At 72.6% G+C, this 55920-nt stretch carries 61 protein-coding genes (2 of these 61 only partly in view); 44 read left to right on the top strand and 17 right to left on the bottom strand.

The annotated features are described in order from the left end of the window. The 6 genes from ACFW6A_RS01300 to ACFW6A_RS01275 form a co-directional block, all read left to right on the top strand. Positions 1 to 555: the 3' portion of a TraR/DksA family transcriptional regulator gene (locus tag ACFW6A_RS01300; RefSeq protein ID WP_386483534.1), read on the top strand. It extends 348 nt beyond the left edge of the window; 555 of the gene's 903 nt are visible here — the last part of the coding sequence; its start codon lies off the left edge, out of view; the stop codon is at positions 553 to 555. A gap of 126 nt (positions 556 to 681) precedes the next feature. Further along, positions 682 to 1260 (top strand): signal peptidase II, encoded by a 579-nt coding sequence (gene lspA / locus ACFW6A_RS01295; protein ID WP_351841047.1) that lies wholly within the window; start codon positions 682 to 684, stop codon positions 1258 to 1260. 52 nt (positions 1261 to 1312) lie between these two features. Continuing rightward, a complete protein-coding gene (locus ACFW6A_RS01290; RefSeq protein ID WP_351841049.1) occupies positions 1313 to 2254 on the top strand; it encodes an RluA family pseudouridine synthase in 942 nt (313 codons plus the stop codon). After that, the gene (locus ACFW6A_RS01285) at positions 2251 to 2718 is read left to right on the top strand and encodes a GNAT family N-acetyltransferase (protein WP_351841051.1); all 468 of its coding nucleotides are present in this window, start codon (positions 2251 to 2253) and stop codon (positions 2716 to 2718) included. Before ACFW6A_RS01290 ends, ACFW6A_RS01285 begins: the two co-directional genes overlap by 4 nt. An 87-nt stretch (positions 2719 to 2805) precedes the next feature. Beyond that, complete coding sequence (locus ACFW6A_RS01280) at positions 2806 to 4392, top strand: Na+/H+ antiporter (RefSeq protein WP_351841053.1); 1587 nt, start codon at positions 2806 to 2808, stop codon at positions 4390 to 4392. A gap of 48 nt (positions 4393 to 4440) precedes the next feature. Next, positions 4441 to 5022, top strand: a complete 582-nt coding sequence (locus ACFW6A_RS01275) for a dienelactone hydrolase family protein (protein WP_386638128.1) — start codon at positions 4441 to 4443, stop codon at positions 5020 to 5022. Positions 5023 to 5086: 64 nt separating this feature from the next. On the opposite strand, the gene ACFW6A_RS01270 is transcribed toward ACFW6A_RS01275, so the two are convergent. From ACFW6A_RS01270 to ACFW6A_RS01250, 5 genes are all read right to left on the bottom strand, one after another. After that, positions 5087 to 6046 carry a zinc metalloprotease gene (locus ACFW6A_RS01270; protein ID WP_351841057.1) on the bottom strand — a complete coding sequence of 320 codons (960 nt, stop codon included), beginning with the start codon at positions 6044 to 6046 and terminating at the stop codon, positions 5087 to 5089. A gap of 339 nt (positions 6047 to 6385) precedes the next feature. After that, positions 6386 to 8035, bottom strand: coding sequence for an alkaline phosphatase D family protein (locus ACFW6A_RS01265; RefSeq protein ID WP_386638125.1), 1650 nt, complete (start codon positions 8033 to 8035; stop codon positions 6386 to 6388). Positions 8036 to 8181: 146 nt separating this feature from the next. Beyond that, complete coding sequence (locus tag ACFW6A_RS01260) at positions 8182 to 8997, bottom strand: DsbA family protein (protein WP_351841061.1); 816 nt, start codon at positions 8995 to 8997, stop codon at positions 8182 to 8184. 51 nt (positions 8998 to 9048) lie between these two features. Further along, a complete protein-coding gene (locus ACFW6A_RS01255; protein ID WP_386638122.1) occupies positions 9049 to 9732 on the bottom strand; it encodes a hypothetical protein in 684 nt (227 codons plus the stop codon). A 61-nt stretch (positions 9733 to 9793) separates the two neighbouring features. Then, positions 9794 to 11119, bottom strand: coding sequence for a DUF2252 domain-containing protein (locus ACFW6A_RS01250; RefSeq protein ID WP_351841065.1), 1326 nt, complete (start codon positions 11117 to 11119; stop codon positions 9794 to 9796). A gap of 160 nt (positions 11120 to 11279) precedes the next feature. Here ACFW6A_RS01250 and dnaE point away from each other — a divergent pair, with 160 nt between their 5' ends. Beyond that, a complete protein-coding gene (dnaE, locus tag ACFW6A_RS01245; RefSeq protein WP_351841067.1) occupies positions 11280 to 14819 on the top strand; it encodes a DNA polymerase III subunit alpha in 3540 nt (1179 codons plus the stop codon). 69 nt (positions 14820 to 14888) lie between these two features. Here dnaE and ACFW6A_RS01240 read toward each other — a convergent pair whose 3' ends face one another. Continuing rightward, on the bottom strand, positions 14889 to 15059 hold the full coding sequence (locus ACFW6A_RS01240) for a hypothetical protein (protein WP_351841069.1): 171 nt from the start codon (positions 15057 to 15059) through the stop codon (positions 14889 to 14891). Positions 15060 to 15294: 235 nt separating this feature from the next. Between ACFW6A_RS01240 and ACFW6A_RS01235 the strand changes: the two genes are divergently transcribed. Further along, positions 15295 to 16584, top strand: a complete 1290-nt coding sequence (locus ACFW6A_RS01235) for an NYN domain-containing protein (RefSeq protein ID WP_351841071.1) — start codon at positions 15295 to 15297, stop codon at positions 16582 to 16584. Positions 16585 to 16660: 76 nt separating this feature from the next. On the opposite strand, the gene xerC is transcribed toward ACFW6A_RS01235, so the two are convergent. Continuing rightward, entirely contained in the window at positions 16661 to 17863 is a 1203-nt protein-coding gene (xerC, locus tag ACFW6A_RS01230; protein WP_386638118.1) for a tyrosine recombinase XerC, read from the bottom strand. Then, positions 17856 to 18524: a helix-turn-helix domain-containing protein gene (locus ACFW6A_RS01225; RefSeq protein ID WP_386638115.1), complete on the bottom strand. Its 669-nt coding sequence runs from the start codon at positions 18522 to 18524 to the stop codon at positions 17856 to 17858. The genes xerC and ACFW6A_RS01225 overlap by 8 nt, the downstream gene beginning before the upstream one ends. Before the next feature lie 39 nt (positions 18525 to 18563). On the opposite strand from ACFW6A_RS01225, the gene ACFW6A_RS01220 reads away from it, so the two are divergent. From ACFW6A_RS01220 to ACFW6A_RS01165, 12 genes are all read left to right on the top strand, one after another. Then, positions 18564 to 18791: a helix-turn-helix transcriptional regulator gene (locus ACFW6A_RS01220; RefSeq protein ID WP_386638112.1), complete on the top strand. Its 228-nt coding sequence runs from the start codon at positions 18564 to 18566 to the stop codon at positions 18789 to 18791. Beyond that, positions 18788 to 18985, top strand: a complete 198-nt coding sequence (locus ACFW6A_RS01215; protein WP_386638109.1) for a helix-turn-helix transcriptional regulator — start codon at positions 18788 to 18790, stop codon at positions 18983 to 18985. Before ACFW6A_RS01220 ends, ACFW6A_RS01215 begins: the two co-directional genes overlap by 4 nt. Before the next feature lie 124 nt (positions 18986 to 19109). Then, entirely contained in the window at positions 19110 to 19586 is a 477-nt protein-coding gene (locus tag ACFW6A_RS01210; RefSeq protein ID WP_386638106.1) for a hypothetical protein, read from the top strand. After that, positions 19583 to 20092, top strand: a complete 510-nt coding sequence (locus tag ACFW6A_RS01205) for a hypothetical protein (RefSeq protein WP_386638104.1) — start codon at positions 19583 to 19585, stop codon at positions 20090 to 20092. The genes ACFW6A_RS01210 and ACFW6A_RS01205 overlap by 4 nt, the downstream gene beginning before the upstream one ends. Continuing rightward, a complete protein-coding gene (locus tag ACFW6A_RS01200) occupies positions 20089 to 21474 on the top strand; it encodes an AAA family ATPase (protein ID WP_386638101.1) in 1386 nt (461 codons plus the stop codon). Before ACFW6A_RS01205 ends, ACFW6A_RS01200 begins: the two co-directional genes overlap by 4 nt. Positions 21475 to 21491: 17 nt before the next feature. Beyond that, a complete protein-coding gene (locus ACFW6A_RS01195; protein ID WP_386638098.1) occupies positions 21492 to 21677 on the top strand; it encodes a hypothetical protein in 186 nt (61 codons plus the stop codon). Between the two features lie 17 nt (positions 21678 to 21694). Beyond that, the gene (locus ACFW6A_RS01190) at positions 21695 to 21985 is read left to right on the top strand and encodes a hypothetical protein (protein WP_386638094.1); all 291 of its coding nucleotides are present in this window, start codon (positions 21695 to 21697) and stop codon (positions 21983 to 21985) included. Next, positions 21978 to 25733 (top strand): hypothetical protein, encoded by a 3756-nt coding sequence (locus ACFW6A_RS01185; RefSeq protein WP_386638091.1) that lies wholly within the window; start codon positions 21978 to 21980, stop codon positions 25731 to 25733. The genes ACFW6A_RS01190 and ACFW6A_RS01185 overlap by 8 nt, the downstream gene beginning before the upstream one ends. Positions 25734 to 25763: 30 nt before the next feature. Further along, the gene (locus ACFW6A_RS01180) at positions 25764 to 26573 is read left to right on the top strand and encodes a hypothetical protein (RefSeq protein WP_386638088.1); all 810 of its coding nucleotides are present in this window, start codon (positions 25764 to 25766) and stop codon (positions 26571 to 26573) included. A 372-nt stretch (positions 26574 to 26945) separates the two neighbouring features. Next, a complete protein-coding gene (locus ACFW6A_RS01175; RefSeq protein ID WP_386638085.1) occupies positions 26946 to 27668 on the top strand; it encodes a DUF6879 family protein in 723 nt (240 codons plus the stop codon). Continuing rightward, positions 27665 to 28498 (top strand): helix-turn-helix domain-containing protein, encoded by an 834-nt coding sequence (locus ACFW6A_RS01170; RefSeq protein WP_386638082.1) that lies wholly within the window; start codon positions 27665 to 27667, stop codon positions 28496 to 28498. The genes ACFW6A_RS01175 and ACFW6A_RS01170 overlap by 4 nt, the downstream gene beginning before the upstream one ends. Positions 28499 to 28906: 408 nt before the next feature. Then, entirely contained in the window at positions 28907 to 29080 is a 174-nt protein-coding gene (locus ACFW6A_RS01165) for a hypothetical protein (RefSeq protein ID WP_386638079.1), read from the top strand. A 438-nt stretch (positions 29081 to 29518) separates the two neighbouring features. Here the strand turns inward: ACFW6A_RS01165 and ACFW6A_RS01160 are convergent, their stop codons facing one another. From ACFW6A_RS01160 to ACFW6A_RS01145, 4 genes are read right to left on the bottom strand one after another with little or no spacing between them, the layout of a single operon-like run. Beyond that, positions 29519 to 30031, bottom strand: a complete 513-nt coding sequence (locus ACFW6A_RS01160; protein ID WP_386638075.1) for a hypothetical protein — start codon at positions 30029 to 30031, stop codon at positions 29519 to 29521. 20 nt (positions 30032 to 30051) lie between these two features. Next, a complete protein-coding gene (locus tag ACFW6A_RS01155; RefSeq protein ID WP_386638072.1) occupies positions 30052 to 30909 on the bottom strand; it encodes a DUF2637 domain-containing protein in 858 nt (285 codons plus the stop codon). Further along, positions 30906 to 31271 carry a DUF6907 domain-containing protein gene (locus ACFW6A_RS01150; protein ID WP_386638069.1) on the bottom strand — a complete coding sequence of 122 codons (366 nt, stop codon included), beginning with the start codon at positions 31269 to 31271 and terminating at the stop codon, positions 30906 to 30908. Before ACFW6A_RS01150 ends, ACFW6A_RS01155 begins: the two co-directional genes overlap by 4 nt. Further along, the gene (locus tag ACFW6A_RS01145; RefSeq protein ID WP_386638066.1) at positions 31268 to 31531 is read right to left on the bottom strand and encodes a hypothetical protein; all 264 of its coding nucleotides are present in this window, start codon (positions 31529 to 31531) and stop codon (positions 31268 to 31270) included. Before ACFW6A_RS01145 ends, ACFW6A_RS01150 begins: the two co-directional genes overlap by 4 nt. A 198-nt stretch (positions 31532 to 31729) precedes the next feature. Here ACFW6A_RS01145 and ACFW6A_RS01140 point away from each other — a divergent pair, with 198 nt between their 5' ends. The 3 genes from ACFW6A_RS01140 to ACFW6A_RS01130 all read left to right on the top strand — a co-directional run bounded on the left by ACFW6A_RS01140 (position 31730) and on the right by ACFW6A_RS01130 (position 34251). Continuing rightward, complete coding sequence (locus ACFW6A_RS01140) at positions 31730 to 32713, top strand: ABC transporter ATP-binding protein (protein ID WP_351841073.1); 984 nt, start codon at positions 31730 to 31732, stop codon at positions 32711 to 32713. 67 nt (positions 32714 to 32780) lie between these two features. Continuing rightward, positions 32781 to 33605 carry an ABC transporter permease gene (locus tag ACFW6A_RS01135; protein WP_386483666.1) on the top strand — a complete coding sequence of 275 codons (825 nt, stop codon included), beginning with the start codon at positions 32781 to 32783 and terminating at the stop codon, positions 33603 to 33605. 34 nt (positions 33606 to 33639) lie between these two features. Then, complete coding sequence (locus tag ACFW6A_RS01130) at positions 33640 to 34251, top strand: DUF2567 domain-containing protein (protein ID WP_351841075.1); 612 nt, start codon at positions 33640 to 33642, stop codon at positions 34249 to 34251. Positions 34252 to 34261: 10 nt separating this feature from the next. Here ACFW6A_RS01130 and ybaK read toward each other — a convergent pair whose 3' ends face one another. From ybaK to ACFW6A_RS01110, 4 genes are all read right to left on the bottom strand, one after another. Then, positions 34262 to 34759: a Cys-tRNA(Pro) deacylase gene (gene ybaK, locus ACFW6A_RS01125; RefSeq protein WP_351841077.1), complete on the bottom strand. Its 498-nt coding sequence runs from the start codon at positions 34757 to 34759 to the stop codon at positions 34262 to 34264. A gap of 28 nt (positions 34760 to 34787) precedes the next feature. Next, positions 34788 to 35525 carry an LON peptidase substrate-binding domain-containing protein gene (locus tag ACFW6A_RS01120; RefSeq protein WP_351841079.1) on the bottom strand — a complete coding sequence of 246 codons (738 nt, stop codon included), beginning with the start codon at positions 35523 to 35525 and terminating at the stop codon, positions 34788 to 34790. A gap of 10 nt (positions 35526 to 35535) precedes the next feature. Beyond that, complete coding sequence (locus ACFW6A_RS01115; protein ID WP_386638063.1) at positions 35536 to 36582, bottom strand: hypothetical protein; 1047 nt, start codon at positions 36580 to 36582, stop codon at positions 35536 to 35538. A 126-nt stretch (positions 36583 to 36708) separates the two neighbouring features. Continuing rightward, complete coding sequence (locus ACFW6A_RS01110) at positions 36709 to 38304, bottom strand: oxidoreductase (RefSeq protein WP_386638060.1); 1596 nt, start codon at positions 38302 to 38304, stop codon at positions 36709 to 36711. A 217-nt stretch (positions 38305 to 38521) separates the two neighbouring features. On the opposite strand from ACFW6A_RS01110, the gene hisD reads away from it, so the two are divergent. From hisD to ACFW6A_RS01060, 10 genes are all read left to right on the top strand, one after another. After that, positions 38522 to 39865 (top strand): histidinol dehydrogenase, encoded by a 1344-nt coding sequence (gene hisD / locus ACFW6A_RS01105; RefSeq protein ID WP_351841085.1) that lies wholly within the window; start codon positions 38522 to 38524, stop codon positions 39863 to 39865. Continuing rightward, a complete protein-coding gene (locus ACFW6A_RS01100; protein WP_386638057.1) occupies positions 39862 to 41004 on the top strand; it encodes a histidinol-phosphate transaminase in 1143 nt (380 codons plus the stop codon). Before hisD ends, ACFW6A_RS01100 begins: the two co-directional genes overlap by 4 nt. Next, complete coding sequence (gene hisB, locus ACFW6A_RS01095) at positions 41001 to 41594, top strand: imidazoleglycerol-phosphate dehydratase HisB (protein WP_030492957.1); 594 nt, start codon at positions 41001 to 41003, stop codon at positions 41592 to 41594. Before ACFW6A_RS01100 ends, hisB begins: the two co-directional genes overlap by 4 nt. Before the next feature lie 2 nt (positions 41595 to 41596). Further along, positions 41597 to 41761, top strand: a complete 165-nt coding sequence (locus tag ACFW6A_RS01090) for a hypothetical protein (protein WP_351841088.1) — start codon at positions 41597 to 41599, stop codon at positions 41759 to 41761. Continuing rightward, positions 41758 to 42411: an imidazole glycerol phosphate synthase subunit HisH gene (gene hisH, locus ACFW6A_RS01085; RefSeq protein ID WP_386638054.1), complete on the top strand. Its 654-nt coding sequence runs from the start codon at positions 41758 to 41760 to the stop codon at positions 42409 to 42411. Before ACFW6A_RS01090 ends, hisH begins: the two co-directional genes overlap by 4 nt. After that, positions 42408 to 43136 (top strand): bifunctional 1-(5-phosphoribosyl)-5-((5-phosphoribosylamino)methylideneamino)imidazole-4-carboxamide isomerase/phosphoribosylanthranilate isomerase PriA, encoded by a 729-nt coding sequence (gene priA / locus ACFW6A_RS01080; RefSeq protein ID WP_351841092.1) that lies wholly within the window; start codon positions 42408 to 42410, stop codon positions 43134 to 43136. The genes hisH and priA overlap by 4 nt, the downstream gene beginning before the upstream one ends. Next, the gene (locus tag ACFW6A_RS01075) at positions 43133 to 43516 is read left to right on the top strand and encodes a RidA family protein (protein WP_351841094.1); all 384 of its coding nucleotides are present in this window, start codon (positions 43133 to 43135) and stop codon (positions 43514 to 43516) included. The genes priA and ACFW6A_RS01075 overlap by 4 nt, the downstream gene beginning before the upstream one ends. Continuing rightward, positions 43513 to 44268: an imidazole glycerol phosphate synthase subunit HisF gene (hisF, locus tag ACFW6A_RS01070; protein WP_351841096.1), complete on the top strand. Its 756-nt coding sequence runs from the start codon at positions 43513 to 43515 to the stop codon at positions 44266 to 44268. Before ACFW6A_RS01075 ends, hisF begins: the two co-directional genes overlap by 4 nt. Positions 44269 to 44385: 117 nt before the next feature. Beyond that, positions 44386 to 44973 (top strand): helix-turn-helix domain-containing protein, encoded by a 588-nt coding sequence (locus ACFW6A_RS01065; RefSeq protein ID WP_351841098.1) that lies wholly within the window; start codon positions 44386 to 44388, stop codon positions 44971 to 44973. Beyond that, positions 44970 to 46196 carry an MFS transporter gene (locus ACFW6A_RS01060; RefSeq protein WP_386638051.1) on the top strand — a complete coding sequence of 409 codons (1227 nt, stop codon included), beginning with the start codon at positions 44970 to 44972 and terminating at the stop codon, positions 46194 to 46196. The genes ACFW6A_RS01065 and ACFW6A_RS01060 overlap by 4 nt, the downstream gene beginning before the upstream one ends. Position 46197: 1 nt before the next feature. Here the strand turns inward: ACFW6A_RS01060 and ACFW6A_RS01055 are convergent, their stop codons facing one another. Continuing rightward, a complete protein-coding gene (locus tag ACFW6A_RS01055) occupies positions 46198 to 46833 on the bottom strand; it encodes a TIGR03085 family metal-binding protein (RefSeq protein WP_351841102.1) in 636 nt (211 codons plus the stop codon). A gap of 84 nt (positions 46834 to 46917) precedes the next feature. On the opposite strand from ACFW6A_RS01055, the gene hisI reads away from it, so the two are divergent. From hisI to lgt, 11 genes are all read left to right on the top strand, one after another. Then, positions 46918 to 47289, top strand: a complete 372-nt coding sequence (gene hisI, locus ACFW6A_RS01050) for a phosphoribosyl-AMP cyclohydrolase (RefSeq protein WP_351841104.1) — start codon at positions 46918 to 46920, stop codon at positions 47287 to 47289. 11 nt (positions 47290 to 47300) lie between these two features. Beyond that, positions 47301 to 48800 carry an anthranilate synthase component I gene (locus ACFW6A_RS01045; protein WP_351841106.1) on the top strand — a complete coding sequence of 500 codons (1500 nt, stop codon included), beginning with the start codon at positions 47301 to 47303 and terminating at the stop codon, positions 48798 to 48800. A gap of 14 nt (positions 48801 to 48814) precedes the next feature. Then, complete coding sequence (locus tag ACFW6A_RS01040; RefSeq protein ID WP_351841108.1) at positions 48815 to 49456, top strand: TIGR02234 family membrane protein; 642 nt, start codon at positions 48815 to 48817, stop codon at positions 49454 to 49456. Positions 49457 to 49574: 118 nt separating this feature from the next. Next, entirely contained in the window at positions 49575 to 49829 is a 255-nt protein-coding gene (locus ACFW6A_RS01035; RefSeq protein WP_351841110.1) for an HGxxPAAW family protein, read from the top strand. A gap of 127 nt (positions 49830 to 49956) precedes the next feature. Beyond that, positions 49957 to 50439, top strand: coding sequence for a DUF2752 domain-containing protein (locus tag ACFW6A_RS01030; protein ID WP_386478922.1), 483 nt, complete (start codon positions 49957 to 49959; stop codon positions 50437 to 50439). Positions 50440 to 50570: 131 nt separating this feature from the next. After that, positions 50571 to 51380 (top strand): indole-3-glycerol phosphate synthase TrpC, encoded by an 810-nt coding sequence (trpC, locus tag ACFW6A_RS01025; RefSeq protein ID WP_351841112.1) that lies wholly within the window; start codon positions 50571 to 50573, stop codon positions 51378 to 51380. Positions 51381 to 51387: 7 nt separating this feature from the next. Further along, positions 51388 to 51627, top strand: coding sequence for a tryptophan biosynthesis modulator TrpM (gene trpM, locus ACFW6A_RS01020; protein WP_386638047.1), 240 nt, complete (start codon positions 51388 to 51390; stop codon positions 51625 to 51627). 359 nt (positions 51628 to 51986) lie between these two features. Then, positions 51987 to 53270, top strand: coding sequence for a tryptophan synthase subunit beta (gene trpB, locus ACFW6A_RS01015; RefSeq protein ID WP_351841114.1), 1284 nt, complete (start codon positions 51987 to 51989; stop codon positions 53268 to 53270). Beyond that, positions 53267 to 54085: a tryptophan synthase subunit alpha gene (gene trpA, locus ACFW6A_RS01010; RefSeq protein WP_386638044.1), complete on the top strand. Its 819-nt coding sequence runs from the start codon at positions 53267 to 53269 to the stop codon at positions 54083 to 54085. The genes trpB and trpA overlap by 4 nt, the downstream gene beginning before the upstream one ends. A gap of 73 nt (positions 54086 to 54158) precedes the next feature. Further along, a complete protein-coding gene (locus ACFW6A_RS01005; protein WP_351841118.1) occupies positions 54159 to 54980 on the top strand; it encodes a thioredoxin domain-containing protein in 822 nt (273 codons plus the stop codon). A 76-nt stretch (positions 54981 to 55056) separates the two neighbouring features. Continuing rightward, positions 55057 to 55920, top strand: partial view of a prolipoprotein diacylglyceryl transferase gene (lgt, locus tag ACFW6A_RS01000; protein ID WP_386638041.1) — the 5' portion only. It continues 138 nt past the right edge of the window; only the first 864 of its 1002 coding nucleotides appear in the window; it begins with the start codon at positions 55057 to 55059; the stop codon falls past the right edge of the window.

The following is a 55920-nucleotide window of genomic DNA, read 5'->3' as shown; positions in this document are numbered from 1 at the left end:
TCCGTGAAGTCCGTGAAGTCCGTGAAGTCCGTGAAGAGGGCCGTCGGCCGGAAGGCCGCCGCGAAGAAGCAGACAGGAGCCAGGACGGTGGCAGCGAAGAAGACCGCGGGTGGCGTCACGACCGCCGGTGACGAGGTGGCCGTGCCCCCGGCGCGTACCGGGGAGCTCGCGGTGCGGCCCGGCGAGGACCCGTGGACGCCGGACGAGGTCGCCGAGGCCCGCAGCGACCTCCAGGCCGAGGTGCTGCGGCTGCGCAGCGAGCTGGCCCACTCCCAGGAGGAGCTGACCGGCCTGATGCGGGACTCCGGCGACGGCGCGGGCCACGACGAGGCCGACACCGGCACCAAGAACATCACCCGCGAGCACGAGCTGGCCCTGGCGGCGAACGCGCGGGAGATGCTGGAGCAGACCGAGCACGCCCTGGAGCGGCTCGACGCGGGCACGTACGGCCTCTGCGAGGTCTGCGGCAAGCCCATCGGGAAGGCCCGCATGCAGGCCTTCCCGCGCGCGACCCTCTGCGTGGAGGACAAGCAGAAGCAGGAGCGGCGGGGCTAGCCGCGGCCGGGGCGGCCCGTGCCGCCCCCGACGTGCGCGGACCGGCGGTACGGGCTGCCGGTCTCGTACGCCTGTGCCGTACCCTCGGTGCACGGTCAGGCATCGAGGTACGAGGGACTCACTCACGTGGCAGAGGCGGAGAGCGTCATCGGTACGCCGGATTCAGCAGGGGCCGAGGACTCGGCCGTCCCGGAGGAGCGCCCCGAGGAGCGGCCCCGGGGCAAGCGGCGGATCGTCGCGCTCTTCGTGGTGGCCGTGCTCGCCTATCTGATCGACCTCGGCAGCAAGATCGTCGTGGTGGAGAAGCTGGAGGGCCGCGAGCCGATCAAGGTGATCGGCGAGCTGCTCCGCTTCGAGGCGATCCGCAACCCGGGCGCGGCCTTCGGCATGGGTGAGGCGTTCACCATCGTCTTCACCTGCATCGCGGCGGCCGTCATCGTGGTGATCATCCGGCTGGCCCGCAAGCTCTACAGCCTGCCCTGGGCGATCGCGCTGGGCCTGCTGCTCGGCGGTGCGCTCGGCAATCTCACCGACCGGCTGTTCCGCTCGCCGGGCGCCTTCCAGGGCGCGGTGGTGGACTTCATCGCCCCGGCCCACTTCGCCGTCTTCAACCTCGCCGACTCGGCGATCGTCTGCGGCGGCATCCTGATCGTCATCCTGTCCTTCCGGGGCCTGGACCCCGACGGCACGATCCACAAGGACTGAGTCCGGACCGCGCGGAGGACGGGCCGGCTTCCGCACAAGGCATACTCGACGGGTGAGCACGAGTCCCGAGATCCGCACCCTGCCCGTTCCCGATGGCCTGGAGGGCGAGCGCGTCGACGCCGCCATCGCCCGTATGTTCGGGTTTTCCCGCACCAAGGCGGCCGAGCTCGCCGCCGCGGGGAAGGTCCAGGTCGACGGCTCCGTCGTCGGCAAGTCCGAGCGGGTCAGCGGCGGGGCGTGGCTGGAGGTCGAGATGCCCGGCGCCCCCGCGCCGGTCCAGATCGTCGCCGAGCCCGTCGAGGGCATGGAGATCGTCCACGACGACGACGACATCGTGGTGATCACCAAGCCGATCGGGGTCGCGGCCCACCCCAGCCCCGGCTGGACCGGCACCACCGTGATCGGCGGCCTCGCCGCCGCCGGCTACCGGATCTCCACCTCGGGCGCCGCCGAGCGCCAGGGCATCGTGCACCGCCTCGACGTCGGCACCTCCGGCCTGATGGTGGTCGCCAAGTCGGAGTACGCGTACACCTCGCTCAAGCGCCAGTTCAAGGAGCGCACGGTCGAGAAGCGCTACCACGCGCTGGTCCAGGGCCACCCCGACCCGCTGAGCGGCACCATCGACGCGCCCATCGGCCGGCACCCGAACCACGACTACAAGTGGGCCGTGACCGCCGAGGGCAAGCCGTCGGTCACCCACTACGACCTGATCGAGGCCTACCGCGCGGCCTCGCTGCTCGACATCAAGCTGGAGACCGGCCGCACCCACCAGATCCGGGTGCACATGTCGGCCCACCGCCACCCCTGCGTCGGCGACCTCACCTACGGCGCCGACCCGACCATGGCCAAGCGGCTCGGGCTGACCCGCCAGTGGCTGCACGCGGTCCGGCTGGGCTTCGAGCACCCCGGCGACGGGCAGTGGGTCGAGTTCGAGTCCACCTACCCGGCCGACCTGCGCACCGCCCTGGACCGCATCGAGGCGGAGAGCCGGTGAGCGAGGCGTACGCGGTCCGCGAGGCCGCGGGCGAGGGCGACCTGGAGAAGTGCTTCGCGGTCCGCCGCGAGGTCTTCGTCGAGGAGCAGGGCGTCCCGCGCGAGCTGGAGTACGACACGTACGACGCCACCGCCGTGCACGTCCTCGCGGTCCGCGCGGACGGGGTGCCGCTGGGCACCGGGCGGCTGCTCCACGGGGCCGACGCGACCGGGAAGACCGGCGCGGACGCCTCCGTCGGCTCGCTCGGCAGGCTCGCCGTCAGCGGCGCGGCGCGCGGCCTCGGGATCGGCGCGGCGCTGGTCCGGGCCATCGAGGACGCGGCCCGCGAGCGCGGCCTGGCCGCCGTCGACCTGCACGCGCAGACCCGGGCCCTCGGCTTCTACGAGCGGCTGGGCTACGTGGCGTACGGCGGGGAGTTCCCCGACGCGGGCATCCCCCACCGGGCGATGCGGCGCGTGCTCTGAGGAGCCCCTCCCCGTAGCACGCCGGACATGTGCCCCCATCACGGGGGCAATCGCCGCCAAAGCGGACGTACGTGACAGGGTGGGGCCGTGGATCAATTGGCCCTCCTGTTCCTGCTGCTCCTCGGCGCCCTGCTGACCGTCCCCCTGGGGGACCGGCTCGGGCTGCCCGCGCCGGTCCTGATGACGCTCCTCGGGATCGTGCTGGCCTTCCTGCCGTTCGTGCCGAACGTCGACATCCCGCCCGAGCTCATCCTGCCGCTGGTGCTGCCGCCGCTGCTCTACGCCTCGGTGCAGCGGACCTCCTGGCGGCAGTTCGCGGCGAACCGGCGGCCGATCTTCCTGCTCGCGGTCGCCCTGGTCTTCGTCACCACGGCCGCGGTCGGCGCGGTGGCCGACGCGCTGGTGCCCGGGATCCCGCTGGCCGCCGCGCTGGCCCTCGGGGCCCTGGTCGCCCCGCCCGACCCGGTCGCGGCGACCGCCGTGGCCGGCTCGCTGGGGCTGCCCCGGCGGCTCGTGTCGATCCTGGAGGGCGAGGGGCTCTTCAACGACGTCACCGCGATCGTGCTGTACCACGTGGCCATCGCGGCGGTGGTGAGCGGCGAGTTCTCCTGGCCGGAGGCGCTGGGCCAGTTCGTCCTGTCCGCGGTGGTGGCCGTCGCGGTCGGCCTCGCCCTCGGCTGGGCCACCAACAAGCTCATGGGCTTCCTCGGCGACGCCACCCTCCAGACCGGGCTCACCCTCCTCGTGCCCTTCGTCTCCTACGTCCTCGCCGAGGAGCTGCACGGCTCCGGCGTCCTCGCGGTCCTCGTCACCGCCCTCTTCCTCGCCGAGTACGCGGCCGACGCCGACGACGTGATGGGACGGCTCGCCGGCCAGACCTTCTGGGAGATCGTCGACACCCTCGTCACCGGCATCGCCTTCGGCCTGATCGGCCTGGAGCTGATCCACGTCCTCGGCGTCGCCGAGGGGCACCTGGGCGAGATGCTCGGCTGGGGCGCGGCGGTCGTCGCCGTGGTCGTCGGGGTCCGGCTGCTGTGGCTGCTGCCGGCCGGCTGGCTGGCGCAGAAGCTGCACGACCGGCGGGACGTCGACGAGGAGATCCCGACGAGCTGGCGGGAGACCGTCGTCATGTGGTGGTCGGGGATGCGCGGGGTGGCCTCGGTCGCGCTGGCCCTCGCCATCCCCCGCACCACCGACGACGGCGCGCCCTTCCCCGGCCGGGACGAGCTGGTCTTCCTCGCCTTCTGCGTGATCCTGGCCACCCTGGTGGTGCAGGGGCTCACCCTGCCCTGGCTGGTGCGCAGGCTCGGGGTGCGGGCCGACGCCGACGCCGAGCGCGCCTTCGAGCGGGAGCTGGCCCTGCGGGCGGCCAAGGCCGCCAAGCGGCGGCTGAAGGAGATCGAGGAGGTCGAGGAGCTGCCCGAGGAGGTCGCCGAGCGGCTCCAGCGCGGGGCCTTCGACATCGGGGCGCGGATCAGCCCGGACATGGTGGACGAGGAGCGGCGGGCCGCCTTCACCGAGCGGGTCGAGCGGGTGAAGCGGCTCCAGGCGATCCAGCGGGAGATGATGTCCGCCGCGCGGCACGCGGTGCTCTCGGCGCGCAGCGAGCCGGGCGCCGACCCCGAGGTGGTGGACCGGGTGCTGCGCCACCTCGACGTGCGCTCGATGCGCTGACCTGGGGGTTCCTGCGTGTCGCCGGGGGCGGGTGGCAGGATGGCCCGTATGGACATCATGCTTTTCCACTCGGTGTACGGGAAGCGCCCGGCCGTGGAGGCCGCCGCCGACCGGCTGCGGGCCGCCGGCCACCAGGTGTGGGTGCCGGACCTCTTCGACGGCTGGACCACCGACTCGGTGGAGGAGGGCATGGCGAAGAGGGACGAGATCGGCTCGGACGAGCTGCTGAAGCGCGCGGTCCTGGTGGCCGCCCCCTACTCGGAGCGCGGCCTCGTCTACGCGGGCTTCTCCCTCGGCGCCTCGGTCGCCCAGACCCTGGCGCTCGGCGACGAGAAGGCGCGCGGGCTGCTGCTGCTCCACGGCACCTCGGACCTGGCGCCGAACGCCTCGGTGGACGCCCTGCCCGTGCAGCTGCACGTGGCCGAGCCCGACCCGTTCGAGACGGACGACTGGCTGTCCGCCTGGTACCTCCAGATGCGCAGGGCCGGGGCGGAGGTGGAGGTCCACCGCTACCGGGGGGCCGGGCACCTGTACACGGACCCGGAGCTGCCGGACTGGGACACCGAGGCGGCGGAGCTGACCTGGGCGATCGCCCTCGACTTCCTCGACGGGCTCGACGAGGAGGAGTGAGGACGGGGACGGCCCCCGGGGAGCGGTGCTCCCCGGGGGCCGTCCGGCGTCTGCGGACGGGCCGTCAGGCGCGGTACGCGGTCCAGTGGTCGTTCATCCGGGTCACCTGGCCCGTGGTGAACTGGTACATGCACGCGTCGTACGTGTAGTCCATGAAGTTGTGGATCGGGTCCACGCCCGCCTTGGAGGCGCAGGAGTCGCGGCCGGTCGGGCACTCGTACGCCGGGGACTTCTCGGCCGGGGTGTCGGAGACGTAGTCGCCGTTGCCGTTGCAGCCGCCCTGGAAGGTGTGGTAGAGGCCCATCCAGTGGCCGACCTCGTGGGTGGCGGTGTCGCCCTCGTCGTAGTTGGCCGCCGAGCCGCCCGGCAGGGAGGCGTCGAGCACGACCACGCCGTCCATGGACGGGTTGGACTGGTACGAGGTCGGGAAGGTCGCCCAGCCGAGCAGGCCGCCGCCGAGGTTGGCGGTGTAGAAGTTCAGCGCGCCGGCGCCGCCCTTGCGGAGGGTCTGCTTCATCTGCTTCTCGGCGGTGGAGCCCGAGGTCAGGTTGTACCAGGAGGCGTTGTCCGTGTAGTCGGTCCCGGCCAGCGTGAACTGGAAGCCGGTGTTGACGTTTCCGGTGCCCTGGCCGCCGTAGGCGGCGTTGAGGACGGCCATCTGGTTGTTGATCTGGGTGGACGTCAGCTTGCCCGTCGTGCCGCTGTGCACGACGTGGAAGTACACCGGGATGGTGACCACGGCGGCGGCGTCGGCCTGGGCGGCGACCCGGCCGCTCGACCTGGCGGCGGACAGCTTCTTGCGCAGGTCGTCGTCCATGGCCTTGGCCTGGGCGGCGGTGACCTCGTTGGGCTCGGCGGCGTGGCTGTCGGCGCCCTTCTCCTTGCGGGCTCCGGACAGGGTGGCCGTGCCGTCGGCGCACTCCTCGGCGGAGGCGCCGGCCAGGGTGGGGGAGGCCTGGGCGACGACGGGGGCGGAGAAGGGCGCCAGGGCCAGGGTTCCGGCCAGGACGGCGGTGCCGAGCACACGACGTGACGTACGCGGCGATATACGGACAAGAGCACGCACAGGTGACTCCTCGCGGGGGGTGGTGGAGAGGTACTTCCTCGCCACGGCGGGGAGATTACGCGTCCATGTCAGACACCGTTGAGCGGTGATCAAGCCCAATCAATCGGAGGGCAATTCGGGTCATCGGGAAGAAATTTTGGCGTCGCTTCCGGAGTTTGAGACGCCGACGTAACGAAAGCCGTACCGGTGGCGGGTGGTGTGTCCGGTTTCGAGGCTCCGGATCCACCACCCGCCGTAGCCGTGTGATCTCCCGTTAACAAGGAGGATCATGGCTGAAAATCGACGGTCGGTCGTCGCTCAGATGACCGGCTGGTACACCCGCTCGACGCGCTGCGTTCCGCTGAGCGTCCGGTAGGAGCGGGCCCAGGACGCGCTCGCGGCCGGATCCCGCTTGTCGGAGACCGTGTAGTAGTCCATCTGCGAGCGCTCGGCGGTCACGTCGAGCACGCCGTAGCCGTGGTGGTCCATGTCCACCCACTTCACGTGCCGGTTGGCCGCCTTCACCGCGCCCGCGGCCACCACCGAGAGGGTGCCGGGGGCGACGTTCAGCAGGTCGTCCAGGTTGTCCGAGGTCACCGAGGTGACCACGAACTCCGTGGCCACCGAGGCCGAGAGCGGGTACGTGGCCGCCCTGGCCGGCACGTCGTTGGCCCAGGCCATGTGGATGTCGCCGGTCAGGAAGACGGTGTTCCTGATCGCCCGGGAGCCCAGGTGCGCGAGGAGCTCCTTGCGGTCGTCGGTGTAGCCGTCCCACTGGTCGACGTTGACCGCGAGCCCCTCGGCGGGCAGTCCGAGCAGCCCGGCGAGCGGCTCCAGCAGGTACGCCGGCAGCGAGCCGAAGGCGACCGGCGAGATCATCACCGAGGTGCCGACCAGCTGCCAGGCGGCGTCCGAACCGGCCAGGCCGGCCTTCAGCCAGTCGAGCTGCGCCCGGCCGGTGATCGTCCGGTCCGGGTCGTCGACCGTGCCGGAGCCCGTCTTCGCCTGGGCGGAGCGGAACGAGCGCAGGTCCAGCAGGTGCAGATCGGCCAGCCTGCCGAAGCGGAGCCGGCGGAAGACCGTGCCCTCGGTGGAGGTGCGGACCGGCATCCACTCGAAGTAGGCCCGCTTGGCGGCGGCGACCCGGGCGGCCCAGTCGCCCTCGGCGCCCGGGGTGTGGTTCTCGGCCCCGCCGGTCCAGGCGTCGTTGGCGAACTCGTGGTCGTCCCAGATCGCCACCACCGGGTGGGCCGCGTGCAGCGCCTGGAGGTCCGGGTCCGTCTTGTACCGGCCGTGCCGGGTGCGGTAGTCGGCGAGCGACACGATCTCGTGGCGCGGCTCGTGCGTCCGGACGGTGTCCTTCGCCTCCGGGTAGACGCCGCTCGCGTACTCGTAGATGTAGTCGCCCAGGTGCAGGATCGCGTCGAGGTCGGCGCGGGCCGCCAGGTGGCGGTACGCGGAGAAGTGGCCGGCCTCGTAGTTGGCGCACGACACCACGCCGAAGCGGACGCCCGGCGCGGCGGAGTCGGCCGCCGGGGCGGTGCGGGTGCGGCCGGTGGGCGAGACGGCCCCGCCGGCCGCGAAGCGGAAGAAGTAGGCGGTGGCCGGGCGCAGTCCGCGGACGTCGGCCTTGACGGTGTGGTCGGCGGCGGCGCCCGCCGTGGCCGAACCGGAGGCGACGACCCGGGCGAAGGAGCGGTCCTCGGCCACCTCCCAGTCGACGCGGACGTCCGCGCTGAGCCCGGAGCCGGGCACGGCCTCGGGCGAGGGGGTGACGCGCGTCCACAGCAGGACGCCGTCGGGCAGCGGGTCGCCCGAGGCGACGCCGTGGAGGAAGGCGGGCGCCGGGGCGTCCGCGAGGGCCGGCGCCGCCGCGCCGAGCAGCGCGGGGGTGACGACGGCGGTGACGGCGGCGGCCTTGACGACCGTGCGCCGCGTGGGAGCGGGAGACAGGGAGGGACTGGTCACGGCCAGTCAGATTACTGACGGGTACCCATGGTTGACAGGCGGAATCCGGAAAGTTCTCCGGGGGTTCGCCCGCCGCTCACGACGATCTCCCGGCGGGCCCCTCGCTCCCCGGTCCGCGCGGACCGGGGAGGCGGAGGAGGGGAGGGTCAGCCGGCCAGGACCGGGGCGAGGGCGGCGTTGAACTCCTCGACCGTCAGCGGCGGGTTCTGCGAGCCCTCGGCCGTCAGCGTCTTGCCGTCCATCTTCAGCGTCGGCGTGCCCGTCACGCCGCTCTCGTCGAAGGTCTTCGACATCTTCATCGCCCAGGCGTCGAAGGTGCCGTCCTCCACGTGCCGCTTGAAGGCCGCGTTGCCCTTCAGCGCCTCGACCGTGTCCGCGACCTCCAGGAGGTAGGAGTCCTTCGCGAACTTGTCCTCGCTCTCCTCCGGGTGCCACTTCGCCGAGTAGAGCGCCGCCTTGTAGTCGAGGAAGGCCTCCGGGCTCACGTCGAGCGCCGCGCCCAGCGCCGACAGGGCGTTCTTCGAGCCCTCGCCCTGGTCCATGTTGTCGATGAAGGTCGCGCCCACGTACTTGAGCCTGTACTTGCCGGCCTCGACGTCCTTCTCGACGGTGGAGCCGACCGACTGCTCGAAGGTCGCGCAGACCGGGCAGCGCGAGTCCTCGTAGATCTCCAGGGTCTTCTTCGCGGACGCCTTGCCGACGACGACGGTGGTGCCGTTCGCGCCCTCGGTGTTCTTCGGGGCCGTGACCGTCTTCGCGTCGGCCGCGGTCTCCCACGCGGTGGGCTGGTTGGCCTGGACGACCGCGTAGCCGATGCCGCCGGCGGCGGCGAGCACGGCCACCGCCGAGACGCCGACGATCAGCTGCCGGCGGGCCCGGTCCTTCTTGGCCTGGCGCTCGCGCTCGACGCGCAGACGCTCGCGGGCGGCGGCCTTGTTGGCCTGCTTGTTGCGTGCACTCATGATCGTGAATCTCCGGGGAGTGAAAAAGGGGGAGGCTGGGGGAGCGTGCGCTCAGACGAGAGCGAGCGGTCCCCGCGGCGGCCCCCGCCGCCCCACGGAGTGCACGAGGAGAAGCGTCCGGGACGGGCGCGGCCGGGGCTCCGGACGGGCCGGGCCCGGCGCCGCCGGACGGTCCGCGCCCACCAGGGCCGCGAACAGCTCCAGCGGCCGGAAGGCCGAGGCCGTCGCCGCGCCGAGCAGCCGGGCCAGAGCCCGCTCGCCGCCGCGCAGCCAGCTCGCGGCCGAGAGGCCGACCAGCACGTGGGCGCCGAGCAGCAGCCACGGCAGCGCCGGATCCGGGGAGGAGAGCACCGCGGCGGCCCCGCCCTCGGGCGCGGCGACCCCCGGCAGCGGCGTGCCCACGGCCCCGCCGCACAGCGCCTCCACCCCGAGCGACCGCAGCGCGCCGGCGACCGGCCCGCCCGCGGGGCCGTAGCAGACGGCCTGGCCGGAGGTGAAGAGGGTGTCGGCGGCCAGCTCCAGCGGGACGAGCAGTCCCGCGATCGGGCCGAAGCCGCGCTCCCGGCCGGCCAGGGCGTACGCCACGGCGAAGACCCCGGCCGCGACCGGCACGACCGTGCCCAGCGGCAGCGGCGCCCGGGAGAGCAGCACGTGGGAGGCCACGGACAGGGTCACGACCAGTGTCGTGAAGACCGCTGCCCGCAGCGCCCTCAGCCGCGTCCCCGCCATGTCCATTAGGGGACGAGTGTGCCACGGCGGGCCGTAAGGGCCCCCTAAGAAAGAGCTGTGCGCCTGCTTACAGCCCCGGGATCCGGCCGTTGCGGAAGAGGTCCACGAAGATCTGGTGGTCGCCGCGCGCGCGGGCCCCGTACGCGTGGGCGAAGTCCACCAGGAGCTCCGCGAAGCCCTCCTCGTCGGCCGCGATCACCGCGTCGATGGCCTGCTCCGTGGAGAACGGCACCAGGGAGTGGCCGCTGGACTCGTCCGCCGCCGCGTGCATGGTCGCGGTCGCCCGCCCCAGGTCGCCCACGGTCAGCGCGATGTCCTGCGGGTCGTCGATGTCCGACCAGTCCAGGTCCACCGCGTACGGCGAGACCTCGGCCACCAGCTGCCCGGCCCCGTCCAGCTCCGTCCACCCCAGCCACGGGTCCGCGTGCGCCTGGAGCGCCCGCTGCGAGATCACCGTGCGGTGCCCCTCGTGCCGGAAGTAGCCCCGCACCGCCGGGTCCGTGACGTGCCGCGACACCGCCGGGGTCTGCGCCTGCTTCATGTAGATCACGACGTCGTTCTCCAGGGCGTCGCTGTGCCCTTCGAGCAGGATGTTGTACGAGGGGAGGCCGGCCGAGCCGATGCCGATCCCGCGCCGCCCGACGACGTCCTTCACGCGGTACGAGTCCGGGCGGACCAGCGAGGACTCCGGCAGGGTCGCCAGATAGCCGTCGAAGGCCGCCAGCACCTTGTAGCGGGTCGCCGCGTCCAGCTCGACCGTCCCGCCGCCGGGCGCGAAGCGGCGGTCGTACTCCCGGATCTCGGTCATCGACTCCAGCAGCCCGAAGCGGGTCATCGCCCGGGCCTGGCGCAGCGCCCCGAGCAGCGCGCCGTCGGCGGTCTCCAGGGTGAAGCCGGGCGCCTGGTCGCCGCGGCTGCCGGAGGCCAGGGCGCCTATCCGCTCCCGGTAGGCCGCCGCGTAGATCCGGACCAGGCGGGTGATCTGCTCGTCGCTCAGCGCCTTGGCGTAGCCGAGCAGGGCCAGCGAGGCGGCGAGCCGCTTGAGGTCCCAGGTGAAGGGCCCCACGTACGCCTCGTCGAAGTCGTTCACGTTGAAGACCAGGCGCCCGTGGGCGTCCATGTAGGTGCCGAAGTTCTCCGCGTGCAGGTCGCCGTGGATCCACACCCGGCCGGTCCGCTCGTCCAGGAACGGGCCCCCGTGGGCCTCCGCCTCCAGGTCCCGGTAGAAGAGGCACGCGGTGCCCCGGTAGAAGGCGAAGGCGGAGCCCGCCATCTTCCGGAACTTGACCCGGAAGGCGGCCGGGTCGGCGGCGAGCAGCTCGCCGAAGGCGGTGTCGAAGACGGCGAGGATCTGCTCACCGCGCTCGTCGGCGGCGGGCTGGGGGACCGGCATCGAGGGTGCCTCCTGGTGCATGACGGGGTACAGACAAATGGGACGGGTGTTTCACCTCACCCCACGCGCGACCCTAGCCGTCGGTGCCCCCCTCCTGTCACTCGTCCGACGTAGACTTCGGGGCTGTCCCCCCAGAAGTTCATAGTCGGAGGCACCCCCCGTGACCAAGCCGCCCTTCACGCACCTCCACGTCCACACCCAGTACTCCCTGCTGGACGGTGCCGCGCGGCTGAAGGACATGTTCAACGCGTGCAACGAGATGGGCATGACCCACATCGCCATGTCCGACCACGGCAACCTGCACGGCGCGTACGACTTCTTCCACAGCGCCAAGAAGGCGGGCGTGACGCCGATCATCGGCATCGAGGCGTACGTCGCCCCCGAGTCCCGGCGCAACAAGCGCAAGATCCAGTGGGGCCAGCCGCACCAGAAGCGGGACGACGTCTCCGGCTCCGGCGGCTACACCCACAAGACGATCTGGGCGGCGAACGCCACCGGACTGCACAACCTCTTCAAGCTCTCCTCCGACGCCTACGCCGAGGGCTGGCTCCAGAAGTGGCCCCGGATGGACAAGGAGACCATCTCCCAGTGGTCGGAGGGGCTGATCGCCTCCACCGGCTGCCCCTCCGGCGAGCTCCAGACCCGGCTGCGCCTCGGCCAGTTCGACGAGGCCCTGAAGTCGGCCTCCGAGTACCAGGACATCTTCGGCAAGGACCGCTACTTCCTGGAGCTCATGGACCACGGCATCGAGATCGAGCGCCGGGTCCGCGACGGCCTGCTGGAGATCGGCAAGAAGCTCGGCATCCCGCCGCTGGTCACCAACGACTCGCACTACACCTACGCGCACGAGGCCACCGCCCACGACGCCCTGCTGTGCATTCAGACCGGCAAGAACCTCTCCGACCCGGACCGCTTCAAGTTCGACGGCACCGGCTACTACCTGAAGTCCACGGACGAGATGTACGCCGTCGACTCCTCGGACGCCTGGCAGGAGGGCTGCCGCAACACCCTCCTGGTCGCCGAGCAGGTGTCGACCGAGGGCATGTTCGTCGAGAAGAACCTGATGCCGAAGTTCGACATCCCCGAGGGCTACACCGAGGTCAGCTGGTTCCGCGAGGAGACCATGCGCGGCATGCACCGCCGGTTCCCGAACGGGATCCCCGAGGACCGCATGAAGCAGGTCGAGTACGAGATGGACACCATCATCTCGATGGGCTTCCCCGGCTACTTCCTCGTCGTCGCCGACTTCATCATGTGGGCGAAGAAGCAGGGCATCGCCGTGGGCCCCGGCCGAGGCTCCGCGGCCGGCTCGATCGTCGCGTACGCCATGGGCATCACCGACCTCGACCCGATCCCGCACGGCCTGATCTTCGAGCGCTTCCTCAACCCCGAGCGCATCTCGATGCCCGACGTCGACATCGACTTCGACGAGCGCAGGCGCGTCGAGGTGATCCGCTACGTGACCGAGAAGTACGGCGCCGACAAGGTCGCCATGATCGGCACCTACGGCAAGATCAAGGCGAAGAACGCCATCAAGGACTCCGCGCGCGTCCTCGGCTACCCGTACGCCATGGGCGACCGGCTCACCAAGGCCATGCCCGCCGACGTCCTCGGCAAGGGCATCGACCTCGACGGCATCACCAACCCCTCCCACCCGCGCTACAGCGAGGCGGGCGAGATCCGGGCGATGTACGAGAACGAGCCCGACGTGAAGAAGGTCATCGACACCGCCAAGGGCGTCGAGGGCCTGGTCCGCCAGATGGGCGTGCACGCCGCCGGCGTGATCATGTCCAGCGAGCCGATCGTCGACCACGCCCCGATCTGGGTGCGGCACACCGACGGCGTCACCATCACGCAGTGGGACTACCCCCAGTGCGAGTCGCTCGGCCTGCTCAAGATGGACTTCCTGGGCCTGCGCAACCTCACGATCATGGACGACGCCGTCAAGATGGTGAAGGCCAACAAGGGGATCGAGCTCGACCTCCTGGCCCTCCCGCTCGACGACCCGAAGACCTTCGAGCTCCTCCAGCGCGGCGACACCCTCGGCGTCTTCCAGTTCGACGGCGGCCCCATGCGGTCCCTGCTGCGGCTGATGAAGCCCGACAACTTCGAAGACATCTCCGCCGTGTCCGCCCTGTACCGGCCGGGCCCGATGGGCATGAACTCGCACACGAACTACGCGCTGCGCAAGAACGGGCAGCAGGAGATCACCCCGATCCACCCCGAGCTGGAGAAGCCGCTCGAAGAGGTGCTCGCGGTCACCTACGGCCTCATCGTCTACCAGGAGCAGGTGCAGAAGGCCGCCCAGATCATCGCCGGCTACTCGCTCGGCGAGGCCGACATCCTCCGCCGCGTGATGGGCAAGAAGAAGCCCGAGGAGCTGGCGAAGAACTTCGTGATCTTCGAGGCCGGCGCCAAGAAGAAGGGCTACAGCGACGAGGCCATCAAGGCCCTGTGGGACGTCCTGGTCCCCTTCGCCGGCTACGCCTTCAACAAGGCCCACTCGGCCGCGTACGGCCTGGTCTCCTACTGGACCGCCTACCTCAAGGCCAACTACCCGGCCGAGTACATGGCCGGCCTGCTGACCTCGGTCAAGGACGACAAGGACAAGTCCGCGGTCTACCTGAACGAGTGCCGCCGCATGGGCATCAAGGTGCTCCCGCCCAACGTCAACGAGTCCGAGGCGAACTTCGCCGCCCAGGGCGACGACGTGATCCTCTTCGGCCTCTCCGCCGTCCGCAACGTCGGCACCAACGTCGTCGAGTCGATCATCAAGTCGCGCAAGGCGAAGGGGAAGTACGCCTCCTTCCCGGACTTCCTCGACAAGGTCGAGGCCGTCGTCTGCAACAAGCGGACCGTCGAGTCGCTCATCAAGGCCGGCGCCTTCGACGAGATGGGCCACACCCGCAAGGGCCTGGTCGCCCACCACGAACCGATGATCGACAACGTGGTGGCGGTCAAGCGCAAGGAGGCCGAGGGACAGTTCGACCTCTTCGGCGGCATGGGCGACGAGGCGAGCGACGAGCCCGGCTTCGGCCTCGACGTCGAGTTCTCCGACGTCGAGTGGGAGAAGTCCTACCTGCTCGCCCAGGAGCGCGAGATGCTCGGCCTGTACGTCTCCGACCACCCGCTCTTCGGCATCGAGCACGTCCTCTCCGACAAGACCGACGCGGCGATCTCCCAGCTCACCGGCGGCGAGCACGCCGACGGCGCGGTCGTCACCATCGGCGGCATCATCTCCGGCCTCCAGCGGAAGATGACCAAGCAGGGCAACGCCTGGGCCATCGCCACCGTCGAGGACCTCGCCGGCTCCATCGAGTGCATGTTCTTCCCCGCCACCTACCAGCTGGTCTCCACCCAGCTCGTCGAGGACGCCGTCGTCTTCGTCAAGGGCCGGCTCGACAAGCGCGAGGACGTCCCCCGCCTGGTCGCCATGGAGCTGATGGTCCCCGACCTCTCCCACGCCGGGACCGACGCCCCGGTGGTCCTCACCATCCCGGCCCTCAAGGTCACCCCGCCGATGGTGAGCCGGCTGGACGAGATCCTCCGCCACCACAAGGGCAACACCGAGGTGCGGATCAAGCTCCAGGGCCCCCGCTCCACCACCGTGCTCCGCCTCGACCGGCACCGGGTGACGGCCGACCCCGCCCTCTTCGGCGACCTGAAGGTGCTGCTCGGCCCGTCCTGCCTGGCCGGATAACCCGCCCGCCCGCACGCGCAAGGGGCGCGCCCGTCGTCACGGGCGCGCCCCTTTGCCGTCTTCCGGGCGTCAGTTGTGGCCGAAGCGCTTCTGACGGCCCTTCCGCGCCATGTCACCGGGGGTGACCTGGGAGGCGCGGTTCTCGGCCTGGGACTCCAGGGACGACTGCTGCGCCTGCTGGGCACCGCGCTCGGCCGGCGACTGCTGCTTCTGACGGTTCTGGTTGCGGTTCTTGGCCATGGGGATGATGCCTCCTCGAAGGGATCTGGGGGCCAAAGCCGCTGTCAGACTCACACACGGGAGAAACCACCGCATGTTGGATCATTACGGTGCGTGAGGGCGCCCCGCCCGGGGAGCGGGTGCGGCTCCGCCACGCCGATGATCCAGTTCCGGCCGTCAACCCCCTGGGCGTCGGGCAGACTCGAAGGAACCCGGAACACCTGAGATCCCGAGTCCGGCCGAGATCCGAAAGAGGGTGGAGCACGTGGACCGATGCGTCGTTCTGGTGGACGCCGGCTATCTGCTGGGGGCCGCCGCCAGCCTGCTCGCCGGGGAACCTGCCCGCTCCCGCATCAGCGTGGACCACGCGGGCCTCATCAGGCAGCTGAGGGAGCGGGCCGAGACCGAGACCGGCCTCCCGCTGCTGCGGATCTACTGGTTCGACGGCGCCCCCGACCGGGTCCCCCAGCCCGAGCACCGCAGGCTGCGCGTGATGCCCCGGGTCACCGTCCGGCTGGGCGCCCTGACCCGCAGCGACGGGCGATGGGCCCAGAAGGGCGTCGACGCGGCCATGCACACCGAGCTGACCGAGCTGGCCCGCAACCGCGCCTGCACCGACATCGTCCTCGTCACCGGCGACGGCGACCTGCTGCCCGGTCTGATGTCCGCCAAGGAGCACGGCGTCGCCGTCCACCTCTGGGCCGTCCAGGCCGCCGACGGCGACTACAACCAGTCCGAGGACCTGGTCGCCGAGGCCGACGAGCGCCGCGTCCTCGACCGGGCCTGGATCACCCGGGCCGTCCGCGCCAAGGACCTCACCGGCGTCTGCGCCCCGCCGCCGGCGCCCCGCCCCGAGATCGCCGCCATCCTCTCCGCGCCGCTCCCCGAGGCCGCCCTCGCCTCCGCCGAACGGGCCGCCGAGGCCGCCGCGGCCGCCGCGCGCGACGGACGGCAGGCCCCCGACGCGGCCCCCGCCCCCTCCGCCGACGGCCACGGCCACGGCCCCGCCGTCCCGGCCCCCGCCGCCGGAAAGGCCGTCCCCACCCCCAAGGACCTCGCCGGGCTGCGCCCCGCCGCCCCGCATCCCGCCGCGGCCCAGGCGGCCAGCGCCCTGCGCTGGTCCTCCGACCGGGGCTGGGTCGAGCGGCCCGCGACCGCCCTCGGCGAGCCGCCCGAGACCGCCTCGCTGCCCACCCTCGCCCAGCTCACCAGCGCCGAGCAGCGCTGGGCCGACCGCGAGGACGACATCACCACCGTCGGCGGCGACCCCTTCGAAGTCGGACAGGTGTTCGCCCGGCGGTGGCTGGAGCGGCTCCCCGAGCAGAGCCACGTCCACCGGCTCTCCGTCCTCTACCCCCGCATCCCCCACCGCATCGACGGCGAACTCCTCCGCTACGCCGCCCGGTTCGGCCTCCTCGCCCACAAGGACGACCAGATCGACGAGCACGACCGCTACGCCATCCGCGCCGGCTTCTGGCGCGAGATCGACGTCCGCGCCGCCGCCGAACAAGCCCCCGCGCCCGGACCGGGACCGGCGACCCCGTAGGCTCTTCCCCCGAGTCTACGAACCCGGGATACAGGCTGGTCAGGGAGTCGCTGAGCGGTCTACGGGTGGTTATCTCTCACAGATTCTCACTGACGGTCGGTCGGTCATCGCTGTGGAACACGTCCCACGCGGTGGCCGCCGGCCGCAGGTCTTCGACGTCCGGGTGGACGTACCGGCGCTTGGTGAAGCTTGCCGAGGTGTGTCCCGCCCAGGTGGCCAGGATGTGGTCTGGGACGCCGTTGTTCGCCAGGTAGGTCAGGCAGGAGTGCCGGGCGTCGTACAGGCGCACGCGCCGCAGCTTGTGCCGGTGCATGAGGCTGTACGCGCGCTCTCGCAGCTGCCGGATGTTCAGCGGCAGGCCGAGCTCGTTCACGACGACGTACGGCGTCTCCGTGTACCCCTCGCCCGCGGCCAGCCGCTCGGCCGCCTGCCGCGCCTTGAACTTCCGCAGCGCCTCGGCAGCCTTGCTCGGCAGCGGCAGCTTCCGCTCGCCGGCCTCGGTCTTGGTGTCCTTCTCCAGGACCCACCGGTTCCCGAGCATGGTCCGCGTGTTCGCCGTCTCCAGAGTGCCGACCGTGAGGTCGACGTCCGACCAGCGCAGGCCAACAACCTCAGCGGGCCGCAGCCCCATAAGGGAGAGCAGGTACGGGGCGTGCAGCCGGTCATCCTCGATGACCCGGATGAACGACCGGACCTCGGCCGGCGTCCACGGACGCTCACGCCGGTGATCCTTCCGATCCTGCTTCTTCGCCTGCAGCGGGATCTTGACGTACTCGGCGGGGTTGACCGCGATCATGCGCCGCACGACCGCCCGCCCGAGACACTCGCGCAGCTTCGACAGGACACCCTCGGCGGTGCTCACCCGCAGGCCCGTCCCGGGCTTCCCGCCGCGCCTACGGGCGCCGGTGACGAGCCACTGCGCCAGGTCCTCGACGTCGTCCTCGGTGAGGGCCTGGAGGCGAATGTGCCCGATCCGCTCATGGACATGGACGAGGGCGCCCTCGTACGCGCGCAGGCTCGTCTCCTCGATGTCACGCGCCTTGCGCTCAAGCCACAGCCGGACCCACTGCGACACTGTGAGGTCGGTGGGGGCGACGAAGGAACCGTTGTTCCGCTCGTGTGTGATCCGCGCGAGCTCGGCCTCGGCCGCCTTCTTCGTGTCCTTCGTGACAGTCAGCTGCTTGCGCCGGCCGTTCTCGTCCCGGCCGATGTCGACGACGAACCGGTACCGAGTCTTCCCGCTGGCAAGCGTGATCTTCTTGATCGTCGGATCAGCCACTGCTTCCTCCGCTCTCTCCCATCTGCTGCTTGAACGCCTCCGGGTCGAGCCGCTGCAGCTCGTCGATGTCGAGACCTGTGGCCGCAAGGGCCTGGTACGCCTCGCGAATCTTGGCGATCTGCTCCTCGCCGCGGACTCCTCGCGGCCGCAGTACAACGCCGAAGACCTCGCGTCGACCGGGAGGGCGGCTGTACAGGCGATACTCCAAGTCCGCCGTGCTCGTGTCGCCCTCCGGCCACTGCAGGGGCCGCCGCCCGTCCATCCAATCCCAGGCCACGTTTGCTGGGACTGTCCCGCCGCCCGTCACCTCGATGAGCTCGTCGGGGGCGTCGCCCAGCGGAAGCATCAGGGCTGAGGGCGACACGCCGAGCACTGCGGCCAGAGCTGCAACGTCGTCCACATTGGCGACCCGCTCCCCCTTCTCCATCCGTGTGATGCCAGAGGCGGGAATGGGGCGGCCAGCCCGTTCGAGCAAGGCCGACAGCTGCCGTGTCGTCAGCCCTCGCCGCTCGCGGAGCCGCGCCAGGTTTCCGGCAACGGCCTGCCCGGTGGGACCGATCTCGATGGCGCGGCGTCCGCGCTGCTGCTCCGTCATGGGAATCAGCGTAAGCACCACTGGGTCCCTTGCGGTGCAGCTGTTTTCCATTACCATCTCCGTCATGGCACCTTTCTAGCATCATATGGTGCTAACGTGCAACGCATGCTCCCAGTAGAAGGGCAGGGCATGAACGAGAAACTGCTGCCCCCCGCGCAGGTCGAGGCGCGGTACGGCATCGCCCAGCAGACGCTCGCCAACTGGCGTTGGTCCGGCATCGGACCGGCCTACATCAAGACCTCGCCGGCGCGTTCCGGCCGGGTGCTGTACCGCCCCTCGGCGATCGAGGAATGGCTGCAGGCGCAGACGATCCCCGCCGGGAGTGCCGCGTGAGCGTCACCCTCGACGAGATTCGCCAGTGGCCGGCCACCGTGTCGGTCGCCAAGGCGGCCGCGGCCCTCGGATGCTCCCGCAGCCACCTGTACGCACAGATCAAGCGCGGCGACTGCCCGATCCGGACCCTGTCGTTCGGCAGCCGAGTGGTGGTCGTCAACGCCTCGCTCGTCGCGCTTCTCGAAGCCGTATGAAAACGGCCCCCAGCAGGCGCGCCAACGCCTGTAGCCAGGGGCCCGAAGCACCAACCGTTCGTGAACAGCCGAACGGCGGCGCGGGTCTTGCACACCCGTTGCGCCGCCGCTGAAAGGAGCTTCAATGTCGAAGCGTACGACCCTCCCCCAGGTGACCGCCACCCCGACGGTCCGCCCTGCCCCGGCCGGGCTCACCGATGACGAGAAGATCGGCAAGCTTCGCCAGCTCGTCGCCGAGAACGGTCCCGGGCGCGAGATCTTCACCATCCTGCTCGACCAGATCGACAAGCACGGCAACGTGACGGCCGTCCTCACCGCCGCCGAGAAGCTGCTCAAGCGGGTCATCGCCGAGGAGAGCGAGCCGATCGACCCCGACCGGACGCTGCTCAAGGTCACCGTTCCCGGCACCGACGAGCTGCTGCTCGGCGCCGAGATCTACACCCCCGAGTCCTCGCCCAGCGTGGTGGCGGTCTGGAACCACGCCGGCGGCGCCGTCGACCTGGACGTCGCCGGGACGGACAAGCTCATCAGCGACCTGGAGGAGTTCATCCCGCGGCTGCGGGCGATGCGCGCCTACCTCGCCGCCGAGGCAGCCGAGTGACCACCCGCCCGCAGGACCGCCTCCGCCTGGTCGACGCCGGGCGGGGGCGCCCCCTGCGAGCCGTACCCGAGGGCATCACCCCCGGCGACATCACGGCACTCCGCGCGGAGACGCAGGTGGCCGCCCTCGGTGTTGACACGTGGCCGGCCTACGGCAGCGCCGAGTGGCTGCAGCTCAACCCCAAGGACCCGCGCTGCTACGCGGCCACCTTGGAGGCCGCCGAGCTGCACCGCCGCGCGGAGGCCGAGCGGCTGCGTCTCGACTGGCTCATGGACAACGACCCCGAGGAGTGGTGGCGGGAGGTCACGGCCGACGCCAACGCGCACGCCGCCACCCTCGGCCGCGCACTCGCGGCCCGGCAGACCGCCGCCGAGCGCCGGGCCGCCGCCGACCGGGCTAGCAACCGCACCCCGCACGAGCTCCGCGCCACCCGGGGATGGCCGCCCATCCGCATCCCCGGCCAGCCCGGCCGCTATCTCGTCTTCGGCCAGGAGGCCACCGCGTGACCACCTCGTACAACCCCGAGACCCTGCCGCCCGCCAGCATCCTGGCGGCGGGGCTCTCGGGCCTCCCCGACACAGGTACTGACGGCGTCGACTGGGGCGACCTCGACACCCCCGCGGCGCCTCGCCGCTCGCTCCGCCTCACCCGCGCATCGGACATCGAGCCCGAGCCCGTCGTGTGGGCGTGGCTCGACGACAGCGAGGGCCGAGTACCCGCAGGTGCCCTATCCGTTGCTGCCGGTCGCGAGGGCACGGGCAAGTCGTCGTTCGGCAAGTGGATGGCTGCACACGTAACCCGCGGCACCCTGCCCGGCGCGTTCTACGGGAAGCCCCGGGCCGTCTTCTACGTGGCCGTCGAGGACTCGTGGAAGCAGACGATCGTCCCCCGCCTCATCGGCGCCGGCGCCGACCTTGACCTCGTCTACCGGGTTGAGGCCGTCGAGGCCGAGTACGGCGAGACGACCCTCAGCCTCCCGCAGGACAACTCCCTCATGGAGGCCGCCATCAAGGAGCACGGCGTGGCGCTGGTCGTCCTCGACCCGCTCATGTCGTGCATCGGCAAGGGCATCGACACCCACCGCGAACGCGACGTGCGGACCGCGCTCGACCCCCTCGCCCGCATGGCCGACCGAACCGGCGCCGTCCTCCTCGGCATCGCCCACTTCGGCAAGGGCGCGGGCACCGACCCCGCCTCGCTCATCACCGGATCCGGCGCCTTCAAGAACGTGCCCCGAGCGGTGTTCGGATTCGCCCGCGACGACGACAACGAATGCCGCGTCATGACCCAGGCGAAGAACAGCCTGGGCCGGTCCGACCTCCCGTCGCTCGCCTACAACATCGAGTCCGCCGAGGTCCCCACGAAGAAGGGCCCGGCCCACGTCGGCCGGTTCGTCTTCCTCGGCCAGTCCACCCGCAGCGTGCAGGACATCCTCGCGCAAGGCAGCGACCCCGACCGCGGCGAACGGGACGAAGCCGCCGACTGGCTGCGCGGCTACCTCATGGACCAGGGCGGCGAAGCGCCGTGGAACGACGTGAAGAAGGCCGGCGTCGCGGACGGCTTCTCTGAGCGGACCCTGCAGCGGGCACGGACCAAGGCCGGTGTCGTCTCTGCCCGAGCAGGGTTCGGGAAGGGCGCCATCTGGCGAATCGAGGAACTCACCGCCGACACGGAGAGTGAAGCCGATTCCGCATCCGCGCCACAGTCGCGCCATTCGCGCCAATCCTCAAGCCCTGGCGCCAATGGCGCCAATGGTGGCGCGGATGGGCTCCCGCCCCCCGCCCCGTCACAGACCGTGACCCCCGAATCCGAGGCGTGCACCGTCTGCCAGACCCCCCTCGACCCCGTGCACGCCGCTACCGGCGAGACCACACACCCCGGCTGCTGACACCCGAAGGAACCCCCATGAACACATCCACGTCGGCCGTCGAGCAGGCCGTGCAGGCCCGCATCGCGGCCGCCCGCTGGCGGGCCGAGAACGAGCGGAAGCGCCGCGCCGAGTTCGCCGCCGCCCGCCGCCACGGCATCCCCCGCCGCCACGCCCAGAAGCTCCGGCACCTCGCCAACCGCAAGACCTACCCCGGTCGCTGAACACCTCAGGAGAACCGATGGACACCCACGAACTGGCAACTCTGCCGGACACCTTCCGGACCGCCACCGCCTACCTGACCGCCGCTTTCAACGTCGCCGACGACCAGACCGAAGCGCCGATCGTTAACGCCCTGGCCGCCGAACTCGCCGCCCGCCCGCCGGAAGAACTGGTCATGGTCTTCGCCGCCATGACAAGTGCCCTTGTCTGCGATGTCGCCGCAGCGCACGGCGAGGAACGAGCAGTCACGTGGCGGCGTCACACCGCCGGCTACGCCGTCGTGTTGGACGGAGGCGGTATCGATGGCTGAGCGGCTGACCTTCACCCTCGAAGGCCGCGACGATCTGAGCCGCGTCCTCGGTCACGCCGGGGAGTCGGCGGAGCGTCTGCGGGCCACGATGACGGACGCGGCCGACGGGTCCGGGCAGGCGATCCTTACCCTGACCCAGGACGCCGACGGTCAGCTTCGTGACCTGGAGGGGCGCTTCGTCTCCGCAGCAGACGCGGCTGCTCTGCTGGGCACCCAGGCCGAGGAGTCGTCCCGGTCGATGACCACCTGGGCGGACGCCGCAGAGTCCGCCGGCAGGGCCGGCGACGCCCTCAAGAAGGCACTCGTCACCCTCGCCCCCGCCGCCCTCCCCGCAGCGGCCGCGCTGGCCCCTCTCGCCGCCTCCACGGCCGCCGCCGGGGTCGGCATCGCCGCGCTTGGGCTCGCCGCCGGCCGGCAGGTCGCGGCGATGTCCTCCGCTGCGGAGGCGGAGAAGAAGTACAACGACGCCGTCGAGACCTCGGGCAAGAACTCCGCCGAGGCAGTCAAGGCACAGCTGGCCTACGCCCGGCAGATGGCCCAGCTGCCCCCGGCGACGCGCGAGGCTGCCGCGGCGCTCAGCGTGTTCAAGGACTCCTATGCCGACTGGTCGGACTCCCTCGCGAAGGACACCACGGCGCCGCTGATCAAGGGCATGGGCGTCCTCCAGGGCATCTTCCCGAAGCTGACGCCGACCGTGCGGGGTACGGCCGAGCAGCTGGACCGGCTGATGACCCTGGCGGCCGGCGGGGTCGCCTCGCCCGGCTTCGATGGGTTCATGGCCAAGGTCGACCGGTGGTCGACGGGTGCTCTGACCCGGGCGACTGATGGCCTGGTGAAGCTGTTGCGTACGGCTGAGACCGGTGAGATGTCCGGTGGACTCACCGAGTTCATGGCGTGGGCTCGCGAGCAGGGTCCTGCCGTCTCCGCGACGCTGCAGGATGTTGGCCGCGCGCTGCTGCACCTCCTCGACGCGGGCGCCGAGGTCGGCGTCGGGATGCTGTCGGTGGTGCAGGCGCTCGCGCAGCTCGTCGCCGCGGTACCCCCCGAACTCCTCACCTCGCTGCTGCAGCTGGCCATCGCGATCCGGGCCGTCACCCTCGCCGCCGCCGGCGCGGCCGCCATCCGCGCAGCCATCGCCGCCCTCGGTACGTCCCTCGTCGCCATGCGGACCGCCGCAGCCGCCGCCCCCGGGCCGCTCGCCGCCACCGGCGCCGCCATCATGACCCTGTCGCGGACGGCGAAGCTCGCGCTCGTCGGGACCGGCATCGGTGTCCTGGCGCTGGTGATCGGTGAGATCGCGGCGGCTGGCGAGGAAGCGCCGATCGACGTCGACAAGATGACGACCGCCCTCGCCGAACTCGGGCAGACCGGAGAACTCACCGGCACCGCCCTCGCGGAGTTCGGGCAGGACTTCAGCGAGCTGGGCAAGACGATCGGCGAAGTGCTCAACCCGAGCGTCATGGAAGGCTTCGACAACTGGCTGCACGGCCTGTCCAGCAGCCTGTTCGACGCAGGTGTGGCCACGGAGAAGTTCAACGCCCAGGCCGACGCCGCCGACAAGGCCCTCGCGCAGATGGTGGCAGGCGGAAAGGCCGACCTGGCCGCCGCCGCACTCCAGCGGATGCTCGACAGCATGGAGCCGGAGAAGGCCGACAAACTCCGATCCGCGCTCGACGACTACGACGGCGCCCTCGCCAACGTCCGCTTCGAGCAGGAGCTGACCGCCGAGAGCATGGGCATCTTCGGCGCCCAGGCGCAGGAGACGCAGAAGAAGCTCGAAGGCCAGAAGCTCGCCGCTGACGGCCTGCGCCAGTCCCTCCATGCCCTCAATGAGACGCACCTCATGGCGCGTGGCGGGGTCCGCGGCATGGAGGCCGCGATCGACGCGGCAACCGAGGCACTGAAGAAGAACGGCCGGACCCTCGACGAGGACACCGCCAAGGGGCGCGACAACGCCCAGTCGCTCGACGACCTGGCCAGCACCACCATGAAGGCCGTCGAAGCCAAGTACCAGGAGACCGGCTCCTGGTCGGAAGCGATGGCCGTCTACGACCGTGGCCGCGGGCAGCTGATCGCTCTGGCCACCCAGATGAACGGCAACGAGGAAGCTGCCCGCCGGCTCGCCGACGAGATCCTGCGGGCGCCGAACAAGACGGCCCACCTGAAGGGGAACATCAGCGACCTCGAAGCGAAGCTGGCCGCTGCCAAGGAGAAGCTGAAGAACGTCCCCGACCCGAAGAAGGCGCAGGTCCGGGCCGACATCTCCAACCTGGAGCGGCAGCTCAACACGGCCCGGACGAAGCTCGACAACCTCGACGGGAAGACGGCCGTCACCTACGTGACCACCGTGTACTCGTCGGACCGGGTCGTGTCCCCGACCGGCTCGGGCCCGGGCGGCTTCCCGAAGTACGCCCGCGGTACCAGCTCTGCCGAATCCGGGTGGGCGCTGGTCGGTGAGGAGGGCCCCGAGCTCGTCAGGATGAAGGGCGGCGAGCAGGTCTTCGACCACCTGACGTCGCGGAAGATGGCCGCCTCGATGGCCGACTACCCGGGTCTGTCGCTCGGGCGGCAGGTCGGGGCGGGTCTGTCGACCGGCATGCTGCAGTCGACGATCGGGGTGGAGGCCGCGGCCCGGCAGATGGCTGCCGGTGTGGAGGCTGGTGTCCGGGCGGAGCTGCAGATCGCGTCGCCGTCGCGGAAGATGCAGGACTTGATGAAGGACGTCAAGGCCGGTCTCGTCCGTGGGCTGACGGGGTCGAAGTCGGAGATCAAGGCTGCGGCCCGGGAGCTGGCGGATTCCATCTGGGCGGCGTTCGACGGAAAGAAGACCGACCAGGACAAGACGCTGGTCCGGCTGGTCAGCGAGACGAACGACAGGCTCCAGCGGCTGGCCACGAAGCGGGACTCGTTGAAGCGGCAGCTGGCCAGCGCGCAGGAGTTGCTGGAGACGCGGGTCGCGGCGCGGGATCAGCTGCGTGCGAGTGCCCGGTCGGCGGCTCAGGGTGCGTCGTCGCTGTCGTCGCTCGGGCTGGAGCCGAAGGAGGTGACGACCAGCTCCATCAAGGTGGGGCTCCAGCAGAAGCTCGCGAAGCTCCGCCAGTTCCGGCGGTACGTCGAGGCCCTGGCCAAGCGCGGTCTCAACCGGAACCTGATGCGGCAGATCCTGCTGATGGGCCCGGACGAGGGCTACGCCTACGCCTCGGCGCTGGCCGGCATGTCGACCGCCGACTTCAAGGAGGTCAACCAGCTCCAGACGCAGATCGACACGGAGGCCGACAAGGTCGGCAAGGCCGGATCGAACGCGCTGTACGGCGCGGGTGTGGCTGCTGCGGAGGGCCTGGTCAACGGCCTCAAGTCGCAGCAGAAGGCCATCGAGCAGCAGATGGTCACGATCGCCAAGAGCATGGAGACGGCGATCAAGAAGGCCCTCGGGATCCGGAGCCCGAGCCGGGTTGCGCACGGTATCGGTCTGAACTTCGGGCAGGGCCTGTCTGGTGGCACCCGTGCTTCCCTCCCGCTCGTCGGCCGTGCGGTCGATGCGGTCGCCGAGCGGATGGCCGGAATCCGTCCGATGCCCGGGCAGCCGGTCGCCGGCGTCGGCGCCGGGACACCGACAGGCACGGTCATCAACGCCAACATCCACATCGACAACGCCATCGACCCCATCCGCGTCGGTCAGGAACTCCAACGCGTGCTCCTCACCCTCAAGCGGACCAACGGCGGCAGCGCGGGCCTCGGACTCGGCTGACCCGCACACACCACGAAAGGTAGGACCCCCATGACCAACAAGCGCAGGACCAAGCCCGGCCAGTTCGGCGACACGGGAGGCATCGAGTTCCTCGAAGCTGGCAGCCGCAACGCCCAACCCGCCCCCGCCCCCCGCGGAGCGTGCGCCGCCACCTTCGACCGCCCGCACCTCGCCGAGCGGGACGCCCGCATGAAGGCCCCCTGCACCCGCCCTCACGGCCACGTCGGCGCCCACCAGAACGAACGCGGCGTCACCTGGGGCGGCACCCTCACCACCCGCGCCACAACCACCACCACGACGAAGAGGAGCACCCCCATGACCCGCGAGCAGCTCAACAAGCGCATGAAGGAACTCGAAGCCCGCTACATCAAGCCCGCCAAGAGGAGCACCATGTCCGCCCCTGCCCTGCCCACCGGAGCCCTCGCCCGCGCTGAGCACGTCGTCAGCCTGGCCCTCAAGGCGCCCTACGGCGGCTTCCTGCCCAGCCAGATCGCCCGCGGCCTGCGCGACCTGGAGAGCGTCGGCAGCGACCTCCTCAGCCTTGCCGAGCGGACCTGGCCCGGCAACCGATACTGCAGCTACAGCCGGCAGCGGAGCGAGCTGCACCGCTGGGTCGGCGACCTGCGTGCCGCCTTCGCCCCCGGCGCCACCACCCGCACCTTCACCCAGCAGAACCTCACCGACATGGTCGCCGCCGTCCGCGGCATCCTCGAACCCCTCCAGACCGCCGCCCGCCTCCGGGCCCTGGACGTGGCTCGCCTCAACAGCGCCGCGCGCGAGGCCGAGAACCCGACGCCGCCGCCGGCCCGACACCCCTGGGACACCGGCACCGCAGCCTGACCCAGCCGCCCCACCGAGGCCCGGCCACTCCACGTGGCCGGGCCTTACCCATGCCCAGGATCACAACCAGTCACCTCACGCGGTGCGACGACAAGCCGAACGGGGCTGCAGCGCACCGTCAGACACACCCCGAGACCGCCGACCGAGGGGAGGTGGGTCAAATCTTCAGCGCAGGAGCGGGCGACCCAAAAGCTCTCGTCGCCCGGTTTTTTACACGGGGCCTATCGCTAATCACCCCGACTCAACAGTTCGGGTAAATAGCGACTCTCCGTGACATTACGGAACGTGACAGGGGTGCGTGATCGGCCTGTTGCGACGAGTCACTGAGGGGCTACCGTGCCGAGACCCACCCACCCGACTTGAGGGGGACCCATGACACGGCACCTGCGCAAGGTCGGCACGAACAGCGGTAACAACGGATGCCCGACCCTCTACACCACCGAGGCCGGCGCGTACGTGGTCCAGGGCGACCGCGTCACCGACCCGGCCGAGCTGGCCCAGCTGGACAACCTGACGGCCGACGAGGGCGCCGTTGTCGTCCCGCGCGAGCTGCTCGCCAACTTCGGCCCCAAGGAGCCCGTACACGTGCCCCAGTGGATCGGCTTCGACGAGTTCGACGGCATGTTCACCACCCTGAAGCACTCCGCGTGGCGCCTGGAGACGCGCCGCCGGTACGCGTGGGACGAGCGCCAGGACACCTACCGCCAGTTCGCCGCCGGCGAGGTCGTCGAGTGGGACCTCGATGACCCGTGGTGCCGCGAGCGCCGCGAGCAGACCGCGCTCGGGAAGCGGTTCGAGCGCGTCCGTGTGGTCGACGAGCCCGCCACCCCGGGCCAGCTGTACCTCGCCGACAACGCCCGCCGGAACCGCGCCGTGGGCGAGGACATCCGCACCCTCACCCGCGCCCAGGCGGACGAGCTGAGCCTGCCAGCCGAGGACTTCTGGCTCTTCGACTCCCGCGTCGTCGCCCTCCTCCACTTCGACGAGGATGACGAGATGACCTGCGTCGAGCTCATCACGAACCCCGTGGACGTGCTGCGGTACTGCCAGTTCCGCGAGGCCGCGTGGCACCTCGCGATACCGTCCGAAGGGTGACGACCGACTTCCAGCAGTCCCGTGCCGGCCTCGGCGCGCGGCTCCGCGAACTCCGCGGCCCGGTGTCGGGCCGCGAGTTCGCCGCCCGCCTCGGCTGGACGCAGTCGAAGGTGTCCAAGCTGGAGACCGGCCGCCAGACCGCCACAGCTGCCGACGTCCGCGCCTGGGCCGAGGCCGCCGGCCACCCCGAGGCCGCAGGCGAACTCACTGCCCGCGTGCAGGGCCTGGAGTCCCGAACCCGCTCCTGGCGCCGCCAGCTGGCCGCCGGGCACCGCCCGGTGCAGGACACCCTCACCGTGGAGTACGAGCGCTCCACCCACCTGCGCGCGTGGGAAGGCGCCCTCATCGTCGGCATGCTCCAGACCGCCGACTACGCCCGCGCCGTCTTCACTCGCTACAGCGAGCTGCACCAGTCCGTGCGGGACACGGACGACGCCGTACGGGCCCGCCTGCGCCGTCAGGCGCTCCTCTACGAGCCCGGCAGGGTCTTCGACATCGTCATGTGGGAGGCGGCCCTGTACGCCGCCGTATGCCCGCCCGCCGTCCTCGCCGGGCAACTCGACCGCCTCGCCAGCGTGATCGGCCTGGACACTGTCCGCCTCGGCATCGTCCCCCTCGGCGCCCCGGTCGCCCTGCCGCCCGCAGGCGGGTTCTGGATGTATGACCACCGGCTCGTCATCGTCGAGGACTGGCACGCCGAGATGTGGCTCGACGACGCCGACAGCACCGCCCTGTACGGCCGCGTGTGGGACCGGCTCCAGAACGCTGCTGTGTACGGTGCCTCAGCTCACCGGATCATCGCCCGCGCCCGCGCCGGCCTGGCTGCGTGAGGATCACGGGGAATCCCCGCCGACGCTCCGAGAATCATTGAGAATCACGTGGCGCCGTGATTCTCCGGGCCCCTTACCGTCCCCACCATGGCGACGCGAACCCGCAGGCCACGGGCCTGTAACTACTGCCTGGACCCCGGCGCTGACGCGTGTGTGAGGGTGCAGCCGCCCGAGCATGGCGGGGCCCACGTCTTCGCCCACCGTGGCTGTGCCGCAGCCCGGAGCGTGCGGCCGCTGTACGTGTTCGTCGACGAGCAGACCGCGAGGGCGCGATGAGCGGCCGGGTACTGCGGCCGGACTGCCAGTTCGGAGAGTGCTCGTGGTGCCGGATCGGCGAGGTCGTCGTCGAGGGCATCGTGATCGTGAAGGCCCGCCGCTGTGACTGCCCCTGCCACAAGGAGAAGCCTGATGAAGCACTGTCACCGTTGCAGCCAGCCGATCATCGGCGAGGCTGAGGAGGTGATCCCGGACTCCGCGTCCGGGGCCCGGCCCACCCTGTGGCGACACCTGACGCTCGCGGAGTGCGAGCAGGCGCAGATGGCCGACCGAGGGACTCACTTCCGCAGCTGCCTCCGTCCCTGAACTCCTGCCCGCGGGCGGCGCCGACCGCCTGCGGGCAGCAGACAGCCCCCGAGAACGTCTATGCGTCCGTTCTCGGGGGTCGTGGGTGTGGTCTGTCAGTGGTCTAAGAGTCGACCCGCACCGTCACCCGCTTTGGGTGGATGGTGCATCTAACCCCTTCCGGGCTCCACTCGACTCGGTCGACTTCTTCGGTCTCATCTGCGTAAACGTCGCCGAGAGGGGGCTCAGGGGGCGGTGGGGGAGTGGCGGACGAATCGGACACCGGTCGGCTGACCGTCCACCACAGGGCCCCCGCACCCGCACCCCACAGGGCGAGCAGGCCCGCGGCCGGGGCGGCGGCGACGACCGCCGCGACCGCCCCGCCGCCGAGCACCACCAGGACGCAGCCACCGGCCAGCCGTGACGGCTCCGCGGCCTCTTCCTCGTCCTGGCGGCGACTCACAGCACGACCCCGTACAGCGTCTCCCCAGCCCAGTTCGCGGCCTGCGCGAGGGGGACGGCAGCGAACCCGGCGATACCGGCGCTGGTGCCGAGCCCGAGCCCGGACCAGACGCCCCGCTTCAGGGAGGTCCGCCAGCTCTCCTTCTTCTTCAGGGCCGTGAAGAAGGCGACCGTCAGCAGCAGAACGACGCACGCGCCGGTCGGGGTGAGCGGCAGGTACACCGGGGCCCGGGACACGGTACCGACAGTGCCGTCTACGCCCCACACCAACGCCACGTCCCCGAGCCAGTTGGTGGCCCACAGGGCGGCGTCAAACGCGGCGCCGATGAGGCCGCCGACCGTGAGGACGCCGAGCGCTCCGTACGCCCAGGCGAGGAGGAACGGGGCGAGGCCGGCGGCGTGCTTGGCCGGGTCCTTCTTCAGGGCCTTGACGCCCGGGTACCAGTCGATGAGGTGGCGGATGAGGACGGCCAGGCCGATGGTGACCCCGCCGAGAGTTGCCCAGATCATGAGAGTCCTTCCGAGGGGGTTCAGGCGTTGGCGAGGGCGGCGCGGCGGATCCGTCGGCCGTAGGTGTCGGACTTGCCGAGGCGCTGACCGATGGCGGTTCCGGTCAGTTCCGGATCGTCCGCGAGCCACTTCCGGGCATCGGCCACCTGCCGGTTGAAGGTGGTGTTGCTGGTGTCCTCGGACTCGATGTCCTCGGCCCCGGAACCGGCGGGCGGAACCGGCGGAACCGGGCTCGGTTCCGGGTGCTCCTCGGCCTCCTCCTTGTCGGCCTGGAGCGCAGAAGCGTGCAGGTCGGGGCCGGTTCCGGTGCTGGTTCCGAGGAGTTCCGCCACGGGCACCCACGGGCCGAGGACGGGCAGTGCGGGCACCTGCGGCAGCGGCTCGGCGAACGGCTCCGGAACCACGACGACAGGCGCCGGTTCCGCCTCGGTAGCCACCGGTTCCGGCCGGGCCTCGGCGCGAGCCAGGGCCTGGTGGATCTGCCGCATCAGGGCGCCAAATGCGAGGAGCGCGGCCGTGGGCGGAACCGCGGCGACGACGTAGTCGAGGACCGGAACCGTGGCGGGGTCGCGTGAGCCGGTCACCCCCGCGACGTTCAGGACGATGGAGCCGAGCGACCCGACCGCGGTGAGGGCGATGGCCCAGCCGTCGACCTCCTGCCGCAGCGCGGCCCGGAGCATCAGCAGCTCGCCTGCGACGATGAACAGGTCCAGGGTCGCCGGCCACGCCCAGGCCCGGGCCGGAGCCTGCCCGAGGCCGTGCCCGAGGGCGACCTCGGCGAGGTGGGCGTAGGAGAGCCAGAACGCAGCGGCGGTCAGGGCGATGATGACGAGCCCGGCCGCGACAGCCAGGGCCCGCGAGGGGGTGAGCGTCTTCACCGGCCAGCCTCCTCGTCGCCGAGGCGGGCGAGCTGGTCGGCGAGCTGCCGCAGGTGCATGGCGTGCACGGTGAGCGTGGCCGCCAGGCGCCGGATGCCGTCCGGGTCGAGGGTGGCCGCCCATCCGGTCTGCTCGACGTACAGGCCCGTGCGGCGCCGCTCGGGGTCCGTGGCGTAGGGGTCCTGGCTGAGCATGGCGACGAGGAGGTCGTCGTCGCCGAACGCGAGCCGGTGCTCGGTGCCGGTGTGGGCGAGGTCGACGCGGTGGCACGGGATGTGGTCGGCGTGGCCGGTGCACCACTCCGGCTCGGCGAGACGGACCGTCTCGTGGTCGAGGGTGGGAAGGGAGATGGTCCGCTTCACAGGGCCACCCCCTTCGCGGCGAGCCGCAGCTGTACGGCGTACTCGCCGCGGGTCTGCCTAGCCACCGCCGGCAGCAGGGGGAGGATCGCGCGCTCCGCGTCCTCGGCCGCCTCGGTCGGGCCGTGGAGTTCCTCGGCGACCACGAGGGCCTGTGCGAGGACGAGCGGCTGCGTGACGGGCTTGGTGGGGTGCTTGGCGTCGAGCCGGTCGGCGATGCCGAGCAGCAGCTCGTCCGCACGCAGGACGGTACGGTTCTGCATGGGTCTGGACTCCTTGATGCGAAGGGGTTCGGATCAAGGCCCCGGCCGGTGCTCGAATCACCGGTGCGGGGCCGTCCCGTCTCACACGCGTCTCACAGACGCGGAGCGACGGAAGTCCTCGCAACCCTCTGACCAGGCCGTTTATGTACCGCGGGGACGTATACGGGCCGGAATGGACGGCCTGTAAGCTCTTCCCCCGTGAGTACGGTGTGCGTGGTGCGGGATCTGGTCAAGACGTACCCCGCCACGCGCGGCAGGCGCGGCGCGCCCGCGACCCCCGAGGTGCGGGCCACCGACGGGATCAGCCTCGACGTGCGCGGCGGCGAGGTCTTCGGGCTGCTCGGGCCCAACGGAGCGGGCAAGTCCACCCTGGTCCGCCAGCTGACCGGCCTGATGCGCCCCGACTCCGGGACCGTCGAGCTCCTCGGCCACGACCTCGTCCGCCACCCCGAACGCGCCGCCCGGCTCCTCGCCTACCTCGGCCAGGAGTCCACCGCCCTCGACGAGCTGACCGTCGCCCTCGCCGCCGAGACCACCGGCCGGCTGCGCGGCCTCACCGCCGCCGACGCCCGCGCCGAGCGGGACGCCGTCCTCGACGAGCTGGGCCTCGGCGGGCTGGCCGGACGGCCGCTCAAGAAGCTCTCCGGCGGCCAGCGCCGGCTCGCCTGCTTCGCCACCGCCCTCGTCGGCCACCGGCCCGTCCTCGTCCTCGACGAACCCACCACCGGCATGGACCCGGTCGCCCGCCGGGCCGTCTGGGCCGCCGTCGACCGCCGCCGCGCCGAGCACGGCACCACCGTCCTCCTCGTCACCCACAACGTCATCGAGGCCGAGACCGTCCTCGACCGGGTCGCCGTCCTCGACCGCGGCCGGGTGATCGCCTGCGACACCCCGGCCGGCCTCAAGGAGCGCGTGGCCGACGAGGTCCGCGTCGAACTGCTGTGGCGCGAATCCGCCCCTCTCGGCCTGCCCGAGGTCGCCGCCCTGCGCGAGCTGGCCCAGGAGTCCGGCCGCCGCTGGGTCCTCCGGCTCGCCCCCGACGCCGCCCGCGCGGCCGTCGCCGCGGTCACCGGAGGCGCCGCCTTCGCAGCCCTCGACGACTTCACCCTCGCCACGCCCAGCCTGGAGGACGTCTACCTCGCCCTCGGCGGCGCCGCCCGCGAAGGACTGGTGAAGGCATGAGCCCCGCCCCCCGCACCACCGGCGCGACCCCCCACGTACCGCACGCCACCCCCAGGAGCTGTCCGCGTTGAGCACCCTGCCCGCCGAGGCCCTGCCGGCCGGCGTGCCGGCCGCCCGGGTCCGGGACGCCGAGGAGGCCGCGCCCCTCGCCCCGACCGCCCGGCTGCTGCCCTCCCTCGCCGCCGTCTACAAGGCGCAGCTCAGCCGGGCCCGGGTGGCCCGCATCCCGCTGCTCTTCGTCGCCACCTTCCAGTCCGTCGGGATCATGATCCTGATGCGCGGGGTCGTCGACGGCGGCTCCGAGGCCCGCGCGGTCGTCGCCGGCTCCACCGTCCTCGTCGTCGCCTTCGTCGCCCTCAACCTGCTCGCCCAGTACTTCGGACAGCTCAGGGCCGGCGGCGGCCTCGACCACTACGCCACCCTGCCGGTGCCGCCCGCCGCCGTGGTGCTCGGCGCCGCCGGCGCGTACGCCTCCTTCACCGTCCCCGGCACGCTCGTCACCGCCGTCACCGGCGCCGTCCTCTTCGGCCTGCCGCTCGGCCACCTGTGGCTGCTCGCCGCCGTCGTCCCGCTCTCCGGAGCCGCCCTCGCCGGGCTCGGCGCCGCCCTCGGGCTGCTCGCCCCCCGCCAGGAGCTGGCCACCCTCCTCGGCCAGCTCGGCATGTCCGCCGCGCTGCTCCTGGGCGTGCTCCCCGGCGAGCGGATGCCGCAGCCGATCGGCTGGGCGCGGGACCTGCTGCCCTCCACGTACGGCGTCGAGGCCCTGGCCCGGGCCTTCGACCCGCACCCCGACTGGGCGGCCGTCGTCCTCGACCTGGGGGTCTGCGGCGCCGTCGGCGTCCTGTCGCTGGCCGTCGCCACCTGGGCGTACCGCAGGGCCGCGGTCCGCTGAGGCGGGCCACAGGCACACCTGGCACGATGGCGGGGTGACCGCACCCCTGACGCCTTCCCAGCAGCCGCCGCACGATCCGTCGTGGCCCCCGCCGCCCCCGCCGCACCAGGGACCGGCCGGCGACCCGATCACCGCGGCCGAGGTCGTCCAGGGCCTCGTGGTGACGGCCGCCTCCGCGGTCGCCGGAGCCGTGCTCGGCGCGCTGTGGGTGTGGCTGGCGCCCACGGTCCAGCTGATCTCCGACGGCAAGGGCGTCTACCTGCGGAACTCCGAGGGGGAGGCCGCGATCGGCGCCGACGGCACCTTCGTCCTCCTCGCCCTCGCCTTCGGCGCGGTCGCCGGACTCGTGGTCTTCCTGGTCCGGCGCAGGGGCGGCGTGCCGCTCGTCCTCGGCCTCGCGGCCGGCGGCGTGCTCGGCTCGCTCCTCGCCTGGTGGCTGGGGACGAAGCTGGGGCCGACCTCCGACGTGGTCGCCCACGCCAAGGCCGTCGGCCCCGAGGTCGTCTTCGACGCCCCGCTGAAGCTCCAGATGGGCGCCGCGGCGATGCTGGCCTGGCCGCTCGCCGCCATGGTCGTCCACCTGCTCCTGACCGGGCTCTTCGGCCCCCGTGACCCGGAGCCGGGCTGGGACCTCCGAAAGGGCTGACCCGCCGGGGTCAGCCGCGGCCGATCGGGGCCAGCACCGCCGCGGTGAGCGCCGCCAGGTCGGCGGGGGAGAGCTCGACCTCCAGGCCCCGCCGGCCCGCCGAGACGCAGATCGTGGCGTGCGCGGACGCCGAGGAGTCCAGCACCGTGCGCAGCCGCTTGCGCTGGCCCAGCGGCGAGATCCCGCCCCGGACGTAGCCGGTCGTCCGCTCCGCCGCCGCCGGGTCCGCCATCGCCGCCCGCTTGCCGCCCACCGCCGACGCCAGCGCCTTCAGGTCCAGCTGGCCGGCGACCGGCACCACCGCCACCGTCAGCTCCCCGTCGACGTCCGCCACCAGCGTCTTGAACACCCGGTCGGGCGTGACGCCCAGCGCCTCCGCCGCCTCCTCGCCGTACGACGGGGTCGCCGGGTCGTGCTCGTAGGCGTGCAGGGTGTACGCCGTGCCGGCCGCCGCCAGGGCCACCGTCGCCGGAGTGCCGCCGCCGTTCTTCTGCTTCTTCTTCGCCACGGGGGGCTTCCTCGGTTCCCTCGGTCCGTCAGTTCGGGTGGGTCGGCGCCTGGGTCAGCTCCACCGCCGGCAGCGACGGCAGGTGCCGCAGCACCGCCGTCTCCGTGCGCAGCAGCGCCAGCTCCGCGCGCAGCCGGGCCGTCGTGTCCGGGGCCTCCAGGAGCCGCTGCTTCGTCGGCACGTCCACCTGGGCCGCCGCGGCGACCAGGTACGACACCACCGAGGGGTCGTCGGGCAGCTCCGTGGTCGTCAGCGACCGCTCCCGCGCCCCCGCCAGCCGCTTCTGGTAGGCGCGGAAGGCACGCAGCACGCCCTCCGCCAGCGCCTCCGCCTCGTCGCCCGGCTTCTCCGGCAGCTCCTCGGTCTCGGCCGTCAGGAACGGGCCGCCCGCGTCCACGGAGAGCAGCCGCACCCGCGTGGTGCCGGTGACCATCACCTCGTACGAGCCGTCCCCCCGCTGCCGGATGCTCGCCGCGTCCGCGACGCACGCCACCGGGTGGAAGCTCTGGAGCGGGTCCGGTCCGAAGCCCGCCGCCGGGCCCTTCTCGGGCAGCGCCGTCGGGTCCGGCATCCCGGGCGCGGTCGGGGCGACCTCGTGCCCGTCCCGGATCGCGACCACGGCGAAGCGCCGCGGCTCGGAGTCGTCGATGTCGAGCAGCGCGCGCATCATGGCGCGATACCGCTCCTCGAAGACGTTGAGAGGCAGCACGAGGCCCGGGAACAGCACCGCGTTGAGCGGGAAGAGGGGCAGGCGAGCGGTGGTCACAGCGGCCAGCCTAACGGCCGCGCGGACCGCTCCGTCCGGGGATTCCCCGAGCCCGCCCCCACAGCGCGGTCCGGCCCGCCACCTCCGCCCGGGTCCGGTCCCGGGTGGCCAGGAACCGACGGAGCGGATCGTGCCCGCCGACGCCCCACGGGAAGGAGGTGGCGTACGGCCCCGTGCGGCCGAACTCGGCCAGCGCCTCCTCCCACCGCCCCCGCTCCACCAGCACGTACGCCAGCAGGTTCCGCACCTCGGCCGGCCACGGGTCGCCCGCGGCGAACGCCGCCGACAGCGCCAGGCCCCGGTCCGCCGCCCGGTCGATCCGCCCGCCGTCCGCCGCCGGTCCCGCCGGCCGGTCCCGCCCCGCGCCCGGCAGCGGGCGCAGCCCCTCGTAGGCGGCGCGCACCGGCAGGGCCCGCACCAGCGAGCCGGGCGCCGCGTCGTCGGCCGCCTGCTCCGCGAAGTCGAAGGCCGCCCGCTGCGAGCCGTACCACTGCGCCGACAGGTACTTCAGCGCAGCGACGTGGGAGCCGTAGTGGTGCGGGGAGCGGAGCAGCGCCTGCTCCCACAGGCCCTCGAAGACCGCGTGGCCCGCGTGCGCCCCGCGCGCGTGGTCGAGCGCCAGCCGCCACGGCACCGGGTCGCGCCCCGCGCCCTCCGTGAGCGGCCGCAGCAGCGGGTCCAGCTCGCGCAGCCGCTCCGCCCGGGCCGGCGACTCCCAGGCCCGGCGGACCGCGAGCTGCGCGGTCACCAGCAGGGCGTCGGGGTCTCCCGGCGCGGCCTCCCGCCACCGGTCCAGCCACTCGCCCCGGCTGTACGCGAAGGTGGCGAGCCGGCCCACGTAGCGGTCCCGGTCCTCCCACTCCCCGGCGTCCCGCGTGGTGGCGAGCAGCTTGGCCGCGGGCTCCGGGTCGCCGAGCGCGGCGGCCACCAGGGCGGGCGCGAGCCGCCCGTCCGGGGCGTCGAGCAGCACGTCGTCGTCCGGCGTCAGCCCCGCGGCGAGGCGCGGGGCGTGCCGGGCCGAGCGGGCGGTGCGGACCAGGGCGCGGAAGAAGGACATGGCAGGACGTATCTTCCCACCGGGGGACCCTCCGGGCCCCCGGGGCCGGGCTCCCTTCACCCGGATCTCACCCGGTCTCCCCCGGGCCGACACGCGCCCCGCGCCGCGGGCCCGGGCGGCGGGGCCTCACCCCCTCCGCAGCAGCCGGGTGGCGCCGGCCGCCACCGTGGTGGCCAGGATCCAGCCGAGCAGGATCAGCACCGCCGCCGCCCACTGCCAGCCGCCCTCCAGGCGCCAGTAGCCGTCCTGTCCGAGCGTGATCACCGGCAGCAGCAGGTCCAGGGCGTACAGCGTGCCGTTCCACGCCGGGCCCTCGCCCTCCTTGATCGGCACCGGCTCGTACCGCGAGAAGGCCAGCGTGCCCGCCGCCCACAGCACCGCCATCCACAGCGCCGCCCGGCCCGGCCGGTAGCCGTACGCCACCGTCCAGTCCTGGACGTACCCCCACAGCTTCCCCGCGAGCGGCAGCGTCTCGCGTCTGCGCCGCTGCTTGGCGAGCAGCACCTCCCGGGCGTCCTCGTCCTCCCCGCTGGCGCGGAGCACGGCCGCCAGCCGCTCGTACGGCTCCGGGGCGTACTCCGGCGTCGCCGCCGCCACCCAGGCCAGCCGCAGCGCCAGCGGGAAGTGGCCGTACGGCACCAGGTTCTCGTAGACGAAGCCGCTGATCGCCAGGCCGCCCGGGCCGGGCCAGCTGGTCGACAGGTCGATCAGCGTCACCACCTTCGCGCCGTTCAGCACCACCCGGCCCTCCTCGGGCCGCTCGCCGTTGAACCTCAGCTCCGGGGTGACGATCCGGCGCAGCGACAGCTCCTCCCGGCGCGCCCCGCTCAGCAGGAAGCGGGCGTGGTGCAGGTCCACCGCGTCGCCGAACCGGCCGTCGTCCAGCCGCACCCCGCCGTGGAACTCGGCCGGCTTGCGCCGGGCGTCCCGCACCGGCGCCACGCCGTAGGGCGGGGTCGCCGTGGACGGGGCGCCGCCGTCGTACACCCAGGCCGCGTTGAGGTACAGGGTCCGCTCCACCGTCAGCTGCGGGGCGTTCAGCGCGCGGCGGCCCCGGTCCCCGCGCAGCACGCTGCCCCGCAGGCTGAGCGAGACCCCGACCTTCGCCCCGCGCAGGCTGACCTCGCCGTGCGTCTCGATCAGCTCGGCCTGGAGGTCCTGCGCCACCACCATGCCGTCCGCCGTGACCGCCCGGCCGCGCGCGTCCGGCCACACCCGGATCTGGTTGATCAGCAGGTCCGTCCCGATCTGCGCGTCCGTCAGCCGGATGCCCCGCCGCACCCGGCAGCGCGGCAGGTGCAGGTCGCCCTCCGTGTGCAGCCGGGCCGCCTCCAGGCGGGGGAGCGCGCAGCCGACCATCCGCAGCGTGCCGAAGCGGGCCTCGGGCAGCACCACCTCGTCGTCGAAGCGGCAGTCGTGCAGCTCCACGTAGGGCGCCACGGTCCCGCCGGCCAGGTCCAGCACGCCCGTGATCCGCACCCCGCGCAGCTTCAGCGCGGCCACCCGGCCCGACCGGGCCGGCGGCCCGTCGAGCAGCAGCGCCGCCACCACGTCGGCGCGCACGCTCCGCTCCGGTCCCCACGACACCTCCCCGAACGGGTCGTCCCGCTCCGGCACCCCCTCCGTCAGATCGCAGGTCCTGCCGATCCGGAACGCCTGCCACACGGCCCTCTCCGGGCCCGTGAGACCGTCCGGCATTCCGTCCTCGTGCGGCTCGGTCACTGCCGCCCCCTCGCTCTCCCCGATGCGCTCCCACCACTCCGCTTCCCGGGAGTCGTGGATTCGTACAGTCGTTCTTCCCGCACTGTGACGGGCTGAACGCTAACGGTCAGGAGTGGCGAGGAGACGCCACAGGGACGCGTATCAACGGGTAGCAAGCCACGTATCAGCCAGTGATACGGACGTCCGGGGCCGGAGGGGCGTCTGCGAGAATTGACCTGTGATCTCTCGAATCGATCTGCGCGGCGAGGCCCTCCCCGAGGGTTCCGCCCTGCGCGACCTGCTGCCCCGTGCCGAGTTCGACGTGGAAGCCGCCCTGGAGAAGGTGCGGCCGATCTGCGAGGACGTCCGGCATCATGGCGCGGCCGCGGTGATCGAGTACGGCGAGAAATTCGACGGCGTCCGGCTCCGGGGCCTGCGCGTCCCCGCCGAGACGATCGCCCGCGCCCTGGAGGAGCTCGACCCGGCCGTCCGCGCCGCCCTGGAGGAGTCCATCCGGCGCGCCCGCCTGGTCCACCGCGACCAGCGCCGCACCACCCACACCACCCAGGTCGTGCCCGGCGGCACGGTCACCGAGAAGTGGATCCCCGTCGACCGCGTCGGCCTGTACGTGCCGGGCGGCCGCGCCGTCTACCCGTCCTCCGTCGTCATGAACGTCGTCCCGGCCCAGGAGGCCGGGGTCCGGGGCATCGCCGTCTCCTCCCCGCCGCAGCGCGAGTTCGACGGCCTGCCGCACCCGACGATCCTGGCCGCCTGCGCCCTCCTCGGCGTCGACGAGGTGTACGCCGCCGGCGGCGCCCAGGCCATCGCCATGTTCGCGTACGGCACGCAGGCCATCGGCGACGAGCCCGGCTGCGCCCCCGTCGACCTGGTCACCGGCCCCGGCAACATCTACGTCGCCGCCGCCAAGCGCCTCCTCAAGGGCCGCATCGGCATCGACGCCGAGGCGGGCCCCACCGAGATCGCGGTCCTCGCCGACGCCACCGCCGACCCCGTGCACGTGGCCGCCGACCTCATCAGCCAGGCCGAGCACGACCCGATGGCCGCCTCCGTCCTCGTCACCGACTCGGACGAGCTGGCCACCGCCGTCGAGGCCGAGCTGAAGGCCCAGGTCGCCGTCGCCCGGCACGTCGACGACCGGATCGCCCCGGCCCTGGCCGGCAAGCAGTCCGCGATCGTCCTCGTCACCGACCTGGAGGACGGCCTCAAGGTCGTCGACGCCTACGGCGCCGAGCACCTGGAGATCCAGACCGCCGACGCCGCCGCCCGCGCCGACCGGGTCCGCAACGCGGGCGCGATCTTCGTCGGCCCCTGGGCGCCGGTCTCCCTCGGCGACTACTGCGCCGGCTCCAACCACGTGCTGCCCACCGGCGGCTGCGCCTGCCACTCCTCGGGCCTCTCCGTGCAGTCCTTCCTGCGCGGGGTGCACATCGTGGACTACACGCGCGACGCGCTCGCCGACGTGGCCCACCACGTGGTCACCCTCGCCGAGGCCGAGGACCTCCCGGCCCACGGCGCCGCGATCAAGGCCAGGTTCGGCTGGAAGGTGCCCGAGAGCAAGTGAGCGACCCCCGCGACACCCACGACGTCATCGGCATCGACGACCTGCCGATCCGCGAGGAGCTGAAGGGCCAGTCGCCCTACGGCGCCCCCCAGCTCGACGTGCCCGTCCAGCTGAACACCAACGAGAACCCCTACCCGCTGCCCGAGCCCCTGGTGGCCCGGATCGCGGAGCGGGTCGCCGAGGCCGCCCGCGGCCTCAACCGCTACCCCGACCGGGACGCGGTGGAGCTCCGCACCGAGCTGGCCCGCTACCTCACCCGCACCGGGAAGCACCCCGTCTCCACCCGGAACGTGTGGGCCGCCAACGGCTCCAACGAGGTCCTCCAGCAGCTGCTCCAGACCTTCGGCGGCCCGGGCCGCACCGCGATCGGCTTCGAGCCCTCGTACTCGATGCACGCCCTGATCGCCCGCGGCACCGGCACCGGCTGGATCTCCGGCCCGCGCAACGAGGACTTCACCATCGACGTCGAGGCAGCCGAGGCGGCGATCGCCGAGCACGCGCCCGACGTCGTCTTCGTCACCTCGCCCAACAACCCCACCGGCACCGCCGTCGAGGCCGAGGTCGTGGCGCGGCTGTACGACGCCGCCCAGGCCGCCGGGCCCTCGCTGGTCGTGGTGGACGAGGCGTACGTGGAGTTCAGCCACCGGGACTCGCTGCTGCCCCTCCTGGAGGGCCGGCCGCACCTGGTGGTCTCCCGGACCATGTCCAAGGCCTTCGGCGCCGCCGGACTCCGCCTCGGCTACCTCGCCGCCCACCCGGCCGTGGTCGACGCCGTGCAGCTGGTCCGGCTGCCGTACCACCTCTCCGCCGTCACCCAGGCCACCGCCCTCGCCGCCCTGGAGCACACCGACACCCTCCTCGGGTACGTCGAACAGCTCAAGGCCGAGCGCGACCGCCTCGTCGCCGAACTGCGGGCCATCGGCTACGAGGTCACCGAGTCCGACGCCAACTTCGTCCAGTTCGGCCGCTTCGACGGAGCCGAGGGCTCCCACGCGGCCTGGCGGAAGATCCTCGACCGGGGCGTCCTGGTCCGGGACAACGGCGTACCCGGCTGGCTGCGGGTCACCGCCGGCACCCCCGAAGAGAACGACGCGTTCCTCGACGCGGTTCGTGAGCTGAAGAAGGAGCAGAACGCATGAGCCGCGTAGGCCGCGTGGAGCGCACCACCAAGGAGACGTCCGTCGTCGTCGAGATCGACCTCGACGGCACCGGGAAGGTCGACGTGTCGACCGGGGTCGGCTTCTACGACCACATGCTGGACCAGCTGGGCCGCCACGGTCTGTTCGACCTGACCGTGAAGACCGACGGCGACCTCCACATCGACTCGCACCACACCATCGAGGACACCGCCCTCGCGCTGGGCGCCGCCTTCAAGCAGGCCCTCGGCGACAAGGTCGGCATCTACCGCTTCGGCAACTGCACGGTCCCGCTGGACGAGTCCCTCGCCCAGGTCACCGTCGACCTCTCCGGCCGCCCCTACCTGGTGCACACCGAGCCCGAGAACATGGCGCCGATGATCGGCTCCTACGACACCACCATGACGCGGCACATCCTGGAGTCCTTCGTGGCCCAGGCGCAGATCGCGCTGCACGTCCACGTGCCGTACGGGCGCAACGCCCACCACATCGTGGAGTGCCAGTTCAAGGCGCTCGCCCGCGCCCTGCGCTACGCCTCCGAACGCGACCCCCGCGCCGCCGGCATCCTCCCCTCCACGAAGGGCGCGCTGTAACCGTGACCGGACTCTCCACGATCCTGATCGTCGTCGGCCTCTTCCTGCTCGGCGGCATCTACTCCTTCGTCAAGCAGCAGATGCCCAAGGGCCTCATCGTGCTGCTCTCCATCGGCGCGGTGATGTGCCTCACCGCCGGCGTCATGCGGCTGGACGTGTGGGCATGACGGGCGGCACGGGCAACCGCAGGAAGGTCGTCGTCTTCGACTACGGCTTCGGCAACGTCCGCTCCGCCGAGCGCGCGCTCGCCCGGGTCGGCGCCGACGTCGAGATCACCCGCGACTACGAGAGGGCGATGAACGCCGACGGACTCCTCGTCCCCGGCGTCGGCGCCTTCTCCGCCTGCATGCAGGGGCTCAAGGAGGCCCGCGGCGACTGGATCGTCGGCCGCCGTCTCGCCGGCGGCCGCCCCGTCATGGGCATCTGCGTCGGCATGCAGATCCTCTTCGAGCGCGGCATCGAACACGGCGTCGAGAGCGAGGGCCTCGACGAGTGGCCCGGCACGGTCGAGCCGCTGGAGGCCCCCGTCGTGCCCCACATGGGCTGGAACACCGTCGACGCGCCCGCGGACAGCGAGCTGTTCGCGGGCCTCGACGCCGACGCCCGCTTCTACTTCGTGCACTCCTACGCGGTGCGCGAGTGGACGCTGGAGGTCGGCAACAAGAACATCCGCGCCCCCAAGGTCACCTGGGCCACCCACGGCGAGCCCTTCGTCGCCGCGGTGGAGAACGGGGCCCTGTGGGCCACCCAGTTCCACCCCGAGAAGTCCGGCGACGCCGGAGCCCAGCTCCTCACCAACTGGATCGGAACCCTGTGAGCACTCTCGAACTCCTCCCCGCCGTCGACGTGCGTGACGGCCAGGCCGTCCGGCTCGTGCACGGCGAGTCCGGCTCCGAGACCTCCTACGGCTCCCCGCTGGAGGCGGCCCTCTCCTGGCAGCGCTCCGGCGCCGAGTGGCTCCACCTCGTCGACCTGGACGCCGCCTTCGGCACCGGCGACAACCGCGAGCTGGTCCGGCAGATCACCGGCGCCATGGACATCAAGGTGGAGCTGTCCGGCGGCATCCGCGACGACGCCTCGCTCGCCGCGGCCCTCGCCACCGGCTGCACCCGGGTCAACCTCGGCACCGCCGCCCTGGAGACCCCCGAGTGGGTCGCCAAGGTCATCGCCGAGCACGGCGACAAGATCGCCGTCGGCCTCGACGTGCGCGGCACCACCCTCAAGGGCCGCGGCTGGACCAGCGAGGGCGGCGACCTCTACGAGACGCTCGCCCGCCTCGACGCCGAGGGCTGCGCCCGCTACGTCGTCACCGACATCGGCCGCGACGGCACCCTCACCGGCCCCAACACCGAGCTGCTGAAGAACGTCTGCGCGGCCACCGACAAGCCCGTCGTCGCCTCCGGCGGCGTCTCCTCCCTGGACGACCTGCGCGCCCTGGCCGGGCTGACGCACCTGGGCGTCGAGGGAGCGATCGTCGGCAAGGCGCTCTACGCCAAGGCGTTCACCCTGGAGGAGGCCCTTCAGGCGGTGGCGTCCGCATGAGCACCGACGTCACCCGCATCTCCTCCGGCGGCCCCTACGAGGACGTCATCGGGTACTCCCGCGCCGTCCGGCTGCCCCACGGCCTGGTCCTCGTCTCCGGCTGCACGGCCGCCGACGCGGGCGGCCCGTACGAGCAGGCCAAGGCCGCCTTCGGCGTCGCCTTCAAGGCGCTGGAGCAGGCCGGGCTCGGCCCCGAGCACGTGGTCCGCACCCGCATGTACCTCACCCACGCCGGTGACGTGGACGAGGTGGGGCGCGCCCACAAGGACCTCTTCGACGCGGTCCGTCCCGCCGCCACGATGCTGATCGTCTCCGGCTTCGTCGACCCCGCCATGGTCGTCGAGGTCGAGGTCGAGGCGTACGGGAGTGATGCGGCATGAGCCTCGCCGTGCGCGTGATCCCCTGCCTGGACGTGGACAACGGCCGGGTCGTCAAGGGGGTCAACTTCCAGAACCTGCGGGACGCCGGCGACCCCGTCGAGATGGCCAAGCTGTACGACGCCGAGGGCGCCGACGAGCTGACCTTCCTCGACATCACCGCCTCCTCCGGCAACCGCGAGACCACCTACGACGTGGTGCGCCGCACCGCCGAGCAGGTCTTCATCCCGCTCACCGTCGGCGGCGGCGTCCGCTCCGCCGAGGACGTCGACAGGCTGCTGCGGGCCGGCGCGGACAAGGTGGGCGTCAACACCGCCGCCATCGCCCGCCCCGAGCTGATCCGGGAGATCGCGGAGCGCTTCGGCCGCCAGGTCCTCGTCCTGTCCGTGGACGCCCGCCGTACGGCCTCCGGCTCCTTCGAGGTCACCACCCACGGCGGCCGCAAGGGCACCGGCATCGACGCCGTCGAGTGGGCCCACCGGGCCGCCGAGCTGGGCGCGGGGGAGATCCTGCTCAACTCGATGGACGCGGACGGCACCAAGGACGGCTACGACACCGAGATGATCGCGGCCGTGCGCAAGCACGTCACCGTGCCGGTGATCGCGAGCGGCGGCGCGGGCAAGCTCGCCGACTTCGCCCCGGCCGTCGCGGCCGGCGCGGACGCGGTGCTCGCGGCCTCCGTCTTCCACTTCGGCGATCTGCGGATCGGCGAGGTCAAGGGAGCGCTGCGGGAGGCGGGGCACGAGGTCCGCTGAGACGGATTCCGCTTGTGGGAAGGGCCCCTGAGGGGGCCCTTTTCATCGGTCAGATGCGAAAGGAAAGTTGCGCAATCTTCCTTGCGCAACTTTCCTTTCGCATCTACGGTCATGGACATGACCTCGCAGGAGAACCGTCGGATCACCGACCTCGGCACCCTCAAGGCCATCGCGCACCCCCTGCGCATGCGCCTCTACCGGAACCTCTTCGTCGCCCGCACCGCCACCGCCTCCCAGCTCGCCGAGCAGGTCGACGAGGCCGTCTCCCTCGTCAGCTACCACCTGCGCAAGCTCGCCGAGCACGGCCTCGTCGAAGAGGCCGAGGCCCAGTCCAGCGACGGCCGGGAGCGCTGGTGGCGCCCCAGCTCGTACGGCGTCACCATCCGCGACGAGGACGTCAGGGACAGCCCCGAACTGGCCGCCGCGAGCGACGCCGTCGGCCGCACCGTCAACGAGCAGCGCTCCGCACTCCACCGCCGCTTCCTCGACGAGCGCCTCACCTGGTCCGACGCCTGGCGCTCCGCCTCGATCAGCTCCGAGTGGCTGCCCCGCCTCACCGCCGCCGAGCTCACCGCGCTCAACGAGGAGCTGGGCGCCGTCTGCGAGAAGTACGACCGCATCGCCCGCGACGCCGAGGCCGCCGGCGACACCGAGGGCCGCGAGAACGTCGCCGTCCACCTCCACGCCTTCCCCTACCGCCCGTGACCGCCGTCATCGAGGCCGCCCGCCCCGCCCACCGCAGCCCCCAGGTCCTGCGCTGGCTCGGCGCCTACACCGCCTCCACCCTCGGCGACAGCGTCTACTACCTGGCCCTCTCCTGGGCGGCCGTCAGCAGCGGCAGCCCCGCCCAGGCCGGACTCGTCATGACCGTCTCGGCCGTTCCCCGCGCCCTGCTCATGCTCGTCGGGGGAGTGATCGCCGACCGGCTCGGGCCGCGCCGGGTCGTCATCGCCTCCGACGCCGTCCGCTGCCTGGCCACCCTCGGCCTCGCCGCGATCCTCTTCCTCGCCTCGCCCGGGCTCTGGGCGCTCGCCGCCGTCGCCCTGGTCTTCGGCACCGTCGACGCCCTCTTCCTGCCCGCCGTGGGCGCGCTGCCGCCCCGGATCGCCGACCGCGACCAGCTCGCCCGCGTCCAGGGCATGCGCGGCCTCGCCTACCGCATGGGCGCCGTCCTCGGCTCCCCCCTCGGCGGCCTCGCCGTCGCCCTCGGCGGCTCCGCGACCGCCTTCACCGTCGCCGGCGTGCTCTTCGCGCTCTCCCTGCCCCTGCTGTGCGCGCTCAAGCTCCGTCCGCTCCCCGCCGACGAGAGGACCGACGGCACCGCCCTGCGCGATCTCGCCGACGGACTGCGCTACCTCCACCGCCACCGCGTCCTCGGCCCGCTGATGATCGTCGTCCTGCTCGCCGACCTCGGCTTCGTCGGCCCGCTCAACGTCGGCCTCGCCCTCCTCGCCCAGCAGCGCGGCTGGGGAGCCCCGGGCATCGGCTGGATCCTCTTCGGGTTCGGCGCGGGCGCGGGCGCGGCCTCGCTGCTGCTCACCGTGCGCGGACGGGTGCCCCGCGCGGGTGCGGTCATGGGCTGGAGCATGGCCCTCGGCGCTCTGTCGATCGGCGCGCTCGCCTTCGTACCGCAGCTGCCCGTCGCCGTGCTGGTCGCCGTCCTGGTCGGGCTGCTCGCCGGGCTCAACGGCGTGCTGTGCGGCGCCCTCGTCCAGACCGAGGCGGACCCCGCGTACCTCGGCCGGGTCAGCGCCGTCTCCAGCCTCGGCAGCCTCGGGCTCGCGCCGCTCGGCTTCCCGCTCACCGGCGCGGCCATCGGCCTGTGGGGTCCCGGCCCCGTCTTCGTCGCCAGCGCCGCCGTCTGCGCCCTCTCCGGAGTCTTCGCCCTCTCCGTCCCGGCCCTCCGCCGCGCCGAACTGCCCGGCTAGCTCAGATCCCCAGCTGCTTCGTCGTGCTCAGCAGCTCGATCGCGTCCGGGTCGCCCTCCAGGCCCACCTTCGCCACCTCCGTACGCCCGTACAGGTACATCGTCAGCTCGCCCGGCTCCCCGGAGACCGTCACCACCGGGGTGCCCTTGTGGGCGACGACCGTCTGGCCGTTCGGGCGGCGCAGCACCAGGCCCACCGGCGCCTTGCGCCCCAGGAGGCGGGCGCCCCTCTCCAGCCGGGACCACAGGGCGTCCGCGAAGACCGGGTCCAGCTCCCGCGCCGACCAGCCGGGCTGGGCCCGCCGGACGTCCTCGGCGTGGACGTAGAACTCGACGACGTTCGCCCCCTCGTCCACCTGCTTGATCGTGAACGGGGAGAAGCGCGGCGGACCCGTACGGATGAGGCCGATCAGCTCCTCGTACGGCTTCCCGGCGAACTCCTCCTGCACCCGCTCCAGGCGCTCCTTCAGCACCGGCACGAGCGTCCCGGCCGCCGCGTCCGGCCGGCGCTCCCGCACCACCACGTGCGCCGCGAGGTCCCGCGTCCGCCAGCCCTCGCACAGCGTCGCGGCGTCGGGGCCGGCCGCCTCCAACAGATCAGCGAGCAGAAGCCGTTCACGTTTGGCATGGGTCGACATGCCCGCCAGCGTACGACCGCGCCGCGCCGTCCGCCCAGTGGACACCGCGCCGGACACCCCCGCGCACCACGGCACAATGGCCCCATGAGCAGCACGCCCCGGACCCCCAGCGGCCTCGATCCGGCCCTCGCCGCCCGCCTCAAGCGCAGCCCCGACGGCCTGGTCCCCGCCATCGCCCAGCAGTACGACACCGGCGAGGTGCTCATGCTCGGCTGGATGGACGACGAGGCCCTCCACCGCACCCTCACCACCGGCCGCTGCACCTACTGGTCCCGCAGCCGGAACGAGTACTGGGTCAAGGGCGACACCTCCGGGCACGTCCAGCACGTCAAGTCGGTCGCCCTCGACTGCGACGCCGACACGATCCTCGTCAAGGTCGACCAGGTCGGCGCCGCCTGCCACACCGGCACCCGGACCTGCTTCGACACCGACGTCCTCCTCCCCGCGGCCGAGTAGGGTCTGGCGCCATGGATCTCGAGACCTTCCGCAAGCTGGCGGCCGACCGCCGCGTCATCCCCGTCAGCCGCAGGCTCCTCGCGGACGGCGACACCCCGGTCGGGCTCTACCGCAAGCTCGCCGGCGAACGCCCCGGCACCTTCCTCCTCGAATCCGCGGAGAACGGCCGCAGCTGGTCCCGCTACTCCTTCATCGGCGTCCGCAGCGACGCCACCCTCACCGTGAAGGACGGCGAGGCCCACTGGCTCGGCACCCCGCCCGTCGGCGTCCCCGTCGACGGCGACCCGCTCGCCGCCCTGCGCGCCACCGTCGAGACCCTCCACACCCCGCGCGACCTGGCCGGCGGGCTGCCGCCCTTCACCGGCGGCATGGTCGGCTACCTCGGCTACGACATCGTCCGCCGCCTGGAGCGCATCGGCGAGCACGGCCGCGACGACCTGGAGCTCCCCGAGCTCACCATGCTGCTCACCAGCGACCTCGCCGTCCTCGACCACTGGGACGGCTCGGTCCTCCTGATCGCCAACGCGATCAACCACAACGACCTGGAGACCGGCGTCGACGAGGCCCACGCGCACGCCGTCGCCCGCCTCGACGCGATGGAGGCCGACCTGGCCCGCCCCGTCGCCACCACCCCCGTCGCCCTGCCCGCCTCCGAACTGCCCGAGTACTCCGCGCTCTGGGGCGGCCCCGCCTACCAGGACGCCGTCGAGGACATCAAGGAGCGGATCCGGGCCGGCGAGGCCTTCCAGGTGGTGCCCTCGCAGCGCTTCGAGACCCCCTGCGCCGCCTCCGCCCTCGACGTCTACCGGGTCCTGCGGGCCACCAACCCGTCCCCGTACATGTACCTCTTCCGCTTCGAGAACGGCTTCGACGTCGTCGGCTCCAGCCCCGAGGCCCTCGTCAAGGTCGAGGACGGGCAGGCGATGCTCCACCCCATCGCCGGCACCCGGCACCGGGGCGCCACCCCGCAGGAGGACCACGACCTCGCCGAGGAGCTGCTCGCCGACCCCAAGGAGCGCGCCGAGCACCTCATGCTGGTCGACCTCGGCCGCAACGACCTCGGCCGGGTCTGCGCCCCCGGCTCCGTCGAGGTCGTCGACTTCATGTCGATCGAGCGGTACTCCCACGTCATGCACATCGTCTCCACCGTCACCGGCCGGGTCGCCGAGGGGAGGACCGCCTTCGACGTCCTCACCGCCTGCTTCCCCGCCGGCACCCTCTCCGGCGCGCCCAAGCCCCGCGCGATGCAGATCATCGAGGAGCTGGAGCCCTCCCGGCGCGGCCTGTACGGCGGGTGTGTCGGGTATCTCGACTTCGCCGGCGACTCCGACACCGCCATCGCCATCCGCACCGCCCTGCTCCGCGACGGCACCGCGTACGTCCAGGCCGGAGCGGGTGTCGTCGCCGACTCCGACCCGGCCGCCGAGGACGCCGAGTGCCGCAACAAGGCCGCCGCCGTGCTCCGCGCCGTCCACACCGCCAACCGGATGAAAGGTTCACCGAGGCCGTAGGGGATAGTGGGTACGTGAGCGCCGTACCCGTACCCCAGCCCCGAGCCGCCCGCGCGGCCGTCACCTCCGGCGGTCGGCGGAGCCTCGCCCTCGCCCTGCTCCTCGGTGCCCTCGGGGCCACCGTCGTACTGCTCTCCGCCGGCCAGATCTGGGCGGAGGGCACCGCGTCGGTCGCCGGGGGCACCGTCCCCGTCGAGGCCGACGGCGGCACCGTCACCGGCGTGCCGACCGCCCTCGCGATCGTCGGCCTCGCCGCCCTCGTCGCCGTCTTCGCGGTCCGCCGCGCCGGCCGCACCCTCGTCGCCGGGCTCCTCGCCCTCAGCGGCGCGGGCGCCGCCCTCGCCGCCTTCCTCGGCGCCTCCGACAGCGCCGCCCTCGACGCCGAGGCCGCCCGGATCAGCGGCGACACCGCCGCCGCCGTCGCCGGCCTCACCCACACCGCCTGGCCGTACGTGGCCGCCGCCGGCGCCCTGCTCATCCTCCTCGCCGGCCTCTTCGCCCTCCGCTACGGCAAGACCTGGCCCGCGATGGGCGGCCGCTACGAGCGCTCCGGCGCCGCCCGCCCGGCGCGCCGCCCCGCCGCGGGCGACCCCGACCGGCCCGAGGACCTGTGGAAGGCGCTCGACCGCGGCGAGGACCCGACGCACGACGCGTGATCGTCCGGGACCCCCCGAGTCACCTCCGCGGGGTCATGTGCGGAAGAATGAAGCCGTCATCACAGGACGGCCGTCGTCTTCGACGTCACCACCGAGCAACATCTACGAGGAGCAACTCATGGCGGGCAGCGCCCACGGACACACCCCGGCCGCCTGGACCGGTGTCATCATCTCCTTCATCGGCTTCTGCATCGCCGGAGTCTTCATGGTGGCGGCGAACGTGGCCGGCTTCTGGGCCGGCATCGGCGTCATCGTCCTCGGCGGCGTCGTCGGCCTCGCGATGAAGCTCGCCGGCCTCGGCATGCCGAAGGAGTCCCAGGCGGTCATCGCGGCCCGCGAGACCGCGAGCGCCGCGGCCCGCGCCCGCGCCTGACCCCCGGCCCGGCCCTGAGGTCCGCCGCGTGACGCGCGCGGGCCCGGGAACCACGCGAACGGCGCAGTCCGGCACGTCCGGACTGCGCCGTCGTGCGTCCCGGGGCGCCCCGGGCGACAATCGCGGCGTGACCGCCGAGCCGACGCCGCAGACCGCCGCCCCCGCCGAGCCGTACGCCCCCGGGCTCCGGGAGGCCGAGGAGTTCCGCAGCCGCCCGCTCCGCCGACGGCTGCTCGCCCCCCTCGCCACCCTCGCCGGCACCGCCGCCGCCTTCGCGTACGTCGGCGCCGTCGACCCCAACGAACCCGGGCACTACCCCGTCTGCCCGCTGCTCCGCTTCACCGGCCTGTACTGCCCCGGCTGCGGCGGCCTGCGCAGCGCCCACGCCGTCGCCCACGGCGACCTCGCGACCGCCCTCGGCGCCAACGCCCTCGCCGTCGCCGGCTACGCCGTCTGCGCGGTCCTCATGGCGGTGTGGCTGGTCCGCGCCGTCCGCGGCGCGCCGACCCGGATCGTCCTGACCCCCGCCCGGTGGTGGGCGCTCGGCGCGCTGACCGCCCTGTTCACGGTGGTCCGCAACCTTCCGGCCGGCTCCGGACTGGCACCCTGAAGTCCCAGCACGTGGGACGCCGCGCCGCTCGATGCGGAGCCGAAGGCCACCTGCGGATACCATCGACGTGGCTGAACCGTGCCCATCAGGTTCCCGTGGAACCGTCACCGTCCCGGAAGGGGGCCTCTCGCGTGAGTGTGCTCGACGAGATCATCGAAGGCGTGCGCGCCGACCTCGCAGAGCGGCAGGCGCGGGTCTCCCTCGACGAGCTCAAGGACCGGGCCGCCAAGGCCCCGCAGGCCAAGGACGGGGTCGCCGCGCTGCGCGGCGACGGCGTCACGGTGATCTGCGAGGTCAAGCGGTCGAGCCCGTCCAAGGGAGCGCTCGCGGCCATCGCCGACCCGGCCGGCCTCGCCGCCGACTACGAGGCGGGCGGCGCCGCCGTCATCTCCGTCCTCACCGAGCAGCGCCGCTTCGGCGGCTCGCTCGCCGACCTGGAGGCCGTGCGCGCCCGGGTCGACATCCCCGTCCTGCGCAAGGACTTCATCGTCACCGCCTACCAGCTCTGGGAGGCCCGGGCGTACGGAGCGGACCTCGCGCTCCTCATCGTCGCCGCCCTGGAGCAGGAGGCCCTCGTCTCCCTCATCGAGCGCGCCGAGTCCATCGGGCTCACCCCGCTCGTCGAGGTCCACGACGAGGAGGAGGTCGAGCGCGCGGTCGACGCCGGCGCCCGGATCATCGGCGTCAACGCCCGCAACCTCAAGACCCTCCAGGTCGACCGCTCCACCTTCGAGCGCGTCGCCCCCGAGATCCCGGCCGGCATCGTCAAGGTCGCCGAGTCCGGCGTCCGCGGCCCGCACGACCTGATCGCGTACGCCAACGCCGGCGCCGACGCGGTCCTCGTCGGCGAGTCCCTGGTCACCGGCCGCGACCCGAAGACCGCCGTCGCCGACCTCGTCGCCGCCGGCGCCCACCCGGCCCTGCGGCACGGCCGGAGCTGACCCGACCGTGACCCCGCGCCGCGCCGTGCCGATCGCCCCGGGCTCCGCAGCCCGCGGGCCGGTCGGCGTGCGCGCGGTCGCCGTGGCCGCCCACGCGCGGCTCGCCCGCGGCTGCCGGCCCCGGGGCTGCCGGGCGCCCGCCCGCCGGGTCCGCGGCCGCCGGGTCCGCCACTGCATCGGCTCCGAGCCGGGCACGGTCCCGGGCATGCGATGGCGCGCCTCCGCTGACGCGCGCGGCGACCTGTAGCCCCTCGCGGGCTGCGCCCGGCCGTCCCTGTGGGCAGGCGTCCCGCTGGGGTCCCCCTGGACGAAGTCCTCGGGGGAGGGACGGGTGGGCACAGGGACGGCGCCCCTCTGCCGGGCCAAGGCTTTCCGGGCCTGGACCCGCACCCCTGTACGGCTCCGTACCGGTGCGGGTCCAGGCACGAGGGCGGAGGCATCCGCACAGGTGCCGTTCCGTTGTGCCCACCCTCCCCCAGGGGGGACCCCCATCGCCCCAGCGGAACGACTGCCCCCAACGGAACGGCGGCAGCCGCGGCCGCGCGCGCGTACGAAGCGAGTCACGTCCTTTCACGATCGCATCGCCCCGCGAGGAGCAGCATCAGCATGACCAGCGAGTTCTTCATCCCGGACCCGGAGGGTCAGGTCCCGTCGCCCGAGGGCTACTTCGGCGCCTTCGGCGGCAAGTTCATCCCCGAGGCCCTCGTCGCCGCCGTCGACGAGGTCGCCGTCGAGTACGAGAAGGCCAAGAACGACCCCGAGTTCGCCCGCGAACTCGGCGACCTCATGGCCAACTACACCGGCCGCCCCAGCGCCCTCACCGAGGTGCCCCGCTTCGCCGAGCACGCCGGCGGCGCCCGGATCTTCCTCAAGCGCGAGGACCTGAACCACACCGGCTCGCACAAGATCAACAACGTGCTCGGCCAGGCGCTGCTCACCAAGCGCATGGGCAAGACCCGGGTGATCGCCGAGACCGGCGCCGGCCAGCACGGCGTCGCCACCGCCACCGCCTGCGCCCTCTTCGGCCTCGACTGCACCATCTACATGGGCGAGGTCGACACCCAGAGGCAGGCCCTCAACGTGGCCCGGATGCGGATGCTCGGCGCCGAGGTCGTCGCCGTGACGTCCGGCAGCCGCACCCTCAAGGACGCCATCAACGAGGCGTTCCGCGACTGGGTCGCCAACGTCGACCGCACGCACTACCTCTTCGGCACGGTCGCCGGACCGCACCCCTTCCCCGCGATGGTCCGCGACTTCCACCGGGTCATCGGCGTCGAGGCCCGCCGCCAGCTCCTGGAGCGCGCCGGCCGCCTCCCCGACGCGGCCATCGCCTGCGTCGGCGGCGGCTCCAACGCCATCGGCCTCTTCCACGCCTTCCTGCCCGACACCGGCGTCCGGCTCATCGGCTGCGAGCCGGCCGGCCACGGCGTCGAGACCGGCGAGCACGCGGCCACCCTCACCGCCGGCGAGCCCGGCATCCTGCACGGCTCCCGGTCGTACGTCCTCCAGGACGACGAGGGCCAGATCACCGAGCCGTACTCGATCTCGGCGGGCCTCGACTACCCCGGCATCGGCCCGGAGCACTCGTACCTCAAGGACACCGGCCGCGGCGAGTACCGGGCCGTCACCGACGACGCCGCCATGCAGGCGCTGCGGCTGCTCTCCCGCACCGAGGGCATCATCCCGGCCATCGAGTCGGCGCACGCGCTCGCCGGAGCGCTGGAGGTCGGCAAGGAGCTCGGCAGGGACGCGCTCCTCGTCGTGAACCTCTCCGGCCGCGGCGACAAGGACATGGACACGGCCGCCCGCTACTTCGGCCTGTACGAGACGGACGCAGAGGTGGCCGCGGACGGGGCCGGCACCGCCGAGATCGAGAGGGACGCCAAGTGACCGGGAACATCCAGCTGCTCAGCGACACCCTGGAGCGGGCCGGGGCCGAGGGCCGGGCGGCGCTCATCGCCTACCTCCCGGCCGGCTTCCCGACCGTGGACGGCGGCATCAAGGCGGTCAGGGCGGCCTTCGACGGCGGCGCCGACATCGTCGAGGTCGGCCTCCCGCACAGCGACCCGGTCCTGGACGGCCCCGTCATCCAGACCGCCGACGACATCGCCCTGCGCGGCGGCGTGAGGATCGCCGACGTCATGCGCACGGTGAAGGAGGCCCACGAGGCCACCGGCAAGCCGGTCCTCGTCATGACCTACTGGAACCCGATCGACCGGTACGGCGTCGAGCGCTTCGTCCGGGAGCTGGCCGAGGCCGGCGGCGCCGGCTGCATCCTGCCGGACCTGCCGGTCCAGGAGTCGGCGCTGTGGCGCAAGCACGCCGACGAGCACGGTCTCGCCACCGTCTTCGTCGTTGCCCCCAGCAGCAGGGACGAGCGGCTCGCCACCATCACCGCGGCCGGCTCCGGCTTCGTCTACGCCGCCTCCCTGATGGGCGTCACCGGCACCCGCGCCTCGGTCGGCGAGCAGGCCGCCGACCTGGTGCGCCGCACCCGGGTCACCGCGAAGATCCCGGTCTGCGTCGGCCTCGGCGTCTCCAACGCGGCCCAGGCCCGCGAGGTCGCCGCCTTCGCCGACGGCGTGATCGTCGGCTCGGCCTTCGTCCAGCGGATCCTCGACGCCGACGGCGACGAGGCCGCCGGACTCGCCGCCGTAAAGGAACTGGCGGCCGAACTCGCCGAGGGCGTGCGCCGCACCCCGTAGCGCACGTAGTCCGTTCGGGTGGACATCGGACCGGGGAGGCGCGGACGCGCCTCCCCGGTTCGTTGCTGTGGGCGTGAGCGAGAAGAACCGTGACGGTAGCAACAAGAGCGCGCGGGAGCGCCTGCAGCAGCAGCGCGAGCGCGAGAAGGCCCGCGAGAAGCAGCGGCGGGTCCTGATCGTGACGGCGGGAGTGGTCGGCGTCCTCGGCCTCGCCGCCGTCGTCGGCGTGATCGCCGCGAGCGGCGACAAGGACACCGGGTCCGACAAGGCCGGCCCGGTCGTCGCCCCCGCCGGAGCGATCGAGGGCGACAAGCCGGCCATCCCCACCGGCAAGGCGGACGCCCCGTCCACCCTCCAGATCTGGGAGGACTTCCGCTGCCCGGCCTGCGCCCAGTTCGAGAACGTGATGCGGGACTCCATCCACGAGCTGGAGGCCGCCGGAGCGCTCAAGGCCGAGTACCACCTCGCCACCCTCATCGACGGCAACATGGGCGGCAGCGGCTCGCTCCGGGCGGCGAACGCGGCGGCCTGCGCCCAGGACGCCGGCAAGTTCACCCCCTACCACGACACGCTCTACACCAACCAGCCGCAGGAGACCGACGACGCCTTCGGGAACAACGCCAAGCTGATCGAGCTGGCGGCCAAGGTCCCCGGCCTCGACACGCCGTCGTTCCGCTCCTGCGTCGAGGACGGCACGCACGACGGCTGGGTCGAGAAGTCCAACGAGGCCTTCCAGAACGGCGGTTTCCGCGGCACCCCGTCGGTCCTCCTCAACGGAGAATCGATCTTCCCGACCAAGGGCGGCGAGCAGATCTCGCCGGAGAACCTGAAGAAGTGGGTCGCCGAGGCCAACAAGGGCAAGAAGCCCGGCACGGCCTCCCCCTCCGCGGGCTAGCCGGGCGGAAGGTTATCCAGAAGTTGCCGGGCGGGCTGCCGGTCCGCCCGCCCGGCAGGGTAGCGTCGGACCTGCCATGGACCTTGCCTACATTCCCAGCCCGTCGACCGGTGTCCTCCACCTCGGACCGATCCCGCTGCGCGGCTACGCCTTCTGCATCATCCTCGGTGTCTTCGTCGCCGTCTGGCTCGGCAACAAGCGCTGGATCGCCCGGGGCGGCACCGCCGGCACCGTGGCCGACATCGCCGTCTGGGCGGTGCCCTTCGGCCTCGTCGGCGGACGCCTCTACCACGTGATCACCGACTACCAGCTGTACTTCAGCGAGGGTGAGAACTGGGTCGACGCCTTCAAGATCTGGGAGGGCGGCCTCGGCATCTGGGGCGCCATCGCCTTCGGCGCCGTCGGCGCCTGGATCGGCTGCCGCCGCCGGGGCATCCCGCTGCCGGCGTACGCGGACGCCATCGCGCCCGGCATCGCGCTGGCGCAGGCCATCGGCCGCTGGGGCAACTGGTTCAACCAGGAGCTGTACGGCAAGCCGACCGACCTGCCGTGGGCCCTGAAGATCACCGAGAGCGCCAACCGCGAGGCCGGGCTCTACCACCCGACCTTCCTCTACGAGTCGCTGTGGTGCGTCGGCGTCGCCCTCCTCGTCCTCTGGGCCGACCGCCGCTTCAAGCTCGGCCACGGCCGTGCCTTCGCCCTGTACGTGGCCGCCTACTGCGCCGGCCGCGGCTGGATCGAGTACATGCGCGTCGACGAGGCCCACCACATCCTGGGCCTGCGGCTCAACGTGTGGACCGCGATCGTCGTCTTCGTGCTGGCCGTGGTCTACATGGTGGTCTCGGCGCGGGTCCGCCCGGGCCGCGAGGAGGTCGTGGAGCCCCGCTCGCGCAAGCCGGTGGAGACGCAGAAGGCCGACGGCCCCGAGGACGCGGCGGAC

This window comes from Streptomyces sp. NPDC058758 (assembly GCF_042746075.1).
Lineage (GTDB): Bacteria > Actinomycetota > Actinomycetes > Streptomycetales > Streptomycetaceae > Streptomyces.
This window is presented reverse-complemented; position numbering and strand designations above follow the sequence as displayed.

Coding starts and splice junctions, on each gene's coding strand:
- ACFW6A_RS01275 (WP_386638128.1), top strand. CDS start 4,441: ATGGACATCATGCTTTTCCACTCGGTGTACGGGAAGCGCCCGGCCGTG.
- ACFW6A_RS01260 (WP_351841061.1), bottom strand. CDS start 8,997: ATGAGTGCACGCAACAAGCAGGCCAACAAGGCCGCCGCCCGCGAGCGT.
- ACFW6A_RS01255 (WP_386638122.1), bottom strand. CDS start 9,732: ATGGACATGGCGGGGACGCGGCTGAGGGCGCTGCGGGCAGCGGTCTTC.
- ACFW6A_RS01250 (WP_351841065.1), bottom strand. CDS start 11,119: ATGCCGGTCCCCCAGCCCGCCGCCGACGAGCGCGGTGAGCAGATCCTC.
- ACFW6A_RS01240 (WP_351841069.1), bottom strand. CDS start 15,059: ATGGCCAAGAACCGCAACCAGAACCGTCAGAAGCAGCAGTCGCCGGCC.
- ACFW6A_RS01225 (WP_386638115.1), bottom strand. CDS start 18,524: ATGACGGAGATGGTAATGGAAAACAGCTGCACCGCAAGGGACCCAGTG.
- ACFW6A_RS01220 (WP_386638112.1), top strand. CDS start 18,564: ATGCTCCCAGTAGAAGGGCAGGGCATGAACGAGAAACTGCTGCCCCCC.
- ACFW6A_RS01210 (WP_386638106.1), top strand. CDS start 19,110: ATGTCGAAGCGTACGACCCTCCCCCAGGTGACCGCCACCCCGACGGTC.
- ACFW6A_RS01195 (WP_386638098.1), top strand. CDS start 21,492: ATGAACACATCCACGTCGGCCGTCGAGCAGGCCGTGCAGGCCCGCATC.
- ACFW6A_RS01190 (WP_386638094.1), top strand. CDS start 21,695: ATGGACACCCACGAACTGGCAACTCTGCCGGACACCTTCCGGACCGCC.
- ACFW6A_RS01185 (WP_386638091.1), top strand. CDS start 21,978: ATGGCTGAGCGGCTGACCTTCACCCTCGAAGGCCGCGACGATCTGAGC.
- ACFW6A_RS01180 (WP_386638088.1), top strand. CDS start 25,764: ATGACCAACAAGCGCAGGACCAAGCCCGGCCAGTTCGGCGACACGGGA.
- ACFW6A_RS01175 (WP_386638085.1), top strand. CDS start 26,946: ATGACACGGCACCTGCGCAAGGTCGGCACGAACAGCGGTAACAACGGA.
- ACFW6A_RS01165 (WP_386638079.1), top strand. CDS start 28,907: ATGAAGCACTGTCACCGTTGCAGCCAGCCGATCATCGGCGAGGCTGAG.
- ACFW6A_RS01160 (WP_386638075.1), bottom strand. CDS start 30,031: ATGATCTGGGCAACTCTCGGCGGGGTCACCATCGGCCTGGCCGTCCTC.
- ACFW6A_RS01145 (WP_386638066.1), bottom strand. CDS start 31,531: ATGCAGAACCGTACCGTCCTGCGTGCGGACGAGCTGCTGCTCGGCATC.
- ACFW6A_RS01115 (WP_386638063.1), bottom strand. CDS start 36,582: ATGTCCTTCTTCCGCGCCCTGGTCCGCACCGCCCGCTCGGCCCGGCAC.
- hisB (WP_030492957.1), top strand. CDS start 41,001: ATGAGCCGCGTAGGCCGCGTGGAGCGCACCACCAAGGAGACGTCCGTC.
- hisH (WP_386638054.1), top strand. CDS start 41,758: ATGACGGGCGGCACGGGCAACCGCAGGAAGGTCGTCGTCTTCGACTAC.
- ACFW6A_RS01075 (WP_351841094.1), top strand. CDS start 43,133: ATGAGCACCGACGTCACCCGCATCTCCTCCGGCGGCCCCTACGAGGAC.
- hisF (WP_351841096.1), top strand. CDS start 43,513: ATGAGCCTCGCCGTGCGCGTGATCCCCTGCCTGGACGTGGACAACGGC.
- ACFW6A_RS01065 (WP_351841098.1), top strand. CDS start 44,386: ATGACCTCGCAGGAGAACCGTCGGATCACCGACCTCGGCACCCTCAAG.
- ACFW6A_RS01055 (WP_351841102.1), bottom strand. CDS start 46,833: ATGTCGACCCATGCCAAACGTGAACGGCTTCTGCTCGCTGATCTGTTG.
- hisI (WP_351841104.1), top strand. CDS start 46,918: ATGAGCAGCACGCCCCGGACCCCCAGCGGCCTCGATCCGGCCCTCGCC.
- ACFW6A_RS01045 (WP_351841106.1), top strand. CDS start 47,301: ATGGATCTCGAGACCTTCCGCAAGCTGGCGGCCGACCGCCGCGTCATC.
- ACFW6A_RS01035 (WP_351841110.1), top strand. CDS start 49,575: ATGGCGGGCAGCGCCCACGGACACACCCCGGCCGCCTGGACCGGTGTC.
- trpB (WP_351841114.1), top strand. CDS start 51,987: ATGACCAGCGAGTTCTTCATCCCGGACCCGGAGGGTCAGGTCCCGTCG.